Below are 55,572 nucleotides of genomic sequence, written 5' to 3' on the forward strand. Positions count from 1 at the left end.
AGGGGCGGGGGCAAAGGTGTTCGCTCCTCCTACCGGGCCGCGGCCCGGGGTCAGCGCTGCTCCTCGGCGAGCTGGTGCTCGACGACGCAGTCGGGGCCGGGGTAGACGAGGCTGCTGTGCCCGTCCTCGAACTGGACGAGGTACGGGGGTTCGCCGTTGCTGCCGCGAACCTCGACGATCTCGCCCTTGCGGTCGATCATGCCGACCGACCTGCTGTACATGTGGACGTGGTCACCCACTGTGGCTTGCATGTCTGCTCCTGCGGGACGGCGGACCGGTGGGACGGGGGAGAACCCTTGTTTCCACTGTGCGGCGGCCGTCCGGGCGGTGCAATGGCGGAACCGGACGCCCGGCGGCGCGCTGCGGGTCCGGCGCCCGGCCGGGCTCGGTGCCCGGACGGGGCTCAGCCGGCGGCGGGCGGGTCGGCGAGGTAGTGGCGCACCAGGCGCTTGCACTCGGCGATCAGCGCGGGGTCGCCGTCGGGGGCGATCCGGAAGGCCAGCTTGAGGACGGCGTCGGCGCACTCCATCGCGACCCGCAGGGCCAGCGCGTAGCCGGGGGCGGCGAACAGCTCGCCGCCGATGGCGCGCAGCCGGACGGCGACGGCGGCGTTGTTGTCGAGTTCGGCGTCGAGCAGGTGGAGGTCGTCGCTGACCTCGGCGGGGGTGGCGTCGACCAGGCCGAAGTCGAGGTGGCCGAAGCCGGGGACGGCGCGCTTCATCGCGACGAACTCCTCGACGGCGAGGTCGACGAAGTCCGGGACGTCCAGTGCCCGCGCCTGCTCGGCGCGGTGGGCGAGGCGGTCCAGGAAGCAGGCCAGGTTGCGTTCGGCGAGGGCGGCGAGCAGGCCCTCCTTGCCGGCGAAGAACTGGTAGAGCGTGCCGATCGGCACCTCGGCGCGGGCCGCGACCTCCTTGGTGGTCAGGCCGGTCGCGCCGACCTCGTCGAGCACTCCCGCGCAGGCGTCCAGCAGCCGTTCGTACCGCTCCTGGCTGCGCTGCTGCACCGGTCGGCGGCGCGCGCCGGCCGCCGGGGCGCGGGAGGCGGGGGCACTGGGGGCGGGCTGCGGGGTCATGGCGGATACTCTGCCGCATCGGCTCGGCGGGCGCCGAACGACCCCCGCGAGGCGTCCGGTCGGCGGCGCGGGCGGGGCGGTCCCGGTCACCGGAACCGCCCCGCCCGGGTCAGTGGGTCACTGGTCCCAGACCTGGAACTCGGAGAGCTGGCCGGCCGGCCAGCCGGTGTTGGCGGTGACCGCGACCCGCACGTACCGGGCCGAGGCGGCGGGGAAGGAGACGGTGACGGTGTTGCCGGACGCCGGGTCGAAGACGTAGGCCGCCGAAGCCTTCAGGGTGGTGAAGGCGCTGCCGTCGGTGGAGCCGAGCAGGGCGAGGGTCTGGGTGCGGGCGCCCCAGCCGGCGGGCAGCTGCAGCACCACCCGGCTCGCCTGCCGGGCCGAGCCCAGGTCGACCTGCACCCACTGCGGGAGGGCGTTGTTGGCGCTCTCCCAGTAGCTGCCCTGGTTGCCGTCGGTGGTGTTCGCGGAGGCGTAGACGTCGGTGTGCGAGGACTCGGCGGTGGGCCGGCCGGCCGCGAGGTTGGTCGGCGGGGGCGGGGTGCCGCCGCCGGAGGCGGTGAACTGGAGGCTGTTGAGGTTCCAGCCGCCGTTGTCCTGGGCGAGGGTCAGCACCTGGCGGCCGGCGGGCAGGGTGACCTGCGCGGTGGCGTTGCCCCAGGTCTGCCAGCCGCCGGTGGCGGCCAGGGCGACGGAGCCGCTGAGGTTGGCGCCGGCGGCGTCCGCGAGGTGCAGCGCGCCGGTGACGGCGGCGGGGGCCGCGTACCGGAGGGTGACCGTGTACGTCCCGGCGGTGGCGACGTCGACGGTGTACCGCTGCCACTGGCCGTTCGACGTCCAGCCGAGGTTGTAGCCGCCGCCGGTGTCGGAGGTGGCCTCCAGGTCGACGCCGTCGGCGCGGTAGCCGTTGCCGGTGCCGTTGACCGAGTTGACGAAGTAGCCGACGCCGGGGCCGCCGGTGTCGTAGTTCTCGGCCTGCACCGGGCCGGGCAGAGCGGCGGGCGTCCCGCCGTACGGGGCCTCGGGGTTGGGGCCGCCGCCGTTCCAGCTGTTGCCGCTGCCGGAGACGGTGAAGGCGGCCGAGTTGTTCAGGAAGGCGGACGCGCCGACGGCGAGGCCGGTGACGGTGTTCGCGGTGAGGGTGGCCGAGCCGTTGGGCGCCGGGTAGAAGGGCGGCGCGACGACGAAGCCGTTGCGGCCCGGCGAGGTGACGGTGTTGCCCTGCAGCAGCGTGTTCGTGGAGGCGGACAGGCCCACCCCGTCGTACAGCGAGTTCAGCACGGTGTTGTCGGTGACCGTCACGTGGTCGACCACGCCGACGTTCTGCCCGTCGCCGCCGTTGCCGACGTGCAGCGCCGGCTGGCCCTGGCTGTAGCCGTTGCCGCCGGAGCGGACCACGGTGTTGCCGCTGACGGTGGCGCCCAGCAGGTCGCTGCCGTTGACCCCGAACCGGCCCGCGCCGAGGCCGATGTAGCGGGCGGTGTCGGCGATGTAGTTGCCCTCCACGTCGTGGCCGCTGCCGCCGTAGATGCCGATGCCCTTGCCGCCCCACGGTGCGATGACCGTGTTGTGGGTCATCGTGATGTGCGACATGGCGGTGTAGTACGTCTTGTTGCCGCCCGAATCGGTGTTGTACGCCACGGAGTTGATGGCCATGCCGTCGTCGCCGGTGCCGCGCACGAAGTTGTTCGTCGCGGTGATGTCGTTGCCGGTGCCGTTGTTCAGCGACACGTTGTTGATGTTGATGCCGTCCGCCCACACCGCGGTGACCCGGGCGCCGCGGACCGCGCCGCCGGTGCCGGAGGCCCAGTAGCCGGACTCGACGTGCCGGCTCCAGATGTTGTCGGAGGACCAGTTGGTGCCGGTGGTGTCCATCGCGCCGCCGCCGCCGTCGACCATCTCGCGGCTGGTGGCGTCGGAGTCCAGCCGGAAGTCCCGGACGTGACAGGACGTCAGGTTGAACAGTGCGGCCAGCGGCGTGTTGTTGGGCAGCGGCACGTCGCGGTAGATCGTGCTGTACCACATGCCGGCGCCGGCGATCGTGATGCCCTGGGCGTTCAGGCCGGTGGTGCCCCGGAGGTAGAAGGTGCCGGCCGGGATCCACAGCGTCCGGCCCTGGGCCTGGGCCTGGTTGACGCAGTTCTGGATCGCCGCGGTGCTGTCGACCGCACCGGGGGCGGCCGAGCCGTTGGTCGGCGCGGTGGAGGCGACCGCGCCGCAGTCGGTGAGCGAGAGCGAACCGGCGGGCTGGGGGAGCGGAGCGGGCGGGTTCTCCGCGTCCAGGACGTCGATGTCGTAGAACGCGGCTGAGTTGGCGGCGTCCTTGCGCAGCTCGATGGTGCTGCCGGCGGCGATCGGCGCGCCGCTGACGAAGGTGTGCGACTCGTCGAAGAAGTCCCGCGGGTTGCCGTCGGCGGGGTTCTGGTCGCTGCCGTTGTAGTGGTTGCTGCCGCCCTCGTAGAACCAGCTCTGCTTGGAGTTGAGGTTCAGCGCCTGCCGGAACACCCCGTCCACGTACAGGTTCAGCGTGGCGGTGGTGCCGCCGCCGGTCGCGGAGTCCGGGATGCTCTCCCGGACGTTGATCGCGGTGAGCGGCCCGCCGGTTGTGTTGGTCCACCGCACGCCCTGGCCGGTCGCGGCGAGGTGCACGTACGCGTGGCCGGACGCCTCCAGCGCGGCGCTGGCGTACGGGGTGGTGGGCGCGGCGGTCAGGGCCACGGCGGTCGCGCCGCCGGTCAGGGTGCCCGCCTCGGCCTCGAACTCGGTGAACGGGAGGGTGGCTCCGGCGCCGGCCGGGGCGGCTGCCGTCGCGGTCGGGGCGAGCGCCGGAACCAGCGTGCCGCATGCGATCAAGGCGGTGACGACCAGTCCCGTCCAGGCCCGCGGGCCGGCGCTGGGTCGAAGTCTCATCGGATCCCTTCCTGGGCGTGCACGAGCCGCGGTCCGCGGAAGCGCGGAGCCGGGGGCGGAGCCGCAGCGAACGTAATGCCGTTGACATGAATCCGCAATGCTTTGCGCAGTGCATGAAAATCATCGACACGATCGCGCATGAGCGGTGCAGTCGAGAAGGGTGGGGGAGTTGACGGGGCGTCAGGGTGGCCGCGCGTCAGATGCCGGGGAGTTCGTCCTGGTCGATCCGGTAGACGAGCGGAGCGCGATCCGGGGCGCCGGCGCAGTGCTGGCCGAGCTTCTCCCAGCGGGACTCCGGGCGGCGTAGCGGGCGGTCGCAGCGCCGGCAGCGGACGACCGGGGCGGGGCGGCGTTCGACGGCGGTGCCGGGCAGGGGCGGCTCGGCGGCGTTCTGATCGTCACTCACCGTCCAAGTTGACCATCGCGGGCCGGCGCCCGCACCGCCGGGGTGATCTTCGGATGGTCGCGCCGCCGAACGCCGGTGCCTGCCGGCCCCCCCCCACCCGTCCGCCGGCACCACCTGACGCCGCGTCAACACCCCGAAGGACTCCGGATGGGCACCCCGACCGGCCTGGTCCGCGCACTCGCCGCACTGGCACTCACCCTGCCCGCCCTCGCCGCCGCCGTCCTGGCCGCCCCCACCCCCGCCGCCGCCCTCGACAACGGCCTGGCGCTCACCCCGCCGATGGGCTGGAACTCCTGGAACACCTTCGGCCCGAACATCACCCTGCAGCAGGTCGTCCGGACCATCGACCACAAGGCCGCCAACGGCCTGGTCGCGGCCGGCTACGACACCGTGACCGTCGACGACGGCTGGTCGCTGTGGCACCGCGACGGCCAGAGCAGCGACATCGTCCGCACCCCGGAAGGGGCGATGCAGCTCTACGACGACCACGGCAACCCCGTCAGCGGCACCGACGGCACCGGCAACGACCCCACCTCCGGACACCTCCTGCCGCGCCCACCCAGCAGCACAGCGTCCTCGCCGCCGGCACCAACCCCGGCGACCCCGCCTACCTGCTCGACGTCGCCCCCGGCAACCCCTGGCAGGAATGGCGGATCACCCAGGACCCGGCCACCCGCCCTGTCACCATCCGCAACGCCGCCACCGGACTGCTGCTCACCGCCGCCAACGCGGCCGGTGCGCCCGTACAGGCCGATCCCGCGGACGTCGCCAAGATCCAGCCGTGGAACGTGGGCTGACGGTCCGTCGGCTCGGCCGGCAGCCGTCGGGCGGCTCTTCGGGTGACCGCCGTCGGCGGGTGGCGGTCACCCCGGGCCGGGCCGCGGGCCCGGCGGGACTACACTTGCCCCGGTCGTGACGCCTCGGCGCGACCGGAGAAAGAGGAGGTGGGAGCGGTGGAGTGCAGTAGTCCGGGCCGAAGTCGGCCCCGCTCCGGGATGTTCTCACCCGCTCCGGGCCCCCGGTACCGGTAGCCCCGCACCCCCGCCCGCCGAACGGGCAGCGGTACGCGTGCTCCGCTCCTCGGGCGCCCCGCCGTCCCGTCTCCGAACCCCGCGCCCCACGCGCGGGAGGGCGCGGCGGACCCTGACCCGTGGAGGTTCCCGCCATGTCCGACTGGCGAGTGCGCGCCGTGCGCGCCAGCAAGCGTCCGTTCACCCGGCCCGCCCGCGCCGAGGGCCACGCCGACGCGCCCGAGCACTCGCTCGACCCGCGGCCCGAACCCAAGCCCGACCCCACCCGCGTCTCGCTGGAGCGCTCCGTCGTCGACGCCGGCGTCTACCGCGGCGGCCACCGGATAGAGACCCCCTCCAGCCTCGCCGAGATCTACCGCGAGCTGCCCGGCAAGCCCGGCACGATGGCCTGGATCGGCCTCTACCGCCCCGCCGAGGCCCAGCTGCTGGAAGCCGCCGAACGCTTCGACCTGCACGAACTCGCCGTCGAGGACGCCATCGTCGCCCACCAGCGCCCCAAGCTGGAACGCTACGGCGACACCCTCTTCGTGGTGCTGCGCGCCGCCCGCTACCTCGACGACGTCGAGGAGGTCGACTTCGGCGAGATCCACCTCTTCGTCGGCCCCGACTTCGTCCTGACGGTCCGTCACTCCCAGTCGCCCGACCTCTCGATGGTCCGCGGCCGCCTCGAGTCCGACCCCGACCTCCTCGCCCTCGGCCCCGAAGCCGTCCTCTACGCCGTCCTGGACGCCGTCGTCGACGGCTACGCCCCCGTGATCGCCGGGCTCCAGCACGACATCGACGAGATCGAGACCGAGGTCTTCGGCGGCGACCCCAAGGTCTCCCGCCGCATCTACGAACTCTCCCGCGAGGTCATCGAACTCCAGCGCGCCACGGGCCCCCTGCTGGAGATCATGCGCAGCCTGGAAGCCGGCTTCCAGAAGTACGGCACCGACGAGGAACTCCAGCGCTACCTGCGCGACGTCGCCGACCACGCCACCTACACGGCCGAACGCGTCGACGGCTTCCGCCAGATGCTCCAGAACATCCTCACCGTCAACGCCACCCTGGTCTCGCAGGCGCAGAACGAGGAGATGAAGCAACTCGCCGAGGCCGGCCACGCCCAGAACGACGAGATCAAGAAGATCTCCTCCTGGGCCGCCATCCTCTTCGCCCCCACCCTGATCGGCACCGTCTACGGCATGAACTTCGACGACATGCCGGAACTCCACTGGGCCTTCGGCTACCCCTTCGCCATCGGCCTGATGGGCGTGGTCTGCGCCAGCCTGTACCTGATCTTCAAGAAGCGCGACTGGCTCTGAGCTCGCTGTTCGACCTCAACCCCGCGAACAGGCGGTGTCCGTGTCCCGCCGTAGGGTGCGGGCATGACTGAGACCTTCGACATTCACACCCGGCTGTCCGAGGCGTTGCACGACCGTACAAGAGCCTGGCGATTCGTCGCCGACTTCGCGGCCTACTGGCAGCAACCGGTCCAGCCGGGCGACGGCTGGAGCAGCGTCGAGATCGAGGCGGCCGAGCGACGTCTGGGCCTGGTCCTACCAGCAGCGCTTCGTGAGGCCTACCTGCTCCTCGGGCGGCGGAGCGACCTCACCAGCAATCACGACAGGCTGCTCAAGCCTGACGAGTTGTATGTGGCCGACGGCGCGCTCGTGTACCGGGTGGAGAACCAGGGCGCTGCCTCCTGGGGCGTCCTGCTGAAGGACCTGGACCGGGACGACCCCGGCACAGTGATGCGTGCGGATCTCGCCGACAGGACGCAGGAGCGATGGGAGGCCTGGGAGCCGAGTCTGACGGTCGCCTGCATCGAGATGGTCATGTCCGAGGTGGTCCTGTTCGGGGACGGGCTCACCGACTTCCTGGAGGCGGACGCCGAGGAGGTCGGACTGGGACGGTTCTTTCAGGAGCTTCCACGTGTGGGACGCGGGATGCGCTGGTTCGCGGGTGATGATGTCCTGCTCCGTGAACTCGACGGCTTCTGCCTGAATGTCCGGGCCCGTACGGAAGAGGCCCTGGAACAGCTGCGGGACTCGGTGCCGGGAGACTTGCTGGAGGGCTGAGCACACGAATTCCTCGGACAGCGGAGGACGGGCTCGGGGCTCCCGCCAAGATCCTCGGCCGCGATGTGGAGATCGTCCGCAAGGACCGTGGCCCGCGTGGCTTCCGGGCCCAGCCCAAGCGGTGGGTGGTGGAGTGCAACTCCCTCACGTGTCGTACGAGCCGTCCCACGGTGCGCTGAACCCGAGCCCGGTCGGGTGGAACTCGGCCCAGTCGAAGCGTTCCTCTCCCGTTGGATACTCGCCGTGGCACTCACGGACCAGGCCGAACAGTGTGCCGTCGACCTCCACGGAGAACGGGGCGACGGCGATGTCGGTGAAGCGGCGACCGGGCAGCGAGTCCAACCATTTTGTCAGGAGTTGCTGCGCGGCTTCCACCGTCGGGGCCTTCGCCGGCCCGTCGGGGGTCGTTCCCGCTGTCCTGATACGGGAGTTCAGGTGCTGACCGGCGGCATCGAACTCGTGCAGGACGGAGTACCACCGTCGCACCACCCGGCCGTCGTCGTCGCGGCCTACGAAGACCCCGCTGACGTGGGCGAAGAACTGGCCGCCATCCCACCGTCCGATGGTGGGTGTCCGGTAGTCCGGCTCGTGCCGAATGGGAACCAGGTCAGGCACAGTCACGGCCGTAGCCTACGTTCCGACCACGACAGGCGGGTGCACGGGCAGCCTGGCTCGCCGCAGGTGGCCGAGCGCGCAGGATCGGCTATCGACGGCTCAGGCGGTTCGGTCGGGGACGTATTGGACGTGGAGGACACCCGGTGCGTTTCGCTGTGGTGGGTGGGGGAAACAGCGCGGGCCGGTGGTGAGTTCGGTGCAGGCGTGGGTGCCGTGGGACGGGGTGCGGTGGTGGCGGTGGTGTTCGGCGGGGGCGTCGGCGAGGAGGGTGGCCAGGGCGGAGCCGGTGTCGCGGAAGGCGGTGGCGCTGCCGGTGACGAAGAGGGTGTGGGCGGCGAGGTCGAAGGCGAGGTGGTCGCGGAAGTCGTGGTGGTGGCGGCGTTCGTGGGCGTTCGGGCCGGTGCGGAAGTCGTGGTCGGGGGTGCCGGTGGTGTGCGGGCGGCCGGGGCCGAGTCGGGCGCGCAGGGCCTTCCAGTCGGCGGGGCGGAACTGGAGGCTGTGGTGGGCGAGGACCAGGTCGAGGGTGTCCGGGGCGGGGGCGGTGCGCAGCGGGAGGTGGATGAGGGAGTGCGGCGAGCGGGCGGCCAGGGACCACAGGGCGACCAGGCGGGCCGTGCCCTCGCGGTCGGCGTACAGCGACAGCCAGTGGTGGTCGTCGTGCAGGGTGAGGCGGCCCGGGGCGGTGGCGGACCGCAGGACGCGGTAGGCGGTGGCGCCGAGGCGGGGCTGATGGAGTGTCACCTGCTGCTGCATGGGCGGGTGTTCAGCCCCGGCGGGGGCGGGCGACCGACAGGAGGTAGTCGGCGAACTCGTCGAGGGCGGCGTAGGCGAGGGTGTCGTCGCGGTCGATCAGCCAGGTGAGGGTGAGGCCGTCGAGGACGCCCAGGCCGTAGCGGGCGAGGACGGGCAGCGGCACGGTCCAGTCGATGTCGGCGAGGTGGGAGAGGGTCTGCAGGGTGGTGTGGACCGAGGCGAGGTACTGCCGGTACTGGCGGCGGGCGAGTTCGGCGAGGCCGGGTTGGCGCAGCGCGTACTGGGTGAGCTCGTAGGTCAGCAGGTGCTCGTCGGGGTGACGGCGGATCAGTTCCCAGTAGGTGTGCAGGCCGGTGCGGATGGCCTCGGCGGGCGGGGCGTCGCGCAGGCCGGCGGTGGCGGGGGTCAGCGAGCGGGCCATGATCCGTTCGATGACGCTCTGCAGCAGCTCCTCCTTGGAGCGGAAGCAGTAGTGGAAGGCGCCGAGCGGCAGGCCCGCCTCGGCGACCACGGCGCGGGTGGTGGCCTTGGCGACGCCCTCGCGGATCATCACCCGGATCGCCGCCTCGATCAGCTCCTCGCGGCGCTCGTCGGCCGAACGACGGCTCATGGCGGGCTCCAGCAGGTTGAGGGGCGAGGGACGGTCGTGCCCGGTCGCGGGAAGATCACGACCGGCGCCCGGCAGGTTACCCGAGCGCCGGGGGCCGACCGTAACGCCAGGCCGAGGGCGGACCGAGGGGATGGAGGGGCGAAGGGACGGAGGGACGAAGGGCGCGCTCGGCGGAGGGCGAGCCCAGGGCCCGGCGGGTCGGCCGGCGGGGCGGGGCGCGGCGGGCGTGGGTCAGAGGAAGGCGAGGCCTTCGCCGCGGTAGGTGGGGACCTCGTCGACGATCCGGCCGCCGTCGACCAGGTGGAGGGAGTCGACGCGTTCGCACAGCTCGCCGGCCTTCGCGTGCCGGAACCAGACCCGGTCGCCGAGGCGCAGCCGGTCCGCGGCGTGGCCGGTGAGCGGGGTCTGCACCTCGCCCGCGCCCTCCTGGGCGATCAGCCGCAGGCCGGTCGGCCAGACGGGGGTGGGCAGGCGGTCGCGGCCGGCCGGGCCGGAGGCGGTCCAGCCGCCGCCGAGGACGGTGGCGATGCCGGGCGCGGGGCGGCGGGTAACGGTGAGGGCGAAGAACGCGGCCGGGCGGGGGGTGAAGACCCGGTAGTGGTCGAAGAGCGTGGGCGCGTAGACGCCGGAGCCGGCGGCCAGTTCGGTGACTGCGTGCTCCGCGGCGGTCTGCTCCAGGCTGCCGGTGCCGCCGCCGTTGACGAACTCCAGCGGCGCGACCCGTCGTACGGCCTGCACGGCGGCGGCCCGCCGGGCGGCGAGCTCGCGGGTGGAGAGCCGCTGCATCAGCCGGACCCCGGCGCGGTGCAGCGGGGCGCCGGGCGAGTTGTCGGCGAGTCCGGCGATCTGGCCCTCGTACGACATCACGCCGACCAGCTTCAGCCGCGGCCGATCGACGACCGCGCGGGCGAGGGCGGCGGCGGCCTCGGGGGAGTGCAGGGGGGAGCGGCGCATGCCGAGGTGGACCCGGCCGCCGAGCATGCGCAGCGAGGCGTCCAGGTCGAGGCAGACCCGGATCGGCGGGCCGTCCGGGCCGATCGCGGCGGTGATCAGGTCGAGGTGCTCGACGCTGTCGGCCATCACCGCGACCCGGGCGGCGGCCTGCTCGTCGGCGGCGAGTTCGCGCAGGGTCGCCAGGTCGGCGCACGGGTAGCCGACCAGGATGTCGCCGCGCTCCTCGTCCAGGGTGCGGGCCAGCCAGAGCGCCTCGGGCAGGGTGAAGGCGAGGACACCGTGGAAGCCGGGCACGCTCAGCGTCTGGTCGATCAGGGCGCGGCAGCGCAGCGACTTGCTGGCCAGCCGGATCGGCTTGCCCGCGGCGCGGCGGACCAGCTGGGCGGTGTTCTGGCGCAGCGCGCCGAGGTCGACGACGGCGAACGGCGGGCGCAGCTCGGCGGTCGCCCGGTGCAGGTGCTCGATGGTCACGGCGGTCCTCTCCTCGGCTCGGCGGGAGGTCGGCTCGGTGGGAGCCGGTGGGTCGTCACCTTGTCTTGGTCGGATGTCCAAGTCAAGTGTTCCGGACGGTTGACTTGGACGCTCGACCAAGTTCATTCTTCCGTCCATTCACCGAGCCGCCACGCGTCGCGCCGACAGATCATCGAGACACCGATCGAGTCGGCAGAGGCACCCATCGAGCGGGGCGCCGATTCACCGAACCAGGAGGACGCGGGCATGACAGAGGCATGGCGCAACTGGGCGGGTAACGAGCAGATCCGGCCGGCCCGGACCCTCGCCCCGCGCGACACCGCCGCGGTTGCCGAGGCCGTCACCGCCGCCGTCCGGGACGGCCACCGGGTGAAGGCGATCGGCTCCGGCCACTCCTTCAGCCCGGCCGCCCTCGCCCCCGGCGTCCAGCTGCGCCTGGACCACCTGGACGCGCTGATCGAGGTCGACGCGGCCACCGGCCTGGTCACCGTCGGCGCGGGCATGCCGCTGTGGAAGCTCAACCCGCTGCTCGCCGAGCACGGCCTGGCGATGGAGATCCTCGGCGACATCGACCGGCAGACCATCGCCGGCGCCATCTCCACCGGCACCCACGGCTCCAGCACCCGCTTCGGCGGCATCGCCACCCAGGTCCGGGCCCTCGAACTCGTGCTCGCCGACGGCACGGTGACGACCTGTTCGGCCACCGAACGCCCCGAGCTGTTCGCCGCCGCCCGGGTCGGCCTCGGCGCGCTCGGCGTGCTCACCCGGGTCACCCTGCAGTGCGTCCCGCGCTTCGCCCTGCACGCCCGCGACACCGCGGTGCCGGTCGCCGAGGTCCTCGAGAACGTGCAGCAACTCGCCGACGACAACGACCACTTCGAGTTCTTCTGGTTCCCCTACAGCGAGACCGCGCTGACCCGCCGGTTCACCCGGCTGCCCGGCACCGCCGAGCTGCACCCGATCGGCAACCTCTCCCGCCGGGTCGACGAGTTCGTGAGCGGGCCCGCGTACGAGGCGCTGTGCCGGGTCGGCACCCGGTTCCCCGGCACCGTCCGGCCGATCGCCAAGTTCGCAGCCAAGGCGATGTCCGCCCGGGAGTGGACCGACCTCTCGTACAAGATCTTCGCCTCGGCGCGCGACGTCCGGTTCGTGGAGGGCGAGTTCTGCATCCCCCGGGAGCACGCGGTCGAGGCCCTGCAGGAGATCCGGCAGTTCGTCGAGCGCACCGACGAGCCGGTGATCTTCCCGCTGGAGGTCCGGTTCGTCGCGCCCGACGACATCTGGCTCTCCACCGCGCACGGCCGGGAGAACTGCTACATCGCCTTCCACCAGTACCACCTGATGCCGTACCGCAAGTACTTCGACGCCTGCCAGCGGATCCTCGCCGGGTACGGCGGCCGCCCGCACTGGGGCAAGATGCACGACCTCGGCACCGCCGAACTGCGGCCCCGCTACCCGCACTTCGACGACTTCACCGCGCTGCGCGACACCCTCGACCCGACCGGCGTCTTCGCCAACGCCTACCTCGACCGGGTGCTCGGCCTCGCCCCGCAGGCGAAGGCGGTCGTCGCCTGACGGTCCGCCGACGGGCGGGCGAGGCAGGCGCGTCGGCGGACCGGGAGCACCGGGTCGTTCCCCCGATGGACCACGGGCCGACACCCGGAGCACACGGGCGGGCCGCAGACTTGGCCGGCCCGTGCTGCACGCCAACTCACTTGTCCGCGGGCATCCTTGACGAAGGGACACCTCGCGATGAGTGGAAAGGCCGTTCGGCTGGCGCTGGCCGTGGTGCTGGGCCTGGTCACCCCGCTGCTCGGCGGCGTGCCGGCCCAGGCGGACCCGGCCGGCGCGCCGACGTACCGGCTGCTGCCCGGTTTCGGGACCGACCTGACCGTGCCGGTGATGGACGCGCTGTCCGACGCCGTCACCATCAACGGCACCAAGGTGATCGCCTCCTACGGCTTCGGACCGACGCCGGTGAAGACCGAGGCCGACCCCGCCTGCACCTTCAACAACCGCCCGGTGAACTCGAAGACCGGCGTGCAGAACATGCAGTACCTGCAGAACGTCCCGCCCCAGGACCAGTGCGCGCAGTTCGCCCGCGCGCTGTTCCCCGGGCCGCAGTCCACCCCGGACTTCGGGACGCCGGCCGTGGCGTACGTGCCGTTCGCGATCGACGCCGAGACCGTGGCGCTGGCCCCGAACAGCGCCCTGCCGCGCAACCTGTCGCTGGCGCTGCTGCGGGCGATCTACACCTGCGACCCCTCCGTGATCGGCGACGGGCCGAACTACGCGATCCAGCCGCTGCTGCTACCTGCCCGCCTACGACTGCGGCGACGACAAGCGCACCTTCGGCCAGGGCTGAGGCGGGGCCCCGGGGGTCGGCCCGTCAGCGGACGGTGTCCGGGTGGTGGACGGTGAGGCTGCCGTAGCGAGACAGGTCGGCCGCCGGGTCGCCGGGGCGGTCGCGCAGGACGGCGTCCAGGAAGGCCAGGGTGGCTGCGGCGACGAGGCGCGGGCTCTCGTCGCGGCCCAGGGAGCCGACGATCGACGGGACGGGCGGCAGGTACAGCGGGCCGTCCATGAAGGTGAGGTGGGCGGCGCCGGGGATGGTGAGCCGGTAGCTGGGCGCGGTGTCGGAGTCGAGCACCTCGGTGAGCCGGGGCAGGTAGCGCGGGTCGGTGGCCGGGGTGACGGCCTGGGTGAGGGCGAGTGCCGGCCGGTCGAGGGCGGGTTCGGTGGGGCCGTGCGGGAAGCCGTCCAGGTCGATGACGGCGGCGAACCGATGGTCCTGCCGGGCCGCCTGCAGGGCGGCGGCGCCGCCCATGGAGTGGCCGGCCACCGCCGCCCGGCCGGTGTCCAGGCGTCCGGTCAGCGGGTCGGCGGCCGCACCGCGGTCCAGGCCCTCCAGCCGGGTGAGGACGAAGCCGAGGTCGGCGGCCCGCACCGCGGTCCAGTCGGCCGCCAGCTTCTCGTCCTGGTCCCGGTCGCCGGTGGAGGAGGTCGCGCTGGTGATCGTCCGGCCGTCGGCGAGGACGACGGCGGCGGAGTCGTACGGGTGGTCGAGGGCGGCCACCAGGTACCCGTGGCTGGCCAGTTCCTCCGCCCACGCGGTGTTCTGGGTGCGCACGCCGCCCGACCCGGGGGAGAACAGGACGACGGGGAACCGTCCCTCGCGGCCGGCCACCGGGGCGTCGAAGACCGCGTGCGAGCGGGCCTGCGGAACACCGTCGACCAGGAAGCCCGGCAGGCCGACCCCGTGGGCCAGCGCGTCGGAGACGGTGCGCGCCTCGTCCTGCGTGCGTCCGAGGTACTGGGCCCGCGGCGTGCCCGCGGGGCTCGGCTGAGCGGGGTACCAGAGTTGGACCACGACGGTGCGCAGGTCGTTCGGGTCGGCGGTGAAGGTCTCGGGTCGGCCGGGGTCGGTCCACTGCACCACGCGGGTGCCGACCGCGAACTCGCCCGTCGGCTCGGGGAACACGGGAACGGGGAACGCCCAGGCCGCCACCGGGCCCGCGGCGATCAGTCCGGCGCAGGCCAGCGATCCCGGCAACGCCAGCCACCAGCGGGCCCGCCACGCCGTCCGCCCGCTACGGCGGCGCAGCAGGGGAGCGAGCGCGAACGGCGCGGCGAGGGCGGCGCCCGCCAGGACGGGCAGCAGCTGCCAGCGGATCCCCACCACGGCGAGCACGATCGCGGACGGCAGGAGGACCGCCGCCGCCGCGATCGTGACGCGGGGGCGGGCGGCGGGCGGAAGCCAACGCGCCGTCACCAACGCGACGGCGCCCAGCAGGGCGAGGATTTCCAGAGGGGACACGGACGGTCCCGCGATGATCTCGGTCACCAGGCCATCGTCGGCGCGGGGCGGGCGCCGCCGCATCGGCCCCGGGTCGCCGCCGGGTGCCACCGGGGTCGCCCGCCGTGGCGGGTCGGGTGCCACCGGAGTCGCACTCCGGCCCGCCGGATGCACGGGCGCTTTGCGACCCCGGGAGGTGCCGGGACTCCTCCTGCGGTCGTACCTCGGCGGGGCGACCTCCGACGGTGGACTCATGTGCTCCGCGGGGCCTGCGGCCTAGGGTTGGTCGTCGAACCCCCGGCGTGGTGGCGGGCGTGCGTGCCGGCCTCCGTGGGGCGGACGGGGATTCGACGACAGGCCCCACCGTGGCAGGGCCGCCATGACGCCGGATGGACAGGGACGCGTGTGATGACCGAGGCCGCCGCCGGGCGCCGGGGACTCCGGCTGCCGTCCGTGGTGGGGGACTCGCTGCTGCCGGTGCTGCTGCTCGTCCACGCCCTGACCACGTACCCGGCGCGGGAGTTGCCGGTGGCGGTGGCGTTGACCGCCGCCCTCGCGCTGCCCCTGGTGTGGCGGCGGCGGGCCCCGCTCGCGGTGTTCGGCGTGGTGGCGGCCGCGGCCTTCGTCCAGTGGCTGGTGGACGTTCAACTACCGTCGGACATCGCTCTGTTGGTGGCGCTGTACACCGCGGCCGCGCAGGCCGGGCGGCGCGGCGCGCTGGTCGCCGGCGCCGTCGTGGAGGCCGGGGCCCTGCTGGCCTGCCTGCGCTGGGCGCCGGAGGGCGCCTTCCTGACCCCCTTCGTCGCGGTCACGGCGACGGTCGTCGCCGCCGCCGTCCTCGGCGTGAACGTGCGGACCACGCGCGCCTACCTCGCGGCGCTGGAGGAGCGGGCCGCCCGCCTGGCGCAGGAACGGGAGCAGCGGGCGCGACTGGCCGTCGCCGAGGAACGGACGCGGATCGCCCGGGAGATGCACGACATCGTCACCCACAACCTGTCCGTCATGGTCGCGCTCACCGACGCCGCCGTCTACGCGCAGCACCGCGCGCCGGAGAAGAGCACCGCCGCGATGCGCCAGATCTCCGAGACGGGCCGCCAGGCCCTGACCGACATGCGGCGCTCGCTGGGCATCCTGCGGACCGACGAACCGGACGCGGAGCGCCACCCGCTGCCCGGCATCGCCCAACTGGGCACCCTCGCCGAGCAGATGAGCGCCGCCGGACTGCCGACCCGGCTGGAGGTCCACGGCGGTCACACCCACGTCCCCGCCACCGCGCAACTCACCGTCTACCGCCTGGTGCAGGAAGCCCTGACCAACACCCTCAAGCACACCCCCGCCGGCACCCGCGCCAGGGTGCGGATCGACTGCTCGACCGAGACCGTCACCGTCGACGTCACCGACAGCGGCCCCCGCCCGCCCCGCCCCGCCGCCGCCAACGCCCCGTCCGGGCACGGCATCCCCGGCATGCGCGAGCGCTCGGCCGCCTACGGGGGGACCCTGGAGGCCGGACCGCTGCCGGGCGGCGGCTGGGGAGTCCGCACCCGCCTCGTCCTCGGCAGCAGCGGAGCGGCGTCCGCATGACGATCCGCATCCTGATCGCCGACGACGAAGCGCTGCTGCGGATGGCCTTCGGCACGGTCCTGGAGGCACAGCCCGACATGGCGCCGGTCGGCGAGGCCGCGGACGGCGCCCAGGCCGTCCGCCTCGCCCGGGAGCTCCGCCCCGACGTGGTCCTGATGGACGTCCGGATGCCCGGGACCGACGGGATCGAGGCGACCCGGCAGATCGTCAGGAGCTGCCCGCGGAGCCGCGTGCTGATCCTCACCACCTTCGACCTGGACGAGTACGCCTTCGCCGGACTGGGTGCCGGAGCCTCGGGCTTCCTGCTGAAGAACACCAGGCCCGAGGAGCTCCTCACGGCGATCCGCAGCGTCGCCGCGGGCGACGCGGTGGTCTCCCCGCGGATCACCCGGCGCCTGCTGGAGAACCTCCGCCCGCACCTGCCCGACGGCCGCACCGCGCGCGGCGACGAGCGGCTGGGCCGGCTCAGTGCCCGCGAACGCGAGGTGCTCGTCGAGGTGGGCCGCGGCCTGTCCAACAGCGAGATCGCCGCCACTCTCCGCCTCGCGGAGGCGACCGTGAAGTCCCACCTGGGCCGGATCCTGCAGAAGCTCGAACTCCGCGACCGGATCCAGGCCGTGGTCTTCGCCTACGAGAGCCGACTGGTCCACCCGACCTGACGCCGCCGACGAGCTCCCCCGCGACCTCCGGTGTCGATGCGCCAACACCCTTACGGCGGAGGCGAATCGAGGGCGTGCTCCGAAAAGCTCCGGACTCACGCCCGTAACGTGACCGCCGTATGGCGGCGACAGGATGTCCTCCAGTCCATGGCGGGGGGCAGTCGGGAGCCGTTCGCCAGAGAGGTCAGGGTCGGGACTCGATGGCGATGCAGGAACCGGGGCCGTCCGCGGCCGAGGTCCAGTCACTCCGCACGGAACTGGACGAACTGCTGCGGGCCCGGCAGTTCGCCGCGCAACGCGAGCGCCGGCTGACGGAGGCCATCCGCACCGCCCGGTCGAACGTCCACGACGGGCACGGCCAGGGTTCCGCTCACCAGGGCCACGGCTACGCCCAGTTCGCACCGCCACCCGACCAGGAGCTGCTCCGGCAGCTCACCCAGGCGCAGACCCTGCGCGAGGGCCTGGGCGTGCGGTGCCTGGAACTGAGCGACCGGCTGCTCGCGCTGGAGGACCGGCTGCTGTCCGAGGGCGGCTTCGCCGGTCGCCGCGGCACCGAGGCCGACCACCGGCCCCCGGCGACGCCGACGGCCGGACCCGAGCCGCAGGCAGCCCCCGCAGCCGCCGGCCGACCCGCCAAGCCCGCCCGCTCCCGTCCCACCGGCGCCCGTTTCGGCACCGTGTACCAGGACGAGGCCGCGCCCGTCCTCCCCCCGCTCGGAGCCCAGCCCTTGCGCGGCGCCCGGTTCGGCGGCGTCCGGCCCGCGTCGCCGGAGCCGCAGCACTCCGACGCCCCCGCCCACCCGCCGGGCCCGCCGCGCGCGGAACCGTCCGCCCCCGCACCGACCGTGCAGGCGGTCCCGCTGCGCTCGCCGGGTGAACTCGGCGCGCTCGCCCAGCGGGTGAGTGAGCTCCACCGCCGCGGCGCGGCCCAGGAGTCGGCGGCCGTCGTCGCGCAGGCGGCCGTGACCCTGGCCCCGGTGGACGTGGCGCGGCTGGTCGAGCTGCTGCGCTCCGGCGGCCCGACGGGTTCGGCCGACTACCTGGCGCGGTCGGTGGCCCACAGCGCCCCCGGGCAGGCGGCGGGCACGCTCGCCGAGCTGCGCCGGTCCGGGCAGGTGGACGAGGCCGCCGTGCTGTTCCACGCGCTGTGGTCGGTGCCGGCGGCGGCGCTGCCCGCGCTGCTGACCGCGCTGGAGCAGGCCGGTCAGTCGGCGGACGGGCAGACGCTGCTGTGGGAGTGGGCGTCCGCGCCGCCGGGCGAACTGGCCGATCTGGCGGTGCGGTTGTGGGAGTCGGGCCGTTCCGCGGACGTCCGCAGCCTGCTCCGGCAGGTGGCCGGCCGGCCGACCGGCGAGGTGGCGGCGGTGGCGCTGGCGCTGGAGCGGAGTCTCGCACTCGGCCTGGTCGGCGAGGTGGTCCGGTTGCGTCCGGCCGTCGACATCGGTGCGTTCGCCGCCGAGGTGTACGGCGACGGCGAGTTGTACCGGGCGATGCTGGCCGCCGTCGCGGCTCAGGACGAGAGCCGCTCGCGCAGCGCCCTCGCCGCGCTCCGCCTGGCGGGCCTGCCGACCGAGCCGGCGCCGCAGGTCCGCGCCCGGAACCGCCGCTGACGCCGCCCTCGCGGTCGGCCGGGGCGCCCCCTGACGGGCCCCGGCCGCGGCGCGACCTGACGCGGTGTCAGTCGAGGGCCGCGGAGCTCTCGTCGAGGCCCTGGGCGAGCTTGCGGAGGGCGGGGCCGTACTCGGGGTGGGCGAGGGCGTGGGCGAACTGGGCGGTGAGGTAGGCGAGCGGGTTGCCGGTGTCGTACCAGTTGCCCTCGATGACCTGGCCGTAGACGGCGCGGCGGGCGGCGTAGGCGTTGATCGCGTCGGTGAGGTACAGCTCGCCGACCGGGTTCTCCTGGAAGCGGCGGTACTGCTCGCGCAGCTCGTCGACCACGCCGGGGGTGACCACGTAGCCGCCGATCGCCGCGTAGTGCGAGGGGGCGTCCTCGGGCTTGGGCTTCTCGACCAGCCCGGTGATCCGCAGCGAGCCGCTGCCGAGGTCCTCCTTGACCACCGGGACGCCGTAGCGGTGCGACTCGGAGGGGTCCATCGGCATCAGGGCGAGCACCGGCGCGTTGGTCTGGTCGAAGGCGCTGACCAGCTGCCGGGCGCGCGGCACCTCGGAGACGAAGACGTCGTCCGGCCACAGCACCAGGAACGGCTCGTCGCCGAAGTTGCGGGCGGCGTTCAGCACCGGGGTGCCGTTGCCGTACGGGCCGTGCTGGTACAGGTAGGTGATGTGGCCGCGGCGGGAGAGCTCCGCCACCTCCTCGATCGCGTCCGCGTAGCCGGTCTTGCCGTCGGCGCGCAGCTGCGCGGCGAGCACCGGGTTGGGGCGGAAGTGCTCCTGGATCAGGCTCTTGTCGCCGGAGACCACGATGGTGATGTCGGTGATCCCGGAGTCGATCAGCTCGCGCACCGTGTGCTCGATGACCGGCCGGTCGCCGACCGGCAGCATCTCCTTCGGCGTGGCCTTGGTGAGCGGGAGCAGGCGGGAGCCGAGGCCGGCGGCGGGGATGACGGCCCGGCGGATGGTGGTGGGCATGCGGTCTCTCCTGTACGTGCGCCGCGGCGCCGTCCGGCGCCGCGCGGCAGGACCGTACCAGCGGGAGATGGCCGGTCGCCGTCGGCGGGCAGACCGCAGGTGACGGGACGGCGAAGCCCCACCGGCGCAGTGACGTTCCGTCAGGAGGCGGCGCGCGGCTCGGAGTGCAGGCTCGGCAGGTTGACGACGATCGCCTCCTGGGTGCTGCGCGCGATCACCACCACCGCCTCGTGCGCGGGGTCGGGGTTCTCCTCGCGGTGCGGGACGTACGGCGGCACGAAGATGTAGTCGCCGGGGCCGGTGCGGAGCCTGACCTCCACCGGTTCGCCGTCGGCGGAGTGGTCGAGGAAGACGAACTCCGGGTGGCCGCTGATCACGTGGATCGCGGTCTCCGACTCGCCGTGGTGGTGGTCGGAGGAGGCGGTGGCGGGGGCGACGTGGGTCTGGCCCATCCAGAGCTTCTCCGAGCCGACGGTGCGCCCGCTGATCGCCGCGAAGCGCCGCATGCCGCCGCTCTGCGCGGTGTCGCCGTCGAGCGCGTCGGCGCGGATGTGGTGCAGCCGGGCGCGGAGCGGGACGGCGTCCGGGCCGCCGGCGTCCGGTGCGGGCAGGTGCGGGTGGAAGCCCTCGCCCGCACAGGTCCGCGCGCTGCCGTCGGTCGCCGGGGCGGGTCGGTGCGGTTCGGCGGACACGGGTTCTCCCGGGGTGGACGGCGGTGGGGCGCACGGCGGCCGCGGCGGGTGGTGGACACGGCGGCGGGGTACGCGGAACGGGAGGAACGCTAGGCGCGGCCCGAAAAGGATGTCAAGAGGTGTCTTTTCGTCGGGGCCGCCGAACCACGGGCCCCGAACGGGACTTGATGATCGCCCGACCCGGTGGATACTCGGGGGTATGCATATTTCCGCCAAGGCGGACTACGCCGCCCGCGCGCTGGTCGAACTGGCCTGCGACACGGAGCGTCCGCTCACCTGCGAGGCGATCGCCTCCTCCCAGGAGATCCCGTTCCGGTTCCTGAAGTCCGTCGTCGGCGACCTCCGCCGGGCCGGCCTGGTCCGCAGCCAGCGCGGCTGCGAGGGCGGCTACTGGCTGGGCCGCCCGGCCGCGGAGATCACCCTGCTCGACGTGGTCCGCGCCGTCGACGGCGAGCTCATCACGCTGCGCGGCGAACCGCTGGCGGGGCTCGCCTACCCGGGGCCGGCGGACGCGCTGCCCGGGATCTGGCGCGAGGTCGAGGAACGGGCCGCGCAGGTGCTGGCGGGCACCACCGTGGCCGCGCTGGTGCGCCGGTCCGGACGTCCGGCGGGCCGACCGGTCGCGGAGGCGGTGTGAGCGGCGGGGCCGCGCTGGACGTGGTGGAGTTCACCGACCCGTTCTGCCCGTGGGCCTGGGGTTCGGAGCCGACGCTGCGGGCGCTGCGCCGGGCGCTGGGCGGGGCCGCCGCGCACCGGCGGGTGTTCGGCATCCTGTTCGACGACGACGAGGAGCCGGCCCCGGACCCGGCCGCGGAGGCCGCCTGGTACGGGGAGTTCGTGGCCCGGGTGTCCGGGCACACGGGCGCGCCGCGGCCGGAGCGGCTGCGCTGGGTGGCGGCGAGCAGCCGGCCCGCCTCGCTGGCCGCCGCGGCGGCGGAGGAGCAGGGCGCGGAGGTGGCCGAGCGGGTCCTGCGGCGGCTGCGCGAGTCGGCGTTCGTCCGCGGCGAGCCCGCCGACACCCCGGAGCGGATCGCGGCGGCGGTGCGCGGGGTGCCCGGCCTGGACCCGGAGCGGCTGGCCGTCGCCGCGGCCTCGACCGCGGTGCGGGAGCGCGTGGCGCGCGACCGCGCCGAGACCCGGGCGCCGCGGCCGGAGGTGCTGGGCCTGCGCGGACCGGGCCCGCATCCGGGCGGAGCGAAGGAACTCGAGGACGGGCACCGCTACGCCCTGCCCACGCTGCTGTTCCGCGGCCCGGCGGGGTGCCGGGTGGTGCCGGGCTGGCGCCCGCTGGCGGAGTACCTGGCGGCGGCCCGGGCGGTCTGCCCGGCGCTGCCCCCGGCGCAGTCGCCGCCCGGCGGGCCGGACCCGGCCGAACTGCTGCACCGCTACGGGAGCCTGACGGCGCCGGAGGTTCCCGGCGGCCCGCCGCCCGGCGCGGTGACGGTCGCCACCGGGGGCAGCCCGCTGCACCTGTCGCCGGAGGAGGCCGCGGTGTCGCCCGTGCTCGCCGCATCCTGAGACGCTCCGCACTCTCCTGGACCCGGCCCCCGGCTTCCGATGCTCCGTCAGTTCCGGTGCGGCGATGGCGAGTCGGCGTCCGCAACCGCCCTCCGGGGCGGATCGGCAGCCGGCCGCGGAATGGACACCTCTTGGTGTCCATTGACACCGGGCCCTGCCGCCCGACAGGATGGCGGCATGGTTTCGACGCACCCCAACGTGGTGTGCCGCTACGTGGACTTCCGGCGCACCAGCAGCGACCTCTGTCTCTGAGTGCCCCCTCCGCCGGCGGCACGGCCGCCCGCGCACCCCGGACCGCGGTTCCCCGCCGCGCCTGACGGCTGGCTCTCGCCGCCGTCTCCGGGCCTCCTCCCCAAGGCACCGCCCCGCCCGTGACCGGGCGGCGACGGCTGCCGACCTTCCTCCCCTGCCGGTGTCCTGTCGCGCCGCCGTGCCCCGCTCCCGCCGTCCGCGGTCCGTCCGCGTCGACTCCGGTGCGCCCCGGGCACCCGCCGCGCCACGAAAGGTGACGCACAGCCATGACTCGCTCCGCCCTGCCCTCCTCCTCCCTCGCCAGACGTTCGTTCCTCGGCCTCGGCCTCGGCGCGGGCACCGCGCTCGCCCTCGCCGCGTGCGGCGGCGCCACGGTCGCGCAGACCGGTGCGGCCGGCGCCGCCGGCACCCTCAAGTGGGGCTGGGCGCTGCCCACTTCCTGGGACCCGGTGTTCTCCTCGGCGGGCTGGGACGTGCACGCGCTGTCCCTGGTGTACGCCGGACTCACCAAGCTCGACGAGGCGGGCAAGGCGGTTCCCGCGCTCGCCACGGGCTGGACGTACAGCGCCGACGGCACGAAGCTGACGTTCACCCTGCGGCCGGGGCTGGTCTTCGAGGACGGCTCGCCGCTGGACGCCGCCGCGGTGAAGAAGAGCCTGGACCGCGGCCGCACCGAGCCGAAGTCGCTGGTCGCCCCGCAACTGACCCAGGTCGCCCGGGTGCTGGCCCCGGACGCCGCCACGGTGGTGCTCGAACTCGCCGCACCCGACTACCAGTTGCCGAACCTGCTGGCCGGCAAGACCGGGCTGGTGGTGAACCCGAAGGCGTTCGAGTCGGACGCCGCGGGGCTGGCCTCCAAGCCGGCCGGGGCGGGCCCGTTCAGCCTGGTCTCGTACGTCCAGAACAGCAAGGCCGTGCTGCGCCGCAACCCGCACTACTGGGACGCCGGGGCGATCAAGCTGGAGAACTTCGAGGTCTACCCGCTGCCGGACGCCGCCACCGTGGTCAGCGGCCTGCAGTCCGGGCAGTTCGACGTGGCGCAGATCCCCGGCAGCCAGGTGGAGGCGGCGAAGGCGGCCGGGCTGGAGGTGCAGGAGATCCCGTCCCTGGTGGTGGCGGTGCTGGACGTCAACGCCACCAAGGCGCCGTTCGACAACCCGGACGTGGTCGAGGCGCTGAAGTACGCGATCGACCGCGAGGCGCTGGTGAAGACCCAGCTGTTCGGCCACGGCGAGGTCAACTACCAGCCGTTCCCGCAGGGTTACGTCGGCCACGACCCCGGGTCGGACGACCTGTTCCGCTACGACCCGGACAAGGCCAGGGCCCTGCTGGCGAAGGCCGGCCACCCGGACGGCATCGACCTCACGCTGACCACCACCGCCGCCCAGGGCCTCCCGGAGCAGCTGCAGGCGCAGCTGAAGCAGGTCGGCATCCGGGTGAACATCGAGGTGATCCCGGCGGCGCAGGCCACCCAGATCGTCTACGTGCAGCACTCCAAGGCGCTGTTCACCGACCAGTTCGCGGGCCGCGACTCGGCCGCCCAGGCGTTCCAGGTGCTGTTCGGCGAGCAGGGGCTGATGAACCCGGGCCGCACCACTCCGCCCGAACTGCTGACCGCCGTGCAGCAGGTGTCGCGGACCCCGCTGGACTCGCCGGACTACCCGAAGGTGCTGCGGGCGGCCACCGCGCTGGCGGTGCGCACGATGCCGAACGTGTTCCTGTACAGCGTGCCCCGGCTGCTGGCCCGGCGGCGGTCGGTGTCGCCGATCCCGGTGTTCACGGTGGTGCAGCGGTTCGAAGGGGTGAGCGTCGCATGAGCGCGGCGCTCCCCGTACCGGCCGGGCGCACCGCCGGGTGGGTGGTCCGCCGGGCGGCGCGGGCACCCCGGTCGCTGGGGCGGGTGCTGGCCTCCGCCGCCACGGTGTTCCTGCTGTCCTCGCTGCTCACCTTCGCGCTCGGCGCGGTCTCCGACGCCAACCCGGCGGCGGCGGTGCTCGGCGAGACCGCGACGCCCGCCGACATCGCCCGCCTCGACCACGAGTTCGGCCTGGACCGGCCGCTGTGGGCGCAGTTCGGCAGCTGGCTGGGGCACGCCGTGCAGGGCGACCTGGGCCGGTCCTGGTTCACCACCCTGCCGGTCGGGGACTCGATCGCCGCCGCCCTGCCGGTGGACCTGTCGATCGCCGGGCTGGCGCTGCTGTTCGCCGTGCTGCTCGGCTCGGCCGCGGGCATCGCGGCCGCGCTGCGCCCCGGCGGCCGGCTGGACCGGGCGGTCACCGCGCTGTGCACCCTGCTCGGCACGCTGCCCGCGTTCGTGGTCGCCATCGGCCTGATCACCCTGGTGTCCGTGCAGTTGCGGCTGCTGCCCTCGGGCGGCTACCTGCCGCTCGGTCAGGACCCGCTCCAGTGGCTGCGGTTCGCCCTGCTGCCCGCACTGGCACTGAGCCTGGACGCGGCGGCCGGCATCGCCCGGCAGCTGCGCACCTCGCTGGTCGGCGCGCTGCGCGAGAACTGGGCGACCGGCGCCACGATGCGCGGGCTGTCGCGCCGCCGGGTGCTGTTCGGTCACGTGCTGCGCAACGCCGCCGGGCCGGCGGTGACGGTGCTCGGCATGAGCGTGCCGATGCTGATCGGCGGCGCGGTCGTCACCGAGCGGATCTTCAACCTGCCGGGGATCGCCCAACTCTCGCTGCGCGCCGCCGAACAGCACGACGTCCCGGTGATCCAGGGCACCCTGCTGGTGACCGTCGCCGTGGTGCTGGTCGCCAACCTGGCGGTCGACGCCGGACTGCTGGCGCTGAACCCCGCCGCCCGCCGGCGCCCGGCCGGGGCGGGTGCGCGGTGAGCCCGGCGCCGCGCCGCCCGGTGGTCCGCGGATCGCTGACGGTGCTCGCCGCGGTCGCCCTGCTCGCGCTGTTCGGCGGCCGGCTCGCCCCGCTCGACCCGCTCGCCCAGGACACCGCACACCTGCTCCAAGGACCGGGCGCCGCCCACCTGTTGGGCACCGACTACCTGGGCCGCGACGTGCTCAGCCGGCTGCTCGCGGGCACCGGCCTGTCGGTCGCCGCCGCCGCGGAGGCGGTCGGCGCGGCCCTGTTGCTCGGCGTGCTGCCGGGCCTGGCCTCGGTGCGCTTCTCCGCCCCGCTCGCCTGGGTCTCGCTGCGCGCCGTCGACGCCCTGATGACGCTGCCGTTCACGCTGTTCGCCATCGCCGCGGTCGGCGTCCTCGGCAACGGGCTGCACCAGGCGATGCTGGCGCTCGGCGTGCTGCTCGCCCCGCTGTTCTTCCGGGTCACCCGGGCGGCGGCGCTCGGCCTGGACCGCGCCCAGTACGTGGAGGCGGCCGAACTGATGGGCGCCGGACGGCTGACCGTGCTGCGCACCCACGTGTGGCGCAAGGTCCTGCCGACGGTCGCGGTGACGGCGGCGCACGCGCTGGCGACCGCGCTGCTCACGGTCGCCTCGCTGACCTTCCTCGGCATCGGCGTCCAGCCGCCCGCCCCGACCTGGGGCGGGATGCTCGCCAGCGACCTGGGCTTCCTCGCCCAGCAGCCCTGGGCCCCGGCCGTGCCCACCGCCCTGATCATGCTCACCGTCGGGGCGCTCAACCTGCTGGCCGACGCGCTGCGGGACGCCGAACCGGCCGAGCGCACCCCTGACGCCCCGTCGGACACCGTCGTCCCGGCGCCGTTGCGAGAGTCCGAGGAGGACCGCGATGACCATCGCGCCGTCCGGGTCTGAGCGTCCCGTGCTGGAGGTCGAGGGCCTGCGGGTGACCGTCGGCCGGGGGCGGGCCGAGGCGGTGCGGGAGGTGTCCTTCACCGTCCGCCCCGGCCAGGCCGTCGGGCTGGTCGGCGAGTCCGGCAGCGGCAAGACGCTGACCTGCCGGGCCGTCCTCGGCCTGCCGGTCGCGGGCGTCGAGGCCGACGCCGACACGCTCGCGCTGGGCGGGACCGACCTGCGCGGCCTGGACGGGCGCGGCTGGCAGCGGCTGCGCGGCAGCCGGCTCGGCGCCGTGTTCCAGGACCCCGGGTCGTTCCTCAACCCGTCGCTCACCGTGGGCCGGCAACTCGCCGAGCCGTTGCGGCTGGTCGGTGGCCTGTCCCGGGCCGAGGCCCGCCGCCGGGCCGTCGAACTGCTCGACTCGGTGGGGCTGCGCGATCCGGAGACCGTGTACGACCGCTATCCGCACGAGCTGTCCGGCGGCATGCTGCAACGCGTGCTGATCGCCATCGCGGTCAGCGGCGACCCGGAGCTGCTGGTCGCCGACGAGGCCACCACCGCGCTGGACACCGTCGTCCAGGCCGAGGTGCTCGACCTGCTCGCCCGGCTCCGGGAGGAACGCGGCCTCGGCCTGCTGCTGGTCAGCCACGACCTGGCGGTGGTCGCCGACGCCACCGACCGCCTGCTGGTCCTCTACGCCGGCGAGGTGGTCGAGGACGGCCCCACCGCCGAGGTGGTCGCCGCCCCCGCCCACCCCTACACCGAGGCCCTGCTGACCGTGGCCGGACTCGGCGGCCACGCCCGCGGCCACCTCCCGGTCATCCCCGGCCGGCCCCCCGCCCCCGGCACCGCCGGACCGGGCTGCCGCTTCGCCCCCCGCTGCGCGTACGCGACCGAGGCCTGCCGCCTCGCCCCGATCGCCCTGATCCCGCGCGCCGACGGCCGCAAGGTCCGCTGTCTGCACGCGAAGTGAGGACCCGTCAGCGAGATCGGGGCCTGGCTCCCCAAGATCCGTTCCGCCCAACCGTCCCGGAGGTGCCGAGTCATGACTGCGTTGCTAGAAGTGCGGTCCCTGGAAGTGGAGTTCGACCGGGGCGTGCCCGTGCTCGACGGGGTGGACGTGGAGGTGCGGGCCGGGGAGATCCTCGGGGTGATCGGGGAGACCGGCTCCGGGAAGACCACCCTGGCGCGGGCGGTGGTGGGGCTGGCGCCGGTCGTCGCGGGCCGGATCGCCGTGGACGGACGGGACCGGGCCGGGCTGCGCGGCCGGGCGCTGCGCGAGGTCCGGCGGGCCGGGGCTGTGCAGTACATGTTCCAGGACCCGCTGCGCTCGCTGGACCCGGACCTGACGGTGCTCCGGCTGGTGGGCCAGCCGCTGGCGGTGGCCGGCGTCCGGGCCGCCGAACGCCGGCCGCGGGTGCTGGAGGCACTCGACCTGGTGGGCCTGGACCACGCGCTCGCCGACCGCCGGCCGGGACTGCTCTCCGGCGGCCAGCGCCAACGCGTCGCGCTGGCCCGGGCGATCGTCACCCGTCCACGGCTGCTGCTCGCCGACGAGCCGGTGTCCGCACTGGACGCGTCCAACCGCAACCACGTGCTGCGGCTGCTCGACGACCTGCGCCGGGAACTCGACCTCGCGGTGGTGCTGATCTCGCACGACCTGGAGTCACTGGCCGGCGTCGCCGACCGGCTGGCGGTGCTCTACCGGGGACGGATCGTGGAGAGCGGTCCCGCCACCGAGGTCCTGCGCCGCCCGCTGCACCCCTACACGGCGCTGCTGGCGGCCTCCGCCCCCGGCGGCGGTGCGGCTCGGCGCGCCGAACTCGCCGTGCTGCGCGGCCCGGCGCCCGACCGGCCGGACCGCTCCGCCTGCGCCTTCGCCCACCGCTGCCCGTTCGCCGACGCCGCCTGCGCACCCCGCCCGACCGACACCACCCCGCTCCCGGGCCGGACCGTGGCCTGCCACCGAGCCGCCGACTGGCGTGCGCACCTGCCGTCCTGACGGCCCGTCCCGCCCCGTCGTACCTGACGGCCCGTCAGTCCGTCCGTCTCGCACCGACCCACACCCCGCCCCGGAGGGCCGCCCGATGACCGTCTTCGCCCCGCCCGTCGCCCCGCCCGGGTTCCCGGCCCCCGCGCTGGACCGGCTGCCGGAGCTGACGGCGGCCCTGGCCGCCTGCGCCGCCGCGCACGACCGGGACGCCGAGCTGCCGCTCGCGGACTTCGAACTCGTCCACGGGGCAGGCCTGTTGACCGCGACGGTGGCCGCCCGGCACGGCGGCCCCGGGGCCGGTCTCGCGGACACCGTGCGGATCCTGCGGGCGCTCGGCGCGGGCGACCCGGCGGTGGCGCTGATCGCCGCGATGACGCTGTTCACCCACGCCGCGGAGGCCCGCGCCCCGCACTGGCCGGCCGGACCGCTCGCCGACCTGCTCGCCGAGTCCGCGCGCCGCCCGGTCCTGGTGAACGCCCTGCGGGTGGAACCCGAACTCGGCAGCCCGGTCCGCGGCGGCCTGCCCGCGACCACGGCCCGGCGCCGCGGCGACGGCTGGGAGCTGACCGGCCGCAAGATCTACTCGACCGGCGCGTGCCTGCTGGACTGGCTGCTGGTGTGGGCCGCCACCGACGAGGAACGGCCCCGGGTCGGCTCGTTCCTGGTCCGGGCCGGCAGCCCGGGCGTCACCGTCGACCCGGTCTGGGACCACCTGGGCCTGCGCGCCTCGCGCAGCGACGACGTCCGGTTCGAGGCCGTCCCCGTCCCGGGCGACCGGGTCGCCGGACTGTCCCGCCCCGGCGCGGACGGCGGGCGCGACCCCGTCGGCGGCGCCTGGAACAGCCTCGGCCTGGCCGCGCTGTACCTGGGCGTCGCGGGCGCCGCCCGGGACTGGCTGCTCGGCTTCCTGCACGAGCGGACCCCGAGCGCGCTCGGCGCGCCGCTGGCCTCGCTGCCCCGCTTCCATAGCGCCGTCGGCGAGATCGAGGTCGCGCTGGCCGGAGCGAACCGGCTGGTCGACGTGCTCGCCGCGGCCGTCGACGCGGGCGAGCCCGGCGCCGCCGAGCAGGCGGGCGGCGCGAAGGTCCTCGGCACCCGGGCCGCGATCGACACCGTCCAGCAGGCGGTGGCCCTGGTCGGCAACCACGGCCTGACCCGCCGTCACCCGCTGGAGCGCCACCTGCGCGACGTGCTGTGCGCCCGCGTCCACACCCCGCAGGACGACTCGGTGCTGCTCGCCGCGGACCGCACCGCCCTCGGCCGGAGCCGCCCGGTCTGACCGGCCACCAACTTCCCTTCCCCCGAACCGCATCAACCGAGAGGACCACTGCCATGCCCGTCGAGTTCGTCGGCATGATCTCCACCCACGACGTCTCCGAGACCCGCCCGGCCGCCGGCCCGGTGGTGGACGTCGACTACACCCGCCGGTTCGCCCAGGCGCACGAGCAGGCCGGCTTCGACCGGATCCTGATCGCCCAGTCCTCGGCCAGCCCGGACCCCAACCAGGTCGCGGCGTTCGCCGCCGCGCACACCGAGCGGCTGGGCCTGCTGGTGGCGCACCGCCCCGGCTTCCTCGCCCCGACCGTCGCGGCCCGCACCTTCGCCACCCTCGACCAGTTCTCCGGCGGCCGGGTCGCGGTGCACATCATCACCGGCGGCCACGACGCCGAGCAGCGCCGCGACGGCGACTACCTGACCAAGGACGAGCGCTACGCCCGCACCGACGACTACCTGACGGTGGTGAAGAAGGCCTGGACCGAGGACGCGCCGTTCGACCACGAGGGCTCCCACTACCGGCTCGCCGACTTCCACTCCGAGGTGCGGCCGGTGCAGCAACCGCGCATCCCGCTGTACTTCGGCGGGTCCTCCGAGGCCGCCTACCGGGTGGGCGGCAAGCACGCCGACACCTTCGCGCTGTGGGGCGAGCCGCTCGCCGAGACCGCCGAGCAGATCGACCGGGTGCGGGCCGCCGCCGCGGCCGCCGGACGCGAGGACGTGCCGGGCATCAGCGTCTCCTTCCGGCCGATCCTGGGCCGCACCGACGAGGAGGCGTGGGAGCGGGCCCGGGGCATCCTGGGCACCATCGAGCGGCGCGGCGACGCGTTCGGCGGCCTGCGGGCGGTGCTGCCGGTCGGCCCCGGCGCGGCGCCGCAGAACGTCGGCTCGCAGCGGCTGCTCGCCGCCGCCGCCAAGGGCGACCGGCACGACCGGGCGCTGTGGACGGCCACCGCGAAGGCCACCGGCGCCGCCGGGAACTCCACCGCGCTGGTGGGATCCCCGGAGACGGTGGCGCAGGCCCTGCTGGACTACGTGGACATCGGCGCCACCACGCTGCTGATCCGCGGCTACGACCCGCTGGACGACGCGATCGACTACGGCCGCGAACTGCTGCCGCTGGTCCGCCAGGAGGTCGCCCGCCGGGACGCCGCCGCGACCGCCGCCGTCCCGGCCACGGCCGGCGCCCGATGACCGCGCCCGCTCCCACCGCCGCCGGGCCCGGCCCGGCGGCGGTGCCGGACGGCCACTGGGAGCCCGCCCCCGGCACGGCCGTCCGGGGCACCGTGGTCCTGCTCCCCGGCCGAGGCGAACACCCGGGCGTGTACGCCCGGTTCGGCCGACGGCTGGCCTTCGACGGCTACCGCCTGCTCGTCCCCGCCACCGCAGGGCCGTCCCCGGCGGACCCGCGCCACGACGCCCCGTCGGGCACGGAGCCGACGGACCGTCAGAACTCCGGCTCCGGCGTGGGCCACGGGGACGGTTCCGATTCCGGCCCCGGCTCCGCGTATGCGGCGCGCGCTCACCGACCCGGAGCGTCCCGGAGCCCGGCGCCGACGGACCGTCATGTCCCGGTCCCGGCAGGCGTTGCGTCCGGGCGCGCGGCCGCCGTGTTCGCGCGGGCCCGGGCCGAGCAGGCGGGTGGGGGGCCGGTGGTGCTGGCGGGGTCCGATCTCGGGGCGCTGCTCGCGCTGGTGCTCGCCGAGGCGGTCCGCCCGGACGGGCTGTTGCTGGGCGGGCTGCCGGGAGGCGGAGCGTCCGACTGGACGGGGGACGAGCTGTCCGCGCGGACCGCGTGCCCCGTCCACCGCGGGCTGCTGGCCGCCGATCCCGCCTTCCGGCCCGGCGCGCTGCTCGACCCGGTGCCCGCCGCGCTGGCCGCCGCGGCGGCGGAGAGCCGTCCGGCGGTCCCGGTGCTGGCGTTCCACGGGCTGGCCGACCCGGTCGCGCCGGTCGGCGCGCTGCGGGAACTCGCGGTGCGGCTGCCGTTCGTGGACGCGGTGGTGGTGGCCGACGGTCGCCACGACGTGTTCAACGACGCCGCCCACCGCAGCGTCGCCGCCCGCACCGTGCTGTGGCTGGAGCAGCTGCGGGCCGGCCTCGACCGGCCGCCCGCCCCGCCCCACCTGCTCACCCCGCTCACCCCCGACCCGGCCGCGGCGCCCGTCTGACACCCGTCCGCACCCCGTCCCCACCGTCCCCGTCCGTCCCCGGAAAGGACCGCGATCATGACGACGCTCGACGAACGACCGTCCACCGCGACGCCCGCCGACCTGCTGCGCCGCACCCTGCGCCGGCACGCGTCCGGGGTGGTGGTGATCACCGTGCCCGGACCGGCCGGGTTCACCGCCACCTCGTTCACCTCGGTGAGCCTGGAGCCCGCGCTGGTCTCCTTCTACCTCGCCGAGGGGGCGTCCACGGCGCCGGCCGTGCGTGCGGCCGAGGCGTTCACCGTGCACGTGCTGCGCCGCGAGCAGGAGGAGCTGGCCCGGGCGTTCGCCCGCAGCGGCACCGACCGGTTCGCCGGGGTGCCGTGGAGCACCGGACCGCACGGCACGCCGCTGCTGGACGGCGCCGCCGCGTGGCTGACGGCCCGTCGGGTGGGGCTGCACCAGGTCGGCGACCACCTGCTGGTGGTGGGCGAGGTGGTCGCCGCGGACGCGCCGGGCGGGGATCCGCTGCTGCACCACGACGGCGGGTTCGGCGGGTTCGCACCGTCCTCGGGGGAGGGCACGTGGCGCTGACCGTGCACTGGTTCCTGCCGACCACCGGCGACAGCCGCCAGGTGGTCGGCGGGGGCCACGGCTCCACGCCGGGGGCGTCCGGCTCGGACCGGCCGCCGTCCCTCGGCTACCTGGGCCAGATCGCCCGGGCGGCCGAACAGCTCGGCTTCACCGGGGTGTTGACCCCGACCGGGCCGTGGTGCGAGGACGCCTGGCTGACCACCGCGATGCTCACCGGCCAGACCGAACGGCTGACCTTCCTGGTGGCGTTCCGGCCCGGCCTGGTCTCGCCGACCCTGGCGGCCCAGATGGCGGCGACCTACCAGAACCTGTCCGGCGGCCGGCTGGCGCTGAACGTGGTGACCGGCGGCGAGTCGCAGGAGCAGCGGGCGTACGGCGACTTCCTCGACAAGGACGGGCGGTACGCGCGCGCGGGGGAGTTCCTGTCGGTGACCGGGCGGCTGTGGCGCGGCGAGCGGGTCGACCACGAGGGCCCGCACCTGCGGGTGGCGGGCGCCCGGCTGACCCGGCTGCCGGACCCGGTGCCGCCGGTGTACTTCGGCGGTTCGTCGGCGGCGGCGGAGCAGGTCGCCGCCCGGCACGCCGACGTGTACCTCACCTGGGGGGAGCCACCCGCGCAGGTGGCGGCGAAGAACGAGCGGATCCGGTCGCTGGCGGCCGCGCACGGGCGCACCCCCCGGTTCGGCGTCCGGCTGCACACCATCACCCGGGACACCTCCGCCGAGGCCTGGGCCGAGGCCGACCGGCTGCTCGCGGGCATGGGCCCGGACCGCATCCGCGAGACCCAACTCGCCCTCGCCCGCAGCGAGTCGGAAGGTCAGCGGCGGATGCGGGAACTACACGGCGGGTCGGCCGACCGGCTGGAGGTGTACCCGAACCTGTGGGCCGGCTTCGGCCTGGTGCGCGGCGGCGCGGGCACCGCGCTGGTGGGCAGCCACCAGGAGGTCGCCGACCGGATCGAGGAGTACCACCGGCTGGGCGTCGACGAGTTCATCCTGTCCGGGGTGCCCCACCTGGAGGAGGCCTACCGGGTCGGCGAGGGCCTGCTCCCGGTGCTCGCCGACCGGGGCCTGCTCGCGGCGGACCGCTGACCGGAGCGCTGACGGACCGCTGACCGGTCCGCCGCGTCGGCCGGCCGTCAGTCGCCCGGGTGGGACATGGTGTCGATGGCGATCGCGGCGGCCAGCACGGTCGCGTGGTCGGTGTCGGGGCCGACGTCGATGCCGTAGGTGTCGCGGACCCGGAACCACTTCTTCGAGACCTCGGCGACCTTGATGCCGTCGCGCTCGATCGTGTACTCGTGGTCCAGCACGTTGCCGTGGCACCGCAGCTCCGGGCCGTCCTCCTGCTGGATCCGCCAGCGGTCGCGGACCGGGCCGACCAGGGCCTTCTTCACCATGGCGACGCGATGGCCGTCGGCGTCCTCGATCTCCATCGAGTCCTTGATCCGCAGCGGGCGGCTCTGCACGGTGGCGACCTTGTGGCCCGTGCGGTCCTTGATGGCGAAGGTCTTGCGCATCCGCAGCGCCTTGCCGTCGACCTTGTACACGTGGTCACCGGAGTCGTCGTCGATCCAGAAGTCGTCACCGATCGCGAGCACCTTCTGCCGCATCCGGTAGCGGGTCACGCCCTCGCCGTGCTCGAACGCGTCGTTGGCCTGTCGACGGGCCCGTCGTTCCTCGAACATCCTGGCGTCCTCTCCTCGGCGGTGGGCTTGCGCCCCTTCCCGTTCCCGGGCCGGCGGGCTGCCGGCGCGGTCAGCCCTTGGCGCGGCGGCGGGCGAGCAGCCAGCCCAGGGCCATGCCCACCAGGAGCGTGACCAGCAGGACCAGCCAGAGCGGGAGGGTGACGGTCGGGATCCAGAGGCGGATCTGCACCGAGGCGGTGTTGACGGCGATGAACCAGATCGCCAGCACCGCGAGCACGGCGAACGCGATGGTGCGGATGCGGACGTCGCGGCCGCGGACGTTGACCGTCGGCGGACGCCCCGAACTGCTCGTCTTGTCAGCCATACGGACCATTATGTGAGCAATGTCCGCCTCCGGCCCGGTCAGGGGAGGGGCCCGTGCGGGAAGGTCTCGAGGAGAGATGGACTGACAGATATTGAAATCTGTCAGTCCATTGTCGTACGGTGGAGCCATGGAGAACACGAAGCTCGGCACCGCCGGTCCGTCCGTCTCACGGCTGGGCCTGGGACTCATGGGGATGTCCGGCATGTACGGCCCGTCCGACCGGGCCGAGAGCATCGCCACCGTGCACGCCGCCCTCGACCAAGGCGTGACGCTGCTCGACACCGGCGACTTCTACGGCATGGGGCACAACGAGATGCTGCTCCAGGAGGCGCTGCGCGGCCGTGACCGCGACCGGGCGGTCATCAGCGTCAAGTTCGGTGCGCTGCGCGACGCGGACGGCGGTTTCCACGGCGTCGACCTGCGCCCCGCCGCGATCAAGAACTTCGTGGCGTACAGCCTGCAGCGGCTCGGCGTGGACCACATCGACGTCTACCGGCCCGCCCGGATCAGCCCCGAGTTCCCGATCGAGGACGTCGTCGGCACCCTCGCCGAGCTGGTCGACAAGGGCTGGATCCGCCACATCGGCCTGTCCGAGGTCGGCGCGCAGACGCTGCGCCGCGCCCACGCCGTCCACCCGATCACCGACGTCCAGATCGAGTACTCGCTGATCTCGCGCGGCATCGAGCAGGACATCCTGCCCACCGCGAACGAGCTGGGCGTCGCCGTCACCGCCTACGGCGTGCTGTCACGCGGCCTGATCAGCGGGCACTGGAAGCCGCAGGCCACGGCCGGCGACTTCCGCTCCCACCTGCCGCGGTTCAGCGGCGACGCCCTCGACCACAACCTCGCCCTCGTCGAGGCGCTGCGGAAGATCGCGGCGGAGAAGGGCGTGACGGTCGCCCAACTCGCCATCGCCTGGGTGCTCGGCCGCGGCGACGGCCTCGTCCCGCTGATCGGCGCACGCCGCCGCGACCGCCTCACCGAGGCGCTCGGCGCCCTCGACGTATCGCTCACCCCGGCCGACCTCGCCGCCATCGAGGCGGCGGTCCCCGCGGACGCCGCGATCGGCGAGCGCTACGACCCGGCCCAGATGCGCATGCTCGACAGCGAACGACGAGACGGTGAACGATAACCTCGGGGCCATGACCGAACAGCTGACCGCCGAGCGCGTCCTCGACACCGCCGAGGACGTCCTGCGACGCTACGGCCCCGCGAAGGCGACCGTGGTGGACGTCGCCCGCGCGCTCGGCGTCAGCCACGGCACCGTCTACCGGCACTTCGCCACCAAGGCCGCACTGCGCGAGGCGGTCGCCGAACGCTGGCTGCTGCGCACCTCGGTGCCGATGGCCGCGATCGCGGACGACGCGTCGGTCCCGGCCCCCGAGCGGCTGCGTCGGTGGGTCCGCGCACTCAACGCGACCAAGCGCCGCTACGCCGCCGACGACCCGGAGCTGCACCACACGTTCCGGCAGCTGGTCGGCGACCAGACCGGCATCGTCACCGCGCACGAGGACGAGCTGGCCGGGCAGCTCACCCGGATCATCGCGGCGGGCGTCGCGGCGGGCGAGCTCACCGCCGCCGACCCGGCCACCGCGGGCCGCGCGGTCTTCCAGGCCACGGCCCGCTTCCACCACCCGGCGCACTCCGCCGACTGGACCCTGCCGGGCAACGACGCCGACCTCGACGCCGTCGTCGACCTGATCCTCGCGGGGCTCGCCCCGCGCTGACCCGGCTGGATGCTGAGGGTTCGTCAGAACCCGGCGGTGGTGGGCCGAAGCGGTGAAAGTGGGGCCCGCCCGGGCCGCGCGTCCGGCGACGGCGGCCCGGGCGAGTGACGATGGCCGCAACCCGTCTGACCGGTTGTGCCGTCGCCACTGGGAGCCCCGTATGTCCATCGCCTCGTCCACCCGCCGACGCGTCAGCAAGGGCTCGGTCCTTGCGTGTGCCGCCGCCCTGGCGGTGGCCCCGCTCGCCCTGGCCGGGCCCGCCAGTGCGGCGCCCGGCGACAACGGCGACGTGAAGATCCACGACTCGACCACCGCGGTGGACAACCAGCGCGACGACCCGAAGGTGTGTCAGTTCTACCTGGACGCCTTCAACTTCGACACCATCCAGCTGGTGAGCTGGCAGATCAGCCAGCAGCCGCCCACCGGCACCGCGCTCGTCCAGTCGGGCAGCATCGTGCTGACCACGGGGGTCGGGCACACCGCCAACTACAGCCTGCCCAGCGGGCACTACAAGCTGGACTGGACGTTCGCCGGGGAGCAGGGCGAGGCCAAGCACAAGGTCTTCACCGTCGACTGCACCTCGCCGAGCCCCTCGCCCAGCCCGTCCGCCAGTGCCTCGCCGAGCTCGTCCGCGAGCGCCTCGCCGAGCCAGCACTCGAGCCCGTCGGCGTCGACCTCCCCGTCGCCGACGCGCTCCGGGCCGCCGTCGTCCCTGGCGCCGGCTCCGCACGGCGGGGTCGAGGCCGGTGCGGGCGGGTCCGTCGACGAGGTGAGCCCCACGGAGATCGCGATCGGCGGCCTGCTGGGGGTCGGCGCTCTGTGGTTCGGCGTGCGGACTTACCGCCGTCACCGCAACACCGATGCGCGCTGATCGGCGACCCCGCCGGATCCGGGCGGCGGCCGCCACGGTGGCCGCCGCCATCCTCTGCGGAGCCTGGCTGGTGGACGACGGCCTGACCACGTCCCACCCGGCCGACCCGCCGCGCGCCGACGGCACGCCGGCCGCTCCGGCGGCCCCGACCGCCAGCCCGCACGCCCCGCTCGCCGCGTCGCCGCCGCGCCGCATCCGCATCCCGTCGCTCAAGGTGGACGCCCCCTTCACGGGCCTGCACCTCGACGAGGGGGGCCGGCTCGCCAGCCCGCCGGCCACCGCGCGCAACCTCGCCGGGTGGTACCAGGACGGCACCGCCCCGGGCGCGGCCGGCACCGCGGTCGTGGTCGGACACGTCGACAACCGGGCCGGACCGGCCGTCTTCTATCGGCTCGGCTTGCTGCGCAAGGGCCTGGACGTCGAGATCACCCGCGAGGACCGCGCCACGGCGGTCTTCACCGTCGACGACGTCCGCAGCTATCCCAAGGACGCCTTCCCCGACAACGAGGTCTACCGCAGCGACGGCCGACCCGAGCTGCGCCTCATCACCTGCGGCGGCCAGTACAGCCCGCACACCGGCTACCAGGCGAACACCGTGGTCTTCGCCCACCTGAGCGCCGTGCGGTGAAGGGGTCCGAACCGGCCTGATAAAACTTGCGGGGCACGCATCTTTGCGCGCCCCGCAAGTTTTGCTACTGTCGAGCCATGGGGTTGCGAGAGCGGAAGAAGGCCGAGACGCGCGCCGCGCTCAGCTGGGCGGCGATCCGGCTGGCCGTGGAGCGGGGGTTCGAGCACGTCCGGGTCGAGGACATCGCCGAGGCCGCCGGCGTCTCGCCGCGGACGTTCAACAACTACTTCTCCAGCAAGGGCGAGGCGATCGCCGCCCGCCACCTGGACCGCTGCCTGCGGGTCGCGGAGGCGCTGCGCGAGCAGCCCGACGAGCCGCTGTGGGAGGCGGTCACCCGGGCGGCGCTGCGGCAGTTCGCGCCTGACGCCCCGTCGACCGCCGACCCGGTGTCCGACGTGGCGAAGTGGACCGCGGGCGTGCGCGTGCTGATGGCCGAACCGGCCCTGCAGGGCGAGATGCTGCGGGCCGGGGCGATCGCGGAGGCGGAGATCGCCGCGGCCGTCGCCGACCGCACCGGCGCCGACCTCCGACGCGACCTCCACCCGCACCTCGTCGCGTCCGCCGTGATGGCCGCGACCAACACCGCCGTCGCCCACCACCTGCGCACCGATCCGCCGGTGGCCGTGCCGGACCTGCTCGCGGACGCCCTCGCGCAGTTCGAGGCGGGCCTGGCGACTCCGTAGTCCCTCCCCTCGGCACATCCCCCTCCCGGCGATCCACCCGGTCCTTCCGCAGGGCGGACACGCGCAGCCCGGCAGGCCGTCGGGCCGGTGTCCCCTGCCCGAAAAGGAGTCTGATCATGATCGACGTCGCCATCGCGGGCGCCGGACCCAACGGCCTGATGCTGGCCTGCGAGCTCGCCCTGGCGGGCGTGCGCCCGCTGGTGCTGGAACGCCTGGCCGAACCGTCCGAGGAACAGCGCGCCAACGGGCTGGTCGGGCAGGTGGTCCGGATGCTCGACCGGCGCGGCCTGTACGAGCGGCTGACCGCGCCCGGGGCGATACCCGAGCCGACGCCCGGCTTCGTCTTCGGGGCGTTCCCGCTCGACCTCAGCGACCTGCCGGAGAACCCGCTGTACGTCCTGCCGGTGCCGCAGCGGCGGATCGAGCAGATGCTGGCCGAACGCGCCGCGGAACTCGGCGTCGAGGTCCGCCGCGGCCACGAGGTGGTCGGCCTGACGCAGGGTCCGACGTCGGTGACGATCGAGCTGCGCGGACGGGAGCCGGTCGAGGCGGCGTACCTGGTCGGCGCCGACGGCGGGCGCAGCGCCGTCCGCAGGCTCGCCGGGATCGACTTCCCCGGCGTGACCACCGACGACTCGGTGTCGCGGACCGGCCACGTGGGCGTCACGCCGGAGCAGGTCGGCCCCGACGGCGGGCTGATCGTGCCCGGGTTCGGCGTGGTCCCGCCGTTCCGGCACCTGCGCACCGAACGCGGCCTGGTCGCCTGGGCGCCGTTCCCGGGCCGCACCCCGCTGCTCTCCACCGTGGAGTGGGACCAACCGGCCGAGGGCGAGGCCTCGTTGGACGAGCTGCGGGCCAGCGTCGGGCGGGTGCTCGGGGCGGACGTGCCGCTGGGCGTGCCGACCGGGGAGGGCCCGCACCTGATGCGCCGGCTGTTCGGCGGCAACACCCGGATCGCGGCGCGCTACCGGGCGGGCCGGGTGTTCCTGCTCGGGGACGCCGCGCACGTGCACTCGGCGATCGGCGGCCCCGGACTCAACCTGGGCCTGCAGGACGCGGTCAACCTCGGCTGGAAGCTCGCCGCGGCGGTGCACGGCCACGCGCCCGAGGGTCTGCTGGACAGCTACGAGGCGGAACGGTCGCCGGTGGCACGGCGGGTGGCCATGCACACCCAGGCGCAGACGCTGCTGGTCCGCCCCGGCGGCGACGTCACCGCGCTGCGGGAACTCCTCGGCGAGCTGATCGCCCAGCCGACGACCCGTCAGCACCTCGCCGACCTGCTGGCCGGTGCGGACGTCCACTACCCCATGGGCCGGGCGACCGGCCCGCTGGTCGGCCGCTGGGCCCCGGACCTGCCGGGCCTGCGCGAACTCACCCGCACCGCCCGCCCGTTGCTGCTCGACCCCACCGGCACCCTGGACGCCGGCCGCTGGGCGACGCACGTCGACACCGTGACCGTCCCGCAGCTCGACACCGCGATGCTGCTGCGCCCCGACTGCTACGTCGCCTGGCAGGGCGACACGGCCGAGGGGCTGCACGAGGCGCTCGGCACCTGGCTCGCCGCGGCCTGACCGGCGGGCGGGGCGGCCGGAGCGCAGCGCTCCCCGGCCGCCGCTGACGGTCCGTCAGGTGTGCTACGGGGCCTGGACGGTGGCGGTCGCACCGGGCGTGACGGTGACGGTGGCGTAGCTGTAGACGGTGCCGTCGACGGTCCTGGTGGCGGCGGGCTGCGGGACGCCGTTGACGGTGAGCGTGGGGTGGCTGCCGGGGATCCGGGCTTCCCAGGTGTAGGCGTCGGTGCCGGCGGTGTTGGTGAGGGTGGACTTCGTCGCACCGTCGTGGCGCAGGCGGAAGGTGTTGTGACCGATCGCCAGGTCGTCGATCTGCAGCCAGTCCGTGCCGGTGGGCAGGTGGGAGGCGGTGGTCAGGGTGCGGGCGGGGGCGTTCGGGTCGACGCCGAGCAGGCCCTCGACGGTCTGGCCGACCAGGGTGAAGGAGACCTCGGGGTAGTCGCCGTTGGGGCCCTGCCGGGTGACCACGTGCTGGTCGTCGCGCCGGTCGTAGACGTACTGCATCCACTTCCAGGCGGTGTCGTTGCGGTTGTAGGCGAAGAAGGTGTCGGGCAGGTAGGTGTAGGCCTCGATGTTGGTGGGCCGGTCGCTGCCGGCGGACTGCTGGTCGATGTAGTCGAGGTAGGCGTCGTTGCGGGGCCCGGCGTCGACCAGGTGCTTCATCGGCATGAACCAGCTGTTCTCCCGGCCCCAGCCGGTGATCGCGGCGCCGCTGGTGCTGTAGCCGCGGACCATGTCGGCGCCCGTGCCGGTCCCGCTCCAGGTGGTGTTGAAGTACGTCTTCAGGTCGGCGGCCTGCCGCGCGTACTGGGCGGAGAGCGCGCTGTCGCCCCGGCCGGCGGCGAGGTCGGCCATGGCGAGGAAGGCCTGGTACTGCGAGGCGATGGAGTCGCCGGCCTCGGCGAAGTGGTCGTCGCCGGTCTCGTCGTAGCTGGCCGCGCCGGAGAAGATGCCGAGGCCGGTGCCCTCGGCGACGCCGTTGGGCTTGGCGGAGTCGTGCAGGTCGATGAAGTCGCCAGTCGCCGCCGGGCGACCTGAGCAAGGGGGTAGGACATGGACATCTCTCGTCGGGGCATCCTGAGAGCGGGCGGCGCCCTCGCCGCGGGCGCCGGACTGACCGGCCTGACGGCCTGCAGCGGCTCGGGCGGGACCGGATCCGGCGGCGCCGGGTCCCCCGACCGGGGCGAGATCACGGTGTGGAGCTGGGCCGGCCCGGCGGCGGAACTGAAGGCGCTGACACCGGCGTTCAACGCCCAGTACCCGGACATCAAGGTGACGGTCGAGGACATCGGCAACCCGGCCATCTGGGACAAGATCACCACCGGCCTGGCGGCCGGCGGCACCGGCCTCGCGGACGTGCTGCACATCGGCGTCGACTACCTGCCCGGCTACGTCGAGAAGTTCCCCAACGGCCTGGCCGACCTCGGCAAGCTCGGCGCGAACCAGTACCGGGACGCCTTCGCGCAGGGCCTGTGGGCCACCGTCTCCGGCCGGGGCGGCCGGGTCAACGCCCTGCCGTGGGAGGCCAACTCGGCGGGCTTCTACTACCGCGCCGACGTGTTCGAACAGGCCGGGGTGGACGTGAAGTCCCTCGACACCTGGGACGACACGATCGAGGCCGGCAAGGTCATCAAGGCGAAGACCGGGAAGTACCTGCTCGGCATCGACAAGCCGGCCTCCCAGGCGGACGCCGCCAACTTCTTCCAGATGCTGCTCCAGCTCCAGGGGGTCTTCTACTTCAACCTCGACGGCGCGATCACCCTCGACTCGCCCGAGGCCGTCAAGGCGATGACGATCATCAAGCAGCTCAACGACGCCGGGCTGGTCAGCGACCTCTCCGGCGGATGGAACGCGCTGATCGCCTCGATCAAGGCCGGCACCGCCGCCGTCCTGCCCTGGCCGACCTGGTTCGGCGGGATCATCGAGGAGAACGTGCCGGAGGAGAAGGGCAAGTGGGGCGTGCGGCTGCCCCCGGCCGTGCGCCGCGGCGGCAGCACCGCCGCCACCGTCAACTCCACCCACCTGGCCGTCGCCGGCAGCAGCAAGCAGCAGGCCGCCGCCTGGAAGTTCGTCGAGTTCGCCCTCACCCGCCCCGCCTCGCAGGTGCGGATCTACCAGGACAAGGGCATCGCCCCGGCCCTGATGAAGGCCTACGACGACCCGGTCTTCCACACCCCGTCCGCGTTCTTCTCCGGCCGGCAGAAGGGCGAGGTGTTCCTGGCGGCCCTGCAGGCACCGTCCCCGGCCTACAACTACAGCGCCGACTACGCCCGCGCGCTCAAGGTCGTCACCGACGCCCAGACCAAGGTGCTGCTCAAGGGCGCCGACCCGGCCGAGGTGCTCAGGCAGGCCGCCGACCAGCTCGCCCAGCAGACGGGCCGCAAGGTCGTCCGATGAGCACCGGCCGCCGCCTCGCCCCGTACGCCTTCGTGCTGCCCGCGCTCGCCCTGTTCGCCGCGTTCAAGCTCTACCCGATCGCCTGGTCCTTCGTCCTGAGCCTCTACCGGACCGTCGACGGCGCCGACACCTTCGTCGGCGCCGACAACTACGCGCGGCTGCTGGACGACCCGCTGTTCTGGACGGCGCTGAAGAACACCGCCGTCATCCTGGTGATCCAGGTCCCGGTCATGCTGGCGCTCGCCACCGGGCTCGCCGTCGCCCTCAACTCCCGTCTGCTACGCGGCCGGACGCTGTTCCGGCTGGGGTTCTTCCTGCCCATGGTCACCGGCCTGGTCGCCTACGGCGTGGTCTTCTCCGTGCTGCTGAACGAGAAGTACGGGCTCGTCAACTGGCTGCTGCACTTCGCCGGCGTCGACGCCGTGCCCTGGCTGACCGACCCGCTCTGGGCGAAACTCTCCCTCGCCCTCGCGCTGACCTGGCACTACACCGGCTACAACGCGGTGATCCTGCTCGCCAGGCTGCAGACCGTCCCGCGCGAGCTGTACGACGCCGCGGCCGTCGACGGGGCCGGCGCGCTGGGCTCCTTCCGGCACGTCACCCTGCCCGGGCTGCGCCCCGCGCTGCTGCTCACCACCGTGCTGTCCACCATCGGCACCCTGCAGATCTTCGACGAGCCGTTCATCCTCACCCACGGCGGACCGGACAACGCCACCCTCACCATCGGCGTGTACCTGTACCAGAACGCCTTCAGCTACTTCGACTTCGGCTACGCCTCGGCCATCGCCTACGCCCTGGCCGTGCTGATCGGCATCCTCGGACTGGTCCAGTTCAAGGTGCTGGGAGACCCGTCATGACGCGCACCACCCGGGGCCGCGGCCTCGCGCTCAGCTGGGGCCTGGCGATCGCCCTGGCGGCCGTGCTGCTCCCGTTCTACTGGCTGGTGGTCGCCGCCACCCACAGCAGCGGCGAGATCTTCGACAGCCCGCCGCCGCTCACCCCCGGCGGCCACCTCGCGGCCAACCTGCGCAGCCTGCAGGACACCGCGCAGTTCGGCCGGGTGGTGCTCAACTCCCTGGCGATCGCGGCGATCTACACGCTGTGCGCGGGCACGGTGTGCACGCTGGCCGGCTACGCCTTCGCCAAGTACCGCTTCAAGGGCCGGGACGCGCTGTTCGGGCTGCTGATGCTGGGCCTGGTCGTGCCCGGCCAGGTCACGCTGGTGCCGCTGTTCAAGCTGATGGCGGACCTGCAGTGGCTGAACACCTATCAGGCGGTGATCCTGCCCAACCTGGCGCTGCCGTTCGGGATCTTCCTGATGCGCCAGTCGATGGGCGCCGTCCCCGACGAACTGCTCGACTCCGGCCGCATCGACGGCTGCGGCGAACTGCGGCTGTTCGTCCGGGTCGTGCTGCCGCCGATGCGCCCCGCCCTCGCCGCCCTCGGCATCTTCCTGTTCCTCTTCCAGTGGAACGACTTCGTCTGGCCGCTGATCGTGCTGCGCGACAGCGCCTCGCTCACCGTCCCCGTCGCCCTCGCCTCGCTCAAGGGCGTCACCGACACCGACTACGGCGCGATCCTCACCGGCACCGCCGTCGCCGCGATCCCGATGGCGATCGTCTTCCTCACCCTCCAGCGCCACTTCGTCTCCGGCCTGCTGGCCGGCGCCGTCAAGGAGTAACCACCGTGACCCCCCTGGCCCCCGAGGCCGTCACCACCGCCGAACTCGCCCCGGCCAGGTACGCGCCGCTGCTCGACACCGTCGAGATCGCCGTCCTCGCCGACGGCGCGGACACCGGATGGAGCCTGGACGACGCCGAAGCGGGCGTCAGAGTGCTGCGGATCGACGCGCCCCGGGCCGCGGTCGAGGTGCGCCTGTCCGTCCCGCTCGGCGACGCCGCCGGCTACTGGCACCCCGGCGCGGACTGGCGCCGCACCCTGGTCGCCGACTGGGCGGGCCGCGCCACCGTCAGCCTGGTCAAGGGACTGGCCGCCGGCAGCCTCTACGACCACACCGGCGCCACCCTGCTCACCTTCGCCACCGCCGACCCGGTGCCCGAAGTCGCCCTGCGCTACGGCGTCTCCGAGGAGAACGACACCCACGTCGTCCACCTCCACCTGCCGCCCGCCGACCGGCCGCACCGCCTGCTGCTGGTGCCCCGCGCGCCGACCGTGGCCGCGGCGCTGCGCCCGCTGCGGTCCTGGTACGCCCGGCACACCGCGACCATGCCCGTCCCGGAGGCCGCCCGCGTCCCGCTCTACTGCACCTGGTACGCCTACAACCAGGCGGTCAGCGCCGACCAGGTCGCCGCGCAGGCCCGGCTCGCCGCCGGCCTCGGCTTCGGCGCGCTCATCCTCGACGACGGCTGGCAGCGCCACGCCGCCGGCCGCGGCTACGCGGGCGTCGGCGACTGGACCCCCGACACGACCAAGTTCCCCGACCTCGCCGCCCACGTCGCCGAGGTCCGGGCGAACGGACTGCGCTACCTCGCCTGGGTCGCCCCGCTGCTGCTCGGCCCCGAGGCCGACTGCCACGACAGGTGGGCGCGCCACGCCCCCCGGGCCGCCGGCGTCCCCGGCGCCCACGTCCTCGACCCGCGCCACCCCGAGGTGCGCGCCCACGTCGTCGACACCTGCGTGCGCCTGGTCCGCGACTACGGCCTCGACGGCCTCAAGATCGACTTCCTCGAGGAGGCGATGGTCTACGCCCACGACGGCGGCGCCGACGTCGGCCGCGCCCTGCTCCAGCTGCTCGCCGAGCTGCGCACCGCGCTCGAAGCCGTCCGCCCCGACCTGCTGCTGGAGCTCCGCCAGCCCTACGTCGGCCCCGCCATGGCGGCCTTCGGCAACCTGCTGCGCTCCTTCGACTGCCCCGCCGACTCCACCGCCAACCGGGTGCGCACCCTCGACACCGCGCTGCTCGCGGTCGGCGGCGCCGTGCACAGCGACCCCGTGATGTGGGCGGCCGGCGCCCCCGTCGAGAGCGCCGCGCGCCAGCTGATCGGCGCCCTGCACGCCGTCCCGCAGGTCTCGGTCCGCCTCGACACCCTGCCCGACGCGCACCTCGACGCGCTGCGCTTCTGGCTCGCCGAGTGGCGGCGGCTGCGCCCGCAACTGCTCGACGGCACGGTGGAACCCGGCCGCCCGGACGAGCTGTGCACGCTGGTGGAGTCCGTCGCCGACGGCACCTGCGTGCTGGACGTGCACACCGAGCGGGCGGTGCCCGTCGCCCCCGCCGCGTTCACCGAAACCGTGCTGGTCAACGGAAGCGCCGCGAGCCGCGTCGTGCTGGACGTGCGGGACGGGCCGCACGTGGTCGAGATCACGGTGCACGGCCCCGACGGCCGTATCATCGAGCGGGTCCAGACCACCCTCGCCCCGGGCCTGTGCAGCGTCCAGGTGCCGCGGACGGGTCTGGCCCGGATCCGAAGCAAGGTGTGAGGCGGCCCGGTGGAGCACACGGACAACATGACGGACCGTCAGGCGAAGGGGAGGACGTTGAAGGTCGGCATCGTCGAGATCGCCGCTCACGCGGGCGTGAGCGAGGCGACGGTCAGCCGGGTGATCAACCGGCGTCAGGGCGTCGCCAAGACCACCCGGGACGCGGTCGAGCGGGCGATGAGCGAACTCGGGTACGAGCGCGCCGTCCAGGGCCAACTGGTGGCCGTGGTCACCGAGCACGTCTCCAACCCGTTCTTCGCCGACGCCGCCGAGCGCATCGAGGCCGCGCTCGCCCCGCACGGCCTCAAGACGGTGCTGTGCCCGGCCTTCCCCGGCGGCGTGCAGGAACGCGAGTACATCGGCGCGATCATCGACAAGGGCATCGCCGCGGTGGTGTTCCTGTCCGCCTCCAACACGGTCGAGGGCGCGGACACCGAGATCTACGAGATGCTGCGCTCGCGCCGCATCCCCTACCTCGGCGTCAACGGCGAGTTCGCGGACGGCGTGCCGGTGCCCGTCTTCTCCACCGACGACCGGCTGGCCGCCGAGCTCGCCGTGGACCACCTGCACCGGCTCGGCCACCGGGCCATCGGCATGGCCTCCGGACCCTCGGGCAACCACCCGGCCGACCGGCGGGTGCAGGGCTTCATCGACGCGATGGCCCGCCGCGGCATCGAGGACGCCCAGCGCCTGGTGATCCGTCAGTCCTACACCGTCGAGGGCGGACAGGCCGCCGCCGGCGCGTTGCTCGGCCTGGGCGCGACCGCGATCGTCGCCGCCAGCGACTACATGGCGCTCGGCGTCATCCGAGGCGTGCGCCGGCTCGGCCGCTCGGTCCCCGACGACGTGTCGGTGGTCGGCTACGACGGCACCATGATCACCGAGTTCACCGATCCGCCGCTGACCACCGTGCGCCAGCCCACCGACCGCCTCGCGCTGGAGGTCGGCCGCAGCGTGCTGGCGCTGGTGGGCGGCCGGGACACGCCCACCGGGGAGCTGCTCTTCGACCCCGAGCTGGTGATCCGGGCGTCCTCCGGCCCGGTGGCGGGGAGTTGAGGGTCCGTCGCCCGACGGGTCCGGGCCGTCAGGTGAGCGGCAGGCGGTCGACTCGGGCGAACTCGTAGCCCCGGTCGAGCAGGCCCTCGATCACGGCGGGCAGCGCGGCGGCGGTCTGCGAGCGGTCGCCGCCGCCGTCGTGCATCAGGATCAGCGAACCGGGCCGGGCCTGGTCCAACACGGCCCGGCTGATCGCCTCGGCGCCGGGCATCGACCAGTCGGCGGGTTCGACGTCCCAGAGCACCACGGTGGCCCCGTGCTCGGTCAGCCAGTGCAGTACCTCGGGGGAGCGGGAGCCGTACGGCGGGCGGAACATCCGCGGGCCGTCCCCGCCGACGGCCAGCGCGATCGCCTCGTCGGTGCGCTCCAGCTGGGCGAACAGCTCGCCCCGGGAGAGGTCCGGCAGGTACGGGTGCGACCAGGTGTGGTTGGCGATCTGGTGCCCGGCGGCGGCCATCCGCTCCAGCTCGGCGCGGTGCGCCAGCGCCTGCAGGCCGACGCAGAAGAACGTCGCGGGCACCCCGTAGCGGTCGAGCACGTCCAGGATCCGCCCGGTGTGCGGGGGGTTCGGGCCGTCGTCGAAGGTCAGCGCCACCACCGGGCGTTCGCAGCGGGCCTCCCACAGGCACCGGCCCGAGCGGCGCATCCGGTCGAGGTCGGCGGCGGCCGCGTCGATGTCCGCAACCGCCTGCTCGGCCCGCCCGGCCAGCGTGCCGGTGGCGATGCCGAGCCGGACGACCGCGCCGGGGTCGCGCACCGCGGCGCCCGCCAGCTCCGCCGCCGGGACGGAGCCGAAGGCCGGCCGGGCCGGGAGCACCCACGGGTCGGCCCGGAACACCGGCAGGCCGGCGTTCAGCAGACCGCCGTCGAGCAGCCCGTTGGTCGAGTCGATGACGGTCGCCAGCTCCTCGCCCGCGCGCGCGAACTCGCCCTGGAGAGCCAGGAGATGGTCGGTCAGCGCGCGGAGCCGGCCGGCCGCGAAGCGGGCCGCCGGTGCGGCCGGACGGCCCGCGTCGTCGAGCACGGCGACCTCGTAGCCGGACCCCGTCCAGGCGATTCCCGAAAAGCGCATCGTCGTTCTCCGCGGGGCCGGTCGCGGCCGGCCGCCGCGAGAACGGTTGGGAGCTTGGCGGACCGCCGCTCCGCCGTCAACCCGTCGCACAGGGCATGGAGCTGACGGGCAATCGTCCTGCGCAGGCGGGCCTGGTGTCGCTCGATCGAGCGAAGTCCGGGGCCGGGACGGCGATCTGGGCCGATGGGTCGTACTCGATCTGTCAGGGTGGGTGCGCGCCACCGACGAGAGGACTCACCGCCGATGACCGACGAGATCGCCTTCGCGAAGATCCACCCCGCGATCGGGGTCGCCCGGGTGGGCAACAGCACCCGGGCGGACGGCTGGTTCCACGGCCCCGAGACACCCTCGCCCGAACCGGCCGCGCCCGGCTCGCACAAGGACGACACCGGCGCGATCAAACGGCAGGCGGCGCGCTTCCGGATCTACGGCTACGACGCCGCGGGCCGCGTGGTGCGCGAACTCACCACCGCCGACCCGGGCGTGGCCATCGAGTGGGGCGTGCACGTCGCCAACCGGAAGGCCGCCTGGTACAACTTCGACCTCGCCTTCGACATCCCCGACATGGCCGGGATGAAGTCCGCCCGCCGCAACGCCAAGCAGACCGAGCGCGAGCACCTGGTCATCGACCCCGGCCGCAAGACCCTGCGGGCCGGCACCGCCGACCAGGTCGAGTTCACCGGCGGCACCTTCCTCGGCGTCCCCGTGCCGCTGGGCCGCATGCACACCGACGACCAGGGCCGCCTCGTCGTCCTCGGCGGCGCCGGCACCTCCGGCGCGCCCGGCGGCGAACAACTGCAGTCCTTCGGCAACAACGACGGCTGGTACGACGACACCTCCGACGGACCGGTCACCGCGACCGTCACGCTGAACGGCGCGCAGCTCCCGGTCACCGGCGCCTGGGTGGTGGTCGCCCCGCCCAACTTCGCGCCCGAGGTGAAGACCCTGCGCACCCTGTGGGACCTGCTCGACGACCTGTTCCGCGGGTCGGGCGGGCTCCCCGCCGACCCGGCCGTGAACTTCGCCCGCGACATCGAGCCACTCCTCCGGCGCTTCCACGAACTCCAGTGGGTCAACAAGGGGTTCGCCACCCACTACGGCCGCGGCGGCCCCGAGGACTTCCTCGCCCCCGCGCACCTGGACCGCCTGTCCAGCACCGCCGAGCGCAACCGCGAGCTGCGCCGGCAGGTCTACACCGCCATGCGCGACCACGCCCGTGACGGCCTGTCACCCCAGCCGTGGCCGTGGTTCTACGGCGACGCGATGGCCAGCCGGCCGAAGTCCCCGCTGCAGTACCTGACGCTCTCCGACACCCAGGTCGGACAGCTGGAGGCCTGGTCCAACGGCGAGTTCAGCACCGACCCCTGGCCCGGCTTCCCGCACCGCCTGGAGGACGCGCCGCTCGCCGACCAGCCGGGACTGCTGGACCGCGCCGCCCTCGACTTCTGCCTCGCCGACGCCTTCCACCCCGGCTGCGAGGTCACCTGGCCGATCCGGCACGCCACCCTGTACGAGGAGCCGCTGCGCGTCCGGCACCGCCCCGACGACCAGCCCGAACCCGACTACGGCCCCGAGCTCACCACCGCCCGCGCGCTCGGCGACGACGGCCCGCTGCACGCCCAGCCCCCCCGGCGGCCTGACCCGCTGGATGGCCATCCCCTGGCAGACCGACACCGCCAGCTGCCGCTCCGGCTACGAGTCCCAGGCGCTGCCGACCCGCCGCTACGACCCGCACGTGCCGACCTTCTGGCCCGCCCGCGTCCCCAACCACGTGCTCACCGACGCCGACTTCCGGATCGTCAACCAGGAGGACGGCCAAGGAGGTTCGGACGAGGAACGCGAGGACGCCTTCGCCCGCCGGGCCTCCTGGCTGCGCGGACTGCACGGCGAGTACCGCGACCAGCTGGCCCAGGCCGTGGCCGAGTGGTACCACTTCGGCATCGTCGAGCGCCGCCCGTACACCGTCGGCGACGGCAGGTTCCCCGACGTCCTGCAGGTCGAGTCCGTCCCCGGCTTCCCGCTGGATGGCGTCTCGCCCGACCGCAACCTGGTCACCCTGCACGTCCCCGAGGCCGCGGCCCTGGACACCGCCGCGTACGCCGGACTGCTCGGGGAGACCGCCGAGCGCACCGGGTACGGCACCCACGAGATCGCCGTCGGCTACATCGACAAGCTCGACCCGTTCGGCGAGGAGTCCACGAACGGGGGCGGGGCCAGCCGGGCGGAGGGCGGCGGTCAGTGAGTGCGGGCGCGGGCGCGGGTGTCGGTGCGGGCGTTGGTGTCGGCGGCGGTGAACTCCCGTGCTACGACGTGGTGGTGGCGGGCGGCGGTCCCGCCGGGGCGGCGGCCGCGCTCGCGCTGGTGCGGGCCGGGCGGACGGTGCTGCTCGCCGACGCCGGTCGCGGCCCCGTCCCGGTCGGCGAGGCGCTGCCCGCCGTCGCCCGGGTGCTGCTGGGCGACCTCGGTGCGTCGGCGGTCCTGACGGACGGTCACCTGCCGTGCCCGGCCAACCGTTCCGCGTGGGGGACGCCCGAACTCGGGGCGGTCGACGCCATCCTGGACCCGCACGGCCACGGCTGGCACCTCGACCGGCCGCTCTTCGACCGCCGGCTCCGCGCGCAGGCCCGCGCCCAGGGCGCCCGGTTGGCCCCTCGGACGGTGGCTCGCCCCGCCGCCCGGGCGGCCGACGGCACCTGGACGGTCGAGCTGCGCGGCGACGGGCACCGGCGCGCCGTGCGCTGCCGGTGGATCGTCGATGCGACCGGCCGGCGCGCCGCCGTCGCCACCGCGTGCGGGGCGCGGCGGCTGGTCCGGGACGGCCTGGTCGCCGTGCACCTGACGCTGGACCCGCCCGCGTCGCGGCCCGCCGACACCACGACCACCGTCGAGGCGGCCCCGGACGGCTGGTGGTACACCGCGCCGTTGCCCTCCGGACGGCGCCTGCTCGCCTGGTACACCGACGCCGACCTGCCCGGCGCGAGCCGTGAGCGGCCCGGGTTCGAGGCCCGGCTGGCCGCCACCCGCCACGTCAACTCCCTTGCCGCCGCCCACCCGTGGCCCCCGGACGCCAGGCCGCGCCGAGCCCCCGCCCACACCGCCCGGCTCGACACCGCGTACGGCGACGGCTGGACCGCCGCGGGCGACGCCGCCGCCGCGTTCGACCCGCTCTCCTCCCAGGGCATCCTCACCGCCCTCTTCACCGGCCTGCACGCCGGCCGGGCCGTCCACGCGCACCTCGCGGGCGACCCGCACGCGCTCCCCGCCTACACCGACACCCTCACCGCCGTCGGCGCCCACTACCTCCGCAACCACCGCACCCACTACACGCGCGAACAACGCTGGCCCGACCGGCCGTTCTGGCACCGGCGGCACCTGCCGGCTCCGGGTGGCGGCGGGCCGGGCTGACGGAGGGTGGGACTACGCTGCCGAGCAGTCAGGTCCGGCCGGTCAGCGAGGAGTACGTTTCGATGGTCCGCACGACACCGCCTCGGCCGGTCGACGTCGAGGAACTGTTTCCCGAACTGGCCGCGTACCGGGTGAACGCGGTGCGGCTGCACCCGCGGCGGGGCGAGCCGGGGGAGCGGGAGAGCTCGGTCGGGGGACCGGTGGTGTGGCCGCGCGGTGAGGCGTGGCCGCGCTGCGAGGAGGAGCACCCGGGGGCGGGGTACGCGCCGCCGGAGGGGGCGGGGGCGATCCCGCTGGTGCCGGTGGTGCAGCTGTTCGCCGCCGACGCGCCCGAACTCCCGTTCCCGGCGGGCACGGACGTGGTGCAGGTGCTGTGGTGCCCGTTCGACCACGAGGAGGACTACGCGCCGCGGCCCGCGGTGTACTGGTGGGACGGATCCCGCCCCGACCTCGCACCGGCCGACCCGCCCCGACCCGACGGTGCGCCCGAGGACTACCTCCCGGACCGCTGCGTGCTGCACCCGGAGCCCGTGGCCGAGTACCCGAGTTGGGACCTGCCGGCCGAGCTGCACGGGCGGCTCAGGGAGCGGTTCGACCGGCTCGAGGAGGAGACCGGGTGGTCGTACCAGCGGCACCTCTCGGTCCCCGACGGCATCAAGGCCGGCGGCTACCCGACCTGGACCCAGGAGCCGGACTGGCCGGACTGCCCGGGGTGCGAGCGCCGGATGGAGCACCTGCTGTCGATCGGCAGCGCCGAGTTCGACGGCGGGAGCTGGCGCGCCTGGCTGCCCATCGAGGACACCCCGGCCACCGGCACCGTCTGGGACCTGCCCTACGAGCGGCGCACCCTGGTCCAGGGCGCGCCCGGCCTGATGCTCGGCGACATGGGCGGCGTCTACCTGTTCACCTGCCCGCGCTGCCCGGACCGCCCGTTCGCGCACCGCTTCGACTGCTCGTGAGGGTGTCGGACGCCGCGCGCTGACGCCGCCGTCGGCGCCGGGAACGGAGGGCGCGCAGGAGCGCGGCGTGGAGGGCGACGGTGCCGGCGGTGGCGACGCCGGCGAGGTAGGCGGGGAGCGCGGTGCGGAGGGCGTCGATCACCGGTGGCCGTCCGCGGTGGTGCCGTCCGCGGTGGTGCCGTCCGCGGTGGTGGCGGCCGCGCGGGTGCGGGCGGTGTACCGGTCGCCGAGGCGCTTGAGCTTACGGCGTACGCGCTCGCCGAAGGCCTCCGGGTCGGGTCGGCCGGCGAAACGTGCGGCCTCGGCCCAGCTGCCGGTCGAGGGATGCGCCCAGGCCATGGCCACCGCGCGTTCGGCGCGGGTGAGTTGGGCCACCACGGCGGCCACCCGGGGGTCGTCGAAGGCGGCCTCGAAGACCAGGTCGTCCATGCGCAGCTCGCCGGCGACCAGGTCGAGCAGGGTCAGCCCGTCGCCGATCGGCGTCTCCAGCAGGAGCACGCGCGAGCCGCGGACCCGGCGCCGCCAGACCGGGACCGCGGCGCGGTGCAGGGCCTCGGCCTCGGACTTGATCCGCCCGACCACCGAGGCGTCGATCCGGCCACCGTGGTTCAGCGGATCGGCCCAGCCGCCGATCAGCGCGGTGCTCACCGCGTCGTCCCACTGCGGGCCGCGGGCCAGCACGAGCGTGCGGCGGGTGAACTCCGCCACGACGTTCGGCCCGCAGGCGTGGCCGACGATCGCGTCGCGGGCCTGCAGGGCGCGGAAGACGGCGGTGTCCAGGGGCTCCACCGGGCGGGCCGCGCCGTCCGCGCTGTCGGCGCTGTCGGCCGGCTCGACGAGGAGCTTGCGGGTCACCGCCCGGCAGGCCACCGCCCAGCCGTACTTGCCGCCGGCGTCGCGGTCGACCGCCACGCTGCCGTCCGGGCCGAACGACAGGGCGAAGTCCTTGTCCCAGCGCAGGCCGTAGGGCGAGTAGGGCGCGTGCTCGTGGTGCTGCTCGGGATGCCGGCCGTGGTGCTGGTCGGGGGAGTGGGACACGGTGCGGGGTCTCCTTGCGGGTGCGGACATAGCCTCCCTTCTCGGCCCCGGGCCGGGCCGCAAACGGCAAAGAATCTTGAACCGGTCGATGTGACGGCCGTCACATCGCTGGATTCCGTGCGGCGGGGCTCCCTAACATGAGCACCACTCGCATTCTGCTTCCCGTTGCCCGGCTTCGGAGGACTCGCATATGACGGACCGTCACGCTCTGCCCGCAGGCTTCCGGTGGGGCGCGTCCACCGCGGCGTACCAGATCGAGGGCGCGGTCGACGAGGACGGGCGCGGACGGTCGGTGTGGGACGTGTTCTGCGAGCGCCCCGGCGCGGTGAAGAACGGGCAGAGCGGGCGCGAGGCGTGCGACCACTACCACCGGTGGGCCGAGGACGTGGAGCTGATGCGCGACCTGGGGCTGGACGGGTACCGGTTCTCGATCGCCTGGCCGAGGATCCAGCCCACCGGCAAGGGCGCGGTCAACGCGGCCGGCCTGGACTTCTACGAGCGGCTGGTGGACGGGCTGCTGGACGCCGGGATCACCCCGCTGCCCACGCTGTTCCACTGGGACCTGCCGCAGTCCCTCGAGGACGAGGGCGGCTGGCTCAACCGCGAGACCGCGTACCGGTTCGGCGAGTACGCGACGCTGGTCGCGGACCGGCTCGGCGACCGCGTCCCGGCGTGGATCACGCTGAACGAGCCCTTCGTGCACATGGTCTTCGGCTACGCGCTGGGCATCCACGCCCCCGGGCGGGCGCTGATGCTGGACGCGCTGCCCGCCGCCCACCACCAGCTCCTCGGACACGGGCTGGCCGCCGCCGAACTCCACTCCCGCGGCCTCGACGTGCTGATCGCCAACAACCTGACGCCCGTTCAGGTCGCGAGCGAGACGGCGGAGGACCGGGCCGCCGCCGACGCCTACGACGCCCTGCACAACCGGCTGTTCACCGACCCGCTGCTGCTCGGCCGGTACCCCGACCTGTCCGCGTACGGCCTCGGCCCCGACCTCGGCGGCGCCGTGCGTGACGGCGACCTCGCGCTGATCGCCGGGACCCCGCTCGCCGGACTCGGCGTCAACTACTACAACCCCACCCGGATCGCCGCCCCCACCGACCCGGGCCTCCCCTTCGCCGAGGCGCCCATCGACGGCGTCCCCCGCACCCACTTCGGCTGGCCGGTCGTCCCGTCCGGCCTGCACGAGCTGCTGCTCACCCTCCGCGAGCGGTACGGCGACGCCCTCCCCCCGATCACCGTCACCGAGAACGGCTGCTCCACCGAGGACACCCTCGACGACACCTTCCGCATCGACTACCTCGCCGCCCACCTCGACGCCCTCGCCCGCGCCGCCGCCGACGGCATCGACCTGCGCGGCTACTACACCTGGTCCCTGCTCGACAACTTCGAGTGGGCCGAGGGCTACGACCAGCGCTTCGGCCTGGTCCGGGTCGACTTCGAGACACAGGTGCGCACCCCGAAGGCCTCGTACGCCTGGTACCGGGACCTGATCGCCGCCCACCGGGCGAGGTGACGATCGCTAGGAGCGGAGCAGTCCGTCCAGGAAGGCGTTGCCGAACACCCGGTGCGGGTCGTGGCGGTCCAGGACGGCGATCGCCTCGTCCCAGCCCGGGCCGCCGCCTGCGCGGAGGCTGTCTGGGATGACGCGGCCGAGCACGTCCGGGTCGGCCCAGGCGGCGTCCTGCGTGTAGGCCCAGCCCTTGGACCACTCGACCCGCAGGCCGGCCCGGGTGCCGTCGAAGGTTCGCAGCAGGAACTGTTCGAGATCCCGGCAGAACCGGTGGAGGCCGGGGGTGCCGGGCAGGCTGAGGATGTCCACCCAGACGGCGGTGTCCCACTCGGGCTTGTCCGGGCGGGGCCGCAGGGCGGACAGCAGTGGCGGTCGGGCGCCGGGCACGCCGGAGACGGCCGGGTCGTCCAGGCCGGTGACCCTGATCTCGACGGCCCCGTTCACCGGGTACTCGCCGCGCTGCTGGTACTCCGTCAGCAGACCTTGGTAGCCGGTGGTGAACTCGCTGACCACCCACTGGAGATCGGCCCGTCGGGCAAGCACCGCGTACCCGCTGGCGGTGACCCGCAGGGTGGTCGGCCGGACGTACTGGAGCAGGGCCCGCGAGGGGCCCCAGAGGTCGGAGTGCAGGCCGTCCGCGAGCAGGTGGGTGAGCAGCTCGCCGGTGAGCAGGCTGCGCAGCAGGCCGGTGGAGAGCAGGACGTCGGTCAGGTCGCCGGTGAGGCCGATCTTGGTGATCAGGAACTGGAGTTGGCCGAAGGTCGGGGCCAGCCACCAGGCTCCTTCGACCAGTTGGCCGGCGAGTTCGGCCACCGGCTCGGGGATGTTGTCGGAGAAGGGGTAGTTGTACGGCTCCGTGACGGTGCGGGCGGCGAACGGGCGGGTGGGGGCGACCTGCCAGGTCTTGAGCCAGGGGTGCGTGGTGAAGGCGTACCAGATCGCCTCGGCGCGGCCGTCCCTGGCGACGAAGTCGGCGAAGGTGCGGCTGCCGGACGTCCCCGGTGCGGCGAAGAGTTCGGCGGCCGGGACGTCGACGCGGCTGACGCAGCGCAGGTTCGGGTCGGCGCCGACCCGCAGCACCACCTCGGTGAGGAAGGCTCGGCCCAGCTGGACCAGGAAGGCGGCACTGTCGGCCTGGCTCCGGTCGAACTCCTTCAGCACGTACCGGACTTGGGCGTCGTCCCAGACCACGGCGGTGAGCGAGACGACGTGATTGCTGAGCGAGCCGTAGCCGTGACCGACGGGCGCGGTCTCGCCGGTGGCCGGCACGGCGGTGCCGTGGCCGCCGATGGCGAGGACGCCGCCGACGGTGAGGTCGCCGGGTGCGGGGCAGGCGGTGACGCCGAGGCCGTGATCGGCCAGCCGGGCGAGCAGGTCCTCCATCGAGGCGCCGGTCTGCACCCGAACGGTCGGAGCCCCGGCCGCTGAACTCCCCGTCAGGGTGATGGCGGTGAGGCTCCGGGTGGTGTCGACCAGCAGCACCTGGGCCGTG

General features: G+C 74.4%; 52 protein-coding genes and 1 pseudogene (1 of these 53 only partly in view). 36 read left to right on the forward strand and 17 right to left on the reverse strand.

Annotated elements, in window-relative coordinates; all coding sequences use genetic code 11:
* Positions 1–50: 50 nt before the first annotated feature.
* The 4 genes from AB0K51_RS20040 to AB0K51_RS20055 form a co-directional block, all read right to left on the reverse strand.
* Complete coding sequence (locus AB0K51_RS20040) at positions 51–251, reverse strand: DUF1918 domain-containing protein (protein ID WP_363457016.1); 201 nt, start codon at positions 249–251, stop codon at positions 51–53.
* 152 nt (positions 252–403) lie between these two features.
* Positions 404–1,075, reverse strand: a complete 672-nt coding sequence (locus tag AB0K51_RS20045; protein WP_363457018.1) for a TetR/AcrR family transcriptional regulator — start codon at positions 1,073–1,075, stop codon at positions 404–406.
* A 117-nt stretch (positions 1,076–1,192) separates the two neighbouring features.
* Positions 1,193–3,985 (reverse strand): discoidin domain-containing protein, encoded by a 2,793-nt coding sequence (locus tag AB0K51_RS20050; protein WP_363457025.1) that lies wholly within the window; start codon positions 3,983–3,985, stop codon positions 1,193–1,195.
* 196 nt (positions 3,986–4,181) lie between these two features.
* The gene (locus tag AB0K51_RS20055) at positions 4,182–4,391 is read right to left on the reverse strand and encodes a DUF6011 domain-containing protein (protein WP_363457028.1); all 210 of its coding nucleotides are present in this window, start codon (positions 4,389–4,391) and stop codon (positions 4,182–4,184) included.
* 147 nt (positions 4,392–4,538) lie between these two features.
* Between AB0K51_RS20055 and AB0K51_RS20060 the strand changes: the two genes are divergently transcribed.
* The 3 genes from AB0K51_RS20060 (at position 4,539) to AB0K51_RS20070 (ending at position 7,479) form a co-directional block, all read left to right on the forward strand.
* The gene (locus tag AB0K51_RS20060) at positions 4,539–5,234 is read left to right on the forward strand and encodes a hypothetical protein (protein ID WP_363457031.1); all 696 of its coding nucleotides are present in this window, start codon (positions 4,539–4,541) and stop codon (positions 5,232–5,234) included.
* A 322-nt stretch (positions 5,235–5,556) separates the two neighbouring features.
* Entirely contained in the window at positions 5,557–6,723 is a 1,167-nt protein-coding gene (locus tag AB0K51_RS20065; protein ID WP_363457034.1) for a magnesium and cobalt transport protein CorA, read from the forward strand.
* Positions 6,724–6,786: 63 nt separating this feature from the next.
* Complete coding sequence (locus AB0K51_RS20070) at positions 6,787–7,479, forward strand: SMI1/KNR4 family protein (RefSeq protein ID WP_363457037.1); 693 nt, start codon at positions 6,787–6,789, stop codon at positions 7,477–7,479.
* 144 nt (positions 7,480–7,623) lie between these two features.
* Here AB0K51_RS20070 and AB0K51_RS20075 read toward each other — a convergent pair whose 3' ends face one another.
* The 4 genes from AB0K51_RS20075 to AB0K51_RS20090 form a co-directional block, all read right to left on the reverse strand.
* Complete coding sequence (locus AB0K51_RS20075; protein WP_363457040.1) at positions 7,624–8,100, reverse strand: hypothetical protein; 477 nt, start codon at positions 8,098–8,100, stop codon at positions 7,624–7,626.
* A gap of 93 nt (positions 8,101–8,193) precedes the next feature.
* A complete protein-coding gene (locus tag AB0K51_RS20080; protein ID WP_363457043.1) occupies positions 8,194–8,835 on the reverse strand; it encodes a hypothetical protein in 642 nt (213 codons plus the stop codon).
* 22 nt (positions 8,836–8,857) lie between these two features.
* Positions 8,858–9,457 (reverse strand): TetR/AcrR family transcriptional regulator, encoded by a 600-nt coding sequence (locus tag AB0K51_RS20085; RefSeq protein ID WP_363457046.1) that lies wholly within the window; start codon positions 9,455–9,457, stop codon positions 8,858–8,860.
* A 231-nt stretch (positions 9,458–9,688) separates the two neighbouring features.
* The gene (locus tag AB0K51_RS20090; protein ID WP_363457049.1) at positions 9,689–10,882 is read right to left on the reverse strand and encodes an amino acid deaminase/aldolase; all 1,194 of its coding nucleotides are present in this window, start codon (positions 10,880–10,882) and stop codon (positions 9,689–9,691) included.
* 246 nt (positions 10,883–11,128) lie between these two features.
* Here AB0K51_RS20090 and AB0K51_RS20095 point away from each other — a divergent pair, with 246 nt between their 5' ends.
* On the forward strand, positions 11,129–12,457 hold the full coding sequence (locus AB0K51_RS20095) for a D-arabinono-1,4-lactone oxidase (protein WP_363457052.1): 1,329 nt from the start codon (positions 11,129–11,131) through the stop codon (positions 12,455–12,457).
* A gap of 177 nt (positions 12,458–12,634) precedes the next feature.
* On the forward strand, positions 12,635–13,303 hold the full coding sequence (locus AB0K51_RS20100; protein ID WP_363457055.1) for a hypothetical protein: 669 nt from the start codon (positions 12,635–12,637) through the stop codon (positions 13,301–13,303).
* Here AB0K51_RS20100 and AB0K51_RS20105 read toward each other — a convergent pair.
* On the reverse strand, positions 13,272–14,762 hold the full coding sequence (locus AB0K51_RS20105; protein ID WP_363457222.1) for a hypothetical protein: 1,491 nt from the start codon (positions 14,760–14,762) through the stop codon (positions 13,272–13,274). The genes AB0K51_RS20100 and AB0K51_RS20105 overlap by 32 nt on opposite strands.
* Before the next feature lie 324 nt (positions 14,763–15,086).
* Here AB0K51_RS20105 and AB0K51_RS20110 point away from each other — a divergent pair, with 324 nt between their 5' ends.
* The 3 genes from AB0K51_RS20110 to AB0K51_RS20120 all read left to right on the forward strand — a co-directional run bounded on the left by AB0K51_RS20110 (position 15,087) and on the right by AB0K51_RS20120 (position 18,528).
* On the forward strand, positions 15,087–16,259 hold the full coding sequence (locus AB0K51_RS20110; protein ID WP_363457058.1) for a histidine kinase: 1,173 nt from the start codon (positions 15,087–15,089) through the stop codon (positions 16,257–16,259).
* Positions 16,256–16,918 carry a response regulator transcription factor gene (locus tag AB0K51_RS20115; RefSeq protein ID WP_363457061.1) on the forward strand — a complete coding sequence of 221 codons (663 nt, stop codon included), beginning with the start codon at positions 16,256–16,258 and terminating at the stop codon, positions 16,916–16,918. The genes AB0K51_RS20110 and AB0K51_RS20115 overlap by 4 nt, the downstream gene beginning before the upstream one ends.
* A gap of 200 nt (positions 16,919–17,118) precedes the next feature.
* Positions 17,119–18,528, forward strand: a complete 1,410-nt coding sequence (locus AB0K51_RS20120) for a hypothetical protein (protein WP_363457064.1) — start codon at positions 17,119–17,121, stop codon at positions 18,526–18,528.
* A gap of 67 nt (positions 18,529–18,595) precedes the next feature.
* On the opposite strand, the gene AB0K51_RS20125 is transcribed toward AB0K51_RS20120, so the two are convergent.
* Positions 18,596–19,507 carry a UTP--glucose-1-phosphate uridylyltransferase gene (locus AB0K51_RS20125; RefSeq protein WP_363457067.1) on the reverse strand — a complete coding sequence of 304 codons (912 nt, stop codon included), beginning with the start codon at positions 19,505–19,507 and terminating at the stop codon, positions 18,596–18,598.
* 140 nt (positions 19,508–19,647) lie between these two features.
* Positions 19,648–20,199 carry a cupin domain-containing protein gene (locus tag AB0K51_RS20130; protein ID WP_363457069.1) on the reverse strand — a complete coding sequence of 184 codons (552 nt, stop codon included), beginning with the start codon at positions 20,197–20,199 and terminating at the stop codon, positions 19,648–19,650.
* 199 nt (positions 20,200–20,398) lie between these two features.
* On the opposite strand from AB0K51_RS20130, the gene AB0K51_RS20135 reads away from it, so the two are divergent.
* The 12 genes from AB0K51_RS20135 (at position 20,399) to AB0K51_RS20190 (ending at position 32,795) form a co-directional block, all read left to right on the forward strand.
* Positions 20,399–20,836 carry an Rrf2 family transcriptional regulator gene (locus tag AB0K51_RS20135; RefSeq protein WP_363457072.1) on the forward strand — a complete coding sequence of 146 codons (438 nt, stop codon included), beginning with the start codon at positions 20,399–20,401 and terminating at the stop codon, positions 20,834–20,836.
* Positions 20,833–21,717 (forward strand): hypothetical protein, encoded by an 885-nt coding sequence (locus tag AB0K51_RS20140; protein ID WP_363457075.1) that lies wholly within the window; start codon positions 20,833–20,835, stop codon positions 21,715–21,717. Before AB0K51_RS20135 ends, AB0K51_RS20140 begins: the two co-directional genes overlap by 4 nt.
* A 518-nt stretch (positions 21,718–22,235) precedes the next feature.
* On the forward strand, positions 22,236–23,786 hold the full coding sequence (locus AB0K51_RS20145) for an ABC transporter substrate-binding protein (RefSeq protein ID WP_363457078.1): 1,551 nt from the start codon (positions 22,236–22,238) through the stop codon (positions 23,784–23,786).
* On the forward strand, positions 23,783–24,814 hold the full coding sequence (locus tag AB0K51_RS20150) for an ABC transporter permease (protein ID WP_363457081.1): 1,032 nt from the start codon (positions 23,783–23,785) through the stop codon (positions 24,812–24,814). The genes AB0K51_RS20145 and AB0K51_RS20150 overlap by 4 nt, the downstream gene beginning before the upstream one ends.
* Positions 24,811–25,710 carry an ABC transporter permease gene (locus AB0K51_RS20155; RefSeq protein WP_363457084.1) on the forward strand — a complete coding sequence of 300 codons (900 nt, stop codon included), beginning with the start codon at positions 24,811–24,813 and terminating at the stop codon, positions 25,708–25,710. The genes AB0K51_RS20150 and AB0K51_RS20155 overlap by 4 nt, the downstream gene beginning before the upstream one ends.
* Complete coding sequence (locus tag AB0K51_RS20160) at positions 25,685–26,665, forward strand: ABC transporter ATP-binding protein (RefSeq protein WP_363457087.1); 981 nt, start codon at positions 25,685–25,687, stop codon at positions 26,663–26,665. The genes AB0K51_RS20155 and AB0K51_RS20160 overlap by 26 nt, the downstream gene beginning before the upstream one ends.
* Positions 26,666–26,737: 72 nt before the next feature.
* Complete coding sequence (locus AB0K51_RS20165) at positions 26,738–27,694, forward strand: ABC transporter ATP-binding protein (RefSeq protein WP_363457090.1); 957 nt, start codon at positions 26,738–26,740, stop codon at positions 27,692–27,694.
* An 85-nt stretch (positions 27,695–27,779) separates the two neighbouring features.
* Entirely contained in the window at positions 27,780–28,964 is a 1,185-nt protein-coding gene (locus AB0K51_RS20170) for an acyl-CoA dehydrogenase family protein (RefSeq protein WP_363457093.1), read from the forward strand.
* A 53-nt stretch (positions 28,965–29,017) separates the two neighbouring features.
* Positions 29,018–30,154: an LLM class flavin-dependent oxidoreductase gene (locus tag AB0K51_RS20175; RefSeq protein WP_363457096.1), complete on the forward strand. Its 1,137-nt coding sequence runs from the start codon at positions 29,018–29,020 to the stop codon at positions 30,152–30,154.
* Positions 30,151–31,131: a hypothetical protein gene (locus AB0K51_RS20180; RefSeq protein WP_363457099.1), complete on the forward strand. Its 981-nt coding sequence runs from the start codon at positions 30,151–30,153 to the stop codon at positions 31,129–31,131. Before AB0K51_RS20175 ends, AB0K51_RS20180 begins: the two co-directional genes overlap by 4 nt.
* A 57-nt stretch (positions 31,132–31,188) precedes the next feature.
* Positions 31,189–31,704: a flavin reductase family protein gene (locus AB0K51_RS20185; protein ID WP_363457102.1), complete on the forward strand. Its 516-nt coding sequence runs from the start codon at positions 31,189–31,191 to the stop codon at positions 31,702–31,704.
* On the forward strand, positions 31,695–32,795 hold the full coding sequence (locus AB0K51_RS20190; RefSeq protein WP_363457105.1) for an LLM class flavin-dependent oxidoreductase: 1,101 nt from the start codon (positions 31,695–31,697) through the stop codon (positions 32,793–32,795). The genes AB0K51_RS20185 and AB0K51_RS20190 overlap by 10 nt, the downstream gene beginning before the upstream one ends.
* Before the next feature lie 47 nt (positions 32,796–32,842).
* On the opposite strand, the gene AB0K51_RS20195 is transcribed toward AB0K51_RS20190, so the two are convergent.
* Positions 32,843–33,391: an LURP-one-related family protein gene (locus tag AB0K51_RS20195; protein ID WP_363457107.1), complete on the reverse strand. Its 549-nt coding sequence runs from the start codon at positions 33,389–33,391 to the stop codon at positions 32,843–32,845.
* A 70-nt stretch (positions 33,392–33,461) separates the two neighbouring features.
* A complete protein-coding gene (locus AB0K51_RS20200) occupies positions 33,462–33,716 on the reverse strand; it encodes a lipopolysaccharide assembly protein LapA domain-containing protein (RefSeq protein WP_363457109.1) in 255 nt (84 codons plus the stop codon).
* 127 nt (positions 33,717–33,843) lie between these two features.
* On the opposite strand from AB0K51_RS20200, the gene AB0K51_RS20205 reads away from it, so the two are divergent.
* The 6 genes from AB0K51_RS20205 to AB0K51_RS20230 all read left to right on the forward strand — a co-directional run bounded on the left by AB0K51_RS20205 (position 33,844) and on the right by AB0K51_RS20230 (position 39,196).
* On the forward strand, positions 33,844–34,848 hold the full coding sequence (locus AB0K51_RS20205; protein WP_363457112.1) for an aldo/keto reductase: 1,005 nt from the start codon (positions 33,844–33,846) through the stop codon (positions 34,846–34,848).
* Positions 34,849–34,858: 10 nt separating this feature from the next.
* Positions 34,859–35,443, forward strand: coding sequence for a TetR family transcriptional regulator (locus AB0K51_RS20210; RefSeq protein WP_363457115.1), 585 nt, complete (start codon positions 34,859–34,861; stop codon positions 35,441–35,443).
* A gap of 160 nt (positions 35,444–35,603) precedes the next feature.
* A complete protein-coding gene (locus tag AB0K51_RS20215) occupies positions 35,604–36,314 on the forward strand; it encodes a hypothetical protein (RefSeq protein ID WP_363457118.1) in 711 nt (236 codons plus the stop codon).
* Positions 36,304–36,942, forward strand: a complete 639-nt coding sequence (locus AB0K51_RS20220) for a class F sortase (RefSeq protein WP_363457121.1) — start codon at positions 36,304–36,306, stop codon at positions 36,940–36,942. The genes AB0K51_RS20215 and AB0K51_RS20220 overlap by 11 nt, the downstream gene beginning before the upstream one ends.
* 77 nt (positions 36,943–37,019) lie before the next feature.
* Positions 37,020–37,625, forward strand: coding sequence for a TetR family transcriptional regulator (locus tag AB0K51_RS20225; RefSeq protein WP_363457123.1), 606 nt, complete (start codon positions 37,020–37,022; stop codon positions 37,623–37,625).
* 116 nt (positions 37,626–37,741) lie between these two features.
* Positions 37,742–39,196, forward strand: a complete 1,455-nt coding sequence (locus AB0K51_RS20230; RefSeq protein ID WP_363457126.1) for an FAD-dependent monooxygenase — start codon at positions 37,742–37,744, stop codon at positions 39,194–39,196.
* Between the two features lie 63 nt (positions 39,197–39,259).
* Here AB0K51_RS20230 and AB0K51_RS20235 read toward each other — a convergent pair whose 3' ends face one another.
* On the reverse strand, positions 39,260–40,051 hold the full coding sequence (locus AB0K51_RS20235) for a hypothetical protein (protein WP_363457129.1): 792 nt from the start codon (positions 40,049–40,051) through the stop codon (positions 39,260–39,262).
* 198 nt (positions 40,052–40,249) lie between these two features.
* Here AB0K51_RS20235 and AB0K51_RS20240 point away from each other — a divergent pair, with 198 nt between their 5' ends.
* The 5 genes from AB0K51_RS20240 to AB0K51_RS20260 are packed head-to-tail and all read left to right on the forward strand — an operon-like array spanning position 40,250 to position 46,090.
* Positions 40,250–41,593, forward strand: a complete 1,344-nt coding sequence (locus AB0K51_RS20240; RefSeq protein WP_363457132.1) for a sugar ABC transporter substrate-binding protein — start codon at positions 40,250–40,252, stop codon at positions 41,591–41,593.
* Positions 41,590–42,450 (forward strand): sugar ABC transporter permease, encoded by an 861-nt coding sequence (locus tag AB0K51_RS20245; protein ID WP_363457135.1) that lies wholly within the window; start codon positions 41,590–41,592, stop codon positions 42,448–42,450. Before AB0K51_RS20240 ends, AB0K51_RS20245 begins: the two co-directional genes overlap by 4 nt.
* Positions 42,447–43,274: a carbohydrate ABC transporter permease gene (locus tag AB0K51_RS20250; RefSeq protein ID WP_363457138.1), complete on the forward strand. Its 828-nt coding sequence runs from the start codon at positions 42,447–42,449 to the stop codon at positions 43,272–43,274. The genes AB0K51_RS20245 and AB0K51_RS20250 overlap by 4 nt, the downstream gene beginning before the upstream one ends.
* 5 nt (positions 43,275–43,279) lie before the next feature.
* A complete protein-coding gene (locus AB0K51_RS20255; protein WP_363457141.1) occupies positions 43,280–45,034 on the forward strand; it encodes a glycoside hydrolase family 36 protein in 1,755 nt (584 codons plus the stop codon).
* Positions 45,035–45,061: 27 nt separating this feature from the next.
* Positions 45,062–46,090: a LacI family DNA-binding transcriptional regulator gene (locus AB0K51_RS20260; protein ID WP_363457144.1), complete on the forward strand. Its 1,029-nt coding sequence runs from the start codon at positions 45,062–45,064 to the stop codon at positions 46,088–46,090.
* A 28-nt stretch (positions 46,091–46,118) separates the two neighbouring features.
* On the opposite strand, the gene AB0K51_RS20265 is transcribed toward AB0K51_RS20260, so the two are convergent.
* Entirely contained in the window at positions 46,119–47,162 is a 1,044-nt protein-coding gene (locus AB0K51_RS20265; RefSeq protein ID WP_363457147.1) for a polysaccharide deacetylase family protein, read from the reverse strand.
* Between the two features lie 243 nt (positions 47,163–47,405).
* Between AB0K51_RS20265 and AB0K51_RS20270 the strand changes: the two are divergent.
* From AB0K51_RS20270 to AB0K51_RS20285, 4 genes and pseudogenes are all read left to right on the forward strand, one after another.
* Positions 47,406–48,680 (forward strand): annotated as a pseudogene (locus AB0K51_RS20270) (LodA/GoxA family CTQ-dependent oxidase); the annotation flags it as partial.
* Between the two features lie 118 nt (positions 48,681–48,798).
* Complete coding sequence (locus tag AB0K51_RS20275; protein WP_363457224.1) at positions 48,799–49,404, forward strand: LodA/GoxA family CTQ-dependent oxidase; 606 nt, start codon at positions 48,799–48,801, stop codon at positions 49,402–49,404.
* Positions 49,401–50,567, forward strand: a complete 1,167-nt coding sequence (locus AB0K51_RS20280) for a tryptophan 7-halogenase (protein WP_363457227.1) — start codon at positions 49,401–49,403, stop codon at positions 50,565–50,567. The genes AB0K51_RS20275 and AB0K51_RS20280 overlap by 4 nt, the downstream gene beginning before the upstream one ends.
* Before the next feature lie 62 nt (positions 50,568–50,629).
* The gene (locus tag AB0K51_RS20285) at positions 50,630–51,526 is read left to right on the forward strand and encodes a DUF1963 domain-containing protein (RefSeq protein WP_363457150.1); all 897 of its coding nucleotides are present in this window, start codon (positions 50,630–50,632) and stop codon (positions 51,524–51,526) included.
* Between the two features lie 138 nt (positions 51,527–51,664).
* Here AB0K51_RS20285 and AB0K51_RS20290 read toward each other — a convergent pair whose 3' ends face one another.
* On the reverse strand, positions 51,665–52,564 hold the full coding sequence (locus AB0K51_RS20290; RefSeq protein ID WP_363457153.1) for a hypothetical protein: 900 nt from the start codon (positions 52,562–52,564) through the stop codon (positions 51,665–51,667).
* 190 nt (positions 52,565–52,754) lie between these two features.
* On the opposite strand from AB0K51_RS20290, the gene AB0K51_RS20295 reads away from it, so the two are divergent.
* Complete coding sequence (locus AB0K51_RS20295) at positions 52,755–54,083, forward strand: GH1 family beta-glucosidase (RefSeq protein ID WP_363457156.1); 1,329 nt, start codon at positions 52,755–52,757, stop codon at positions 54,081–54,083.
* A gap of 6 nt (positions 54,084–54,089) precedes the next feature.
* Here the strand turns inward: AB0K51_RS20295 and AB0K51_RS20300 are convergent, their stop codons facing one another.
* Positions 54,090–55,572, reverse strand: partial view of a cholesterol oxidase substrate-binding domain-containing protein gene (locus AB0K51_RS20300; protein WP_363457158.1) — the 3' portion only. Its footprint extends 317 nt past the window's final position; 1,483 of the gene's 1,800 nt are visible here — the last part of the coding sequence; its start codon lies beyond the right edge, outside the window; the stop codon is at positions 54,090–54,092.

Origin of the sequence: Kitasatospora sp. NPDC049285 (assembly GCF_040678815.1) — a bacterium.
GTDB lineage: Bacteria > Actinomycetota > Actinomycetes > Streptomycetales > Streptomycetaceae > Kitasatospora.

Excerpts from the sequence above, each read along its gene's own strand:
- AB0K51_RS20040 (WP_363457016.1), bottom strand. The coding sequence starts at position 251 with ATGCAAGCCACAGTGGGTGACCACGTCCACATGTACAGCAGGTCGGTC.
- AB0K51_RS20045 (WP_363457018.1), bottom strand. The coding sequence starts at position 1,075 with ATGACCCCGCAGCCCGCCCCCAGTGCCCCCGCCTCCCGCGCCCCGGCG.
- AB0K51_RS20050 (WP_363457025.1), bottom strand. The coding sequence starts at position 3,985 with ATGAGACTTCGACCCAGCGCCGGCCCGCGGGCCTGGACGGGACTGGTC.
- AB0K51_RS20060 (WP_363457031.1), top strand. The coding sequence starts at position 4,539 with ATGGGCACCCCGACCGGCCTGGTCCGCGCACTCGCCGCACTGGCACTC.
- AB0K51_RS20065 (WP_363457034.1), top strand. The coding sequence starts at position 5,557 with ATGTCCGACTGGCGAGTGCGCGCCGTGCGCGCCAGCAAGCGTCCGTTC.
- AB0K51_RS20070 (WP_363457037.1), top strand. The coding sequence starts at position 6,787 with ATGACTGAGACCTTCGACATTCACACCCGGCTGTCCGAGGCGTTGCAC.
- AB0K51_RS20085 (WP_363457046.1), bottom strand. The coding sequence starts at position 9,457 with ATGAGCCGTCGTTCGGCCGACGAGCGCCGCGAGGAGCTGATCGAGGCG.
- AB0K51_RS20095 (WP_363457052.1), top strand. The coding sequence starts at position 11,129 with ATGACAGAGGCATGGCGCAACTGGGCGGGTAACGAGCAGATCCGGCCG.
- AB0K51_RS20100 (WP_363457055.1), top strand. The coding sequence starts at position 12,635 with ATGAGTGGAAAGGCCGTTCGGCTGGCGCTGGCCGTGGTGCTGGGCCTG.
- AB0K51_RS20105 (WP_363457222.1), bottom strand. The coding sequence starts at position 14,762 with ATGCGGCGGCGCCCGCCCCGCGCCGACGATGGCCTGGTGACCGAGATC.
- AB0K51_RS20110 (WP_363457058.1), top strand. The coding sequence starts at position 15,087 with ATGACCGAGGCCGCCGCCGGGCGCCGGGGACTCCGGCTGCCGTCCGTG.
- AB0K51_RS20115 (WP_363457061.1), top strand. The coding sequence starts at position 16,256 with ATGACGATCCGCATCCTGATCGCCGACGACGAAGCGCTGCTGCGGATG.
- AB0K51_RS20120 (WP_363457064.1), top strand. The coding sequence starts at position 17,119 with ATGGCGATGCAGGAACCGGGGCCGTCCGCGGCCGAGGTCCAGTCACTC.
- AB0K51_RS20125 (WP_363457067.1), bottom strand. The coding sequence starts at position 19,507 with ATGCCCACCACCATCCGCCGGGCCGTCATCCCCGCCGCCGGCCTCGGC.
- AB0K51_RS20135 (WP_363457072.1), top strand. The coding sequence starts at position 20,399 with ATGCATATTTCCGCCAAGGCGGACTACGCCGCCCGCGCGCTGGTCGAA.
- AB0K51_RS20145 (WP_363457078.1), top strand. The coding sequence starts at position 22,236 with ATGACTCGCTCCGCCCTGCCCTCCTCCTCCCTCGCCAGACGTTCGTTC.
- AB0K51_RS20150 (WP_363457081.1), top strand. The coding sequence starts at position 23,783 with ATGAGCGCGGCGCTCCCCGTACCGGCCGGGCGCACCGCCGGGTGGGTG.
- AB0K51_RS20160 (WP_363457087.1), top strand. The coding sequence starts at position 25,685 with ATGACCATCGCGCCGTCCGGGTCTGAGCGTCCCGTGCTGGAGGTCGAG.
- AB0K51_RS20165 (WP_363457090.1), top strand. The coding sequence starts at position 26,738 with ATGACTGCGTTGCTAGAAGTGCGGTCCCTGGAAGTGGAGTTCGACCGG.
- AB0K51_RS20170 (WP_363457093.1), top strand. The coding sequence starts at position 27,780 with ATGACCGTCTTCGCCCCGCCCGTCGCCCCGCCCGGGTTCCCGGCCCCC.
- AB0K51_RS20175 (WP_363457096.1), top strand. The coding sequence starts at position 29,018 with ATGCCCGTCGAGTTCGTCGGCATGATCTCCACCCACGACGTCTCCGAG.
- AB0K51_RS20180 (WP_363457099.1), top strand. The coding sequence starts at position 30,151 with ATGACCGCGCCCGCTCCCACCGCCGCCGGGCCCGGCCCGGCGGCGGTG.
- AB0K51_RS20185 (WP_363457102.1), top strand. The coding sequence starts at position 31,189 with ATGACGACGCTCGACGAACGACCGTCCACCGCGACGCCCGCCGACCTG.
- AB0K51_RS20195 (WP_363457107.1), bottom strand. The coding sequence starts at position 33,391 with ATGTTCGAGGAACGACGGGCCCGTCGACAGGCCAACGACGCGTTCGAG.
- AB0K51_RS20200 (WP_363457109.1), bottom strand. The coding sequence starts at position 33,716 with ATGGCTGACAAGACGAGCAGTTCGGGGCGTCCGCCGACGGTCAACGTC.
- AB0K51_RS20205 (WP_363457112.1), top strand. The coding sequence starts at position 33,844 with ATGGAGAACACGAAGCTCGGCACCGCCGGTCCGTCCGTCTCACGGCTG.
- AB0K51_RS20210 (WP_363457115.1), top strand. The coding sequence starts at position 34,859 with ATGACCGAACAGCTGACCGCCGAGCGCGTCCTCGACACCGCCGAGGAC.
- AB0K51_RS20215 (WP_363457118.1), top strand. The coding sequence starts at position 35,604 with ATGTCCATCGCCTCGTCCACCCGCCGACGCGTCAGCAAGGGCTCGGTC.
- AB0K51_RS20220 (WP_363457121.1), top strand. The coding sequence starts at position 36,304 with ATGCGCGCTGATCGGCGACCCCGCCGGATCCGGGCGGCGGCCGCCACG.
- AB0K51_RS20225 (WP_363457123.1), top strand. The coding sequence starts at position 37,020 with ATGGGGTTGCGAGAGCGGAAGAAGGCCGAGACGCGCGCCGCGCTCAGC.
- AB0K51_RS20230 (WP_363457126.1), top strand. The coding sequence starts at position 37,742 with ATGATCGACGTCGCCATCGCGGGCGCCGGACCCAACGGCCTGATGCTG.
- AB0K51_RS20235 (WP_363457129.1), bottom strand. The coding sequence starts at position 40,051 with ATGGCCGACCTCGCCGCCGGCCGGGGCGACAGCGCGCTCTCCGCCCAG.
- AB0K51_RS20240 (WP_363457132.1), top strand. The coding sequence starts at position 40,250 with ATGGACATCTCTCGTCGGGGCATCCTGAGAGCGGGCGGCGCCCTCGCC.
- AB0K51_RS20245 (WP_363457135.1), top strand. The coding sequence starts at position 41,590 with ATGAGCACCGGCCGCCGCCTCGCCCCGTACGCCTTCGTGCTGCCCGCG.
- AB0K51_RS20250 (WP_363457138.1), top strand. The coding sequence starts at position 42,447 with ATGACGCGCACCACCCGGGGCCGCGGCCTCGCGCTCAGCTGGGGCCTG.
- AB0K51_RS20260 (WP_363457144.1), top strand. The coding sequence starts at position 45,062 with ATGACGGACCGTCAGGCGAAGGGGAGGACGTTGAAGGTCGGCATCGTC.
- AB0K51_RS20265 (WP_363457147.1), bottom strand. The coding sequence starts at position 47,162 with ATGCGCTTTTCGGGAATCGCCTGGACGGGGTCCGGCTACGAGGTCGCC.
- AB0K51_RS20285 (WP_363457150.1), top strand. The coding sequence starts at position 50,630 with ATGGTCCGCACGACACCGCCTCGGCCGGTCGACGTCGAGGAACTGTTT.
- AB0K51_RS20295 (WP_363457156.1), top strand. The coding sequence starts at position 52,755 with ATGACGGACCGTCACGCTCTGCCCGCAGGCTTCCGGTGGGGCGCGTCC.